50 protein-coding genes and 1 tRNA gene (1 of these 51 running past the window's edge) are annotated in these 56,927 nt (G+C 72.1%); 19 read left to right on the top strand and 32 right to left on the bottom strand.

Annotated features, from left to right (window positions below):
- Nucleotides 1-189: 189 nt before the first annotated feature.
- Nucleotides 190-1,011, bottom strand: a complete 822-nt coding sequence (locus ABEA93_RS28005) for an abortive infection family protein (protein ID WP_345678590.1) — start codon at nt 1,009-1,011, stop codon at nt 190-192.
- 176 nt (nt 1,012-1,187) lie between these two features.
- On the opposite strand from ABEA93_RS28005, the gene ABEA93_RS28010 reads away from it, so the two are divergent.
- Entirely contained in the window at nt 1,188-2,123 is a 936-nt protein-coding gene (locus ABEA93_RS28010) for an abortive infection family protein (RefSeq protein WP_345678591.1), read from the top strand.
- 264 nt (nt 2,124-2,387) lie between these two features.
- Here ABEA93_RS28010 and ABEA93_RS28015 read toward each other — a convergent pair whose 3' ends face one another.
- The 7 genes from ABEA93_RS28015 to ABEA93_RS28045 all read right to left on the bottom strand — a co-directional run bounded on the left by ABEA93_RS28015 (nt 2,388) and on the right by ABEA93_RS28045 (nt 10,354).
- On the bottom strand, nt 2,388-3,062 hold the full coding sequence (locus ABEA93_RS28015) for a response regulator transcription factor (RefSeq protein WP_345678592.1): 675 nt from the start codon (nt 3,060-3,062) through the stop codon (nt 2,388-2,390).
- A gap of 79 nt (nt 3,063-3,141) precedes the next feature.
- Nucleotides 3,142-4,359 (bottom strand): sensor histidine kinase, encoded by a 1,218-nt coding sequence (locus tag ABEA93_RS28020; protein ID WP_345678593.1) that lies wholly within the window; start codon nt 4,357-4,359, stop codon nt 3,142-3,144.
- 162 nt (nt 4,360-4,521) lie between these two features.
- Nucleotides 4,522-6,801, bottom strand: a complete 2,280-nt coding sequence (locus ABEA93_RS28025) for an MMPL family transporter (protein WP_345678594.1) — start codon at nt 6,799-6,801, stop codon at nt 4,522-4,524.
- Between the two features lie 237 nt (nt 6,802-7,038).
- Nucleotides 7,039-7,776 carry an ROK family protein gene (locus tag ABEA93_RS28030; RefSeq protein ID WP_345678595.1) on the bottom strand — a complete coding sequence of 246 codons (738 nt, stop codon included), beginning with the start codon at nt 7,774-7,776 and terminating at the stop codon, nt 7,039-7,041.
- A 261-nt stretch (nt 7,777-8,037) separates the two neighbouring features.
- Nucleotides 8,038-9,417, bottom strand: coding sequence for a site-specific integrase (locus tag ABEA93_RS28035; RefSeq protein WP_345678596.1), 1,380 nt, complete (start codon nt 9,415-9,417; stop codon nt 8,038-8,040).
- A gap of 60 nt (nt 9,418-9,477) precedes the next feature.
- On the bottom strand, nt 9,478-9,666 hold the full coding sequence (locus tag ABEA93_RS28040; RefSeq protein ID WP_345678597.1) for a helix-turn-helix transcriptional regulator: 189 nt from the start codon (nt 9,664-9,666) through the stop codon (nt 9,478-9,480).
- Nucleotides 9,667-9,769: 103 nt separating this feature from the next.
- Nucleotides 9,770-10,354, bottom strand: coding sequence for a helix-turn-helix domain-containing protein (locus ABEA93_RS28045; RefSeq protein WP_345678598.1), 585 nt, complete (start codon nt 10,352-10,354; stop codon nt 9,770-9,772).
- A 265-nt stretch (nt 10,355-10,619) separates the two neighbouring features.
- Here ABEA93_RS28045 and ABEA93_RS28050 point away from each other — a divergent pair, with 265 nt between their 5' ends.
- Nucleotides 10,620-10,766 carry a hypothetical protein gene (locus tag ABEA93_RS28050; protein ID WP_345678599.1) on the top strand — a complete coding sequence of 49 codons (147 nt, stop codon included), beginning with the start codon at nt 10,620-10,622 and terminating at the stop codon, nt 10,764-10,766.
- 60 nt (nt 10,767-10,826) lie between these two features.
- Here the strand turns inward: ABEA93_RS28050 and ABEA93_RS28055 are convergent, their stop codons facing one another.
- Complete coding sequence (locus ABEA93_RS28055; RefSeq protein ID WP_345678600.1) at nt 10,827-13,466, bottom strand: family 78 glycoside hydrolase catalytic domain; 2,640 nt, start codon at nt 13,464-13,466, stop codon at nt 10,827-10,829.
- A 33-nt stretch (nt 13,467-13,499) separates the two neighbouring features.
- Entirely contained in the window at nt 13,500-14,474 is a 975-nt protein-coding gene (locus ABEA93_RS28060) for a glycoside hydrolase family 43 protein (RefSeq protein WP_345678601.1), read from the bottom strand.
- Between the two features lie 631 nt (nt 14,475-15,105).
- Here ABEA93_RS28060 and ABEA93_RS28065 point away from each other — a divergent pair.
- Complete coding sequence (locus ABEA93_RS28065) at nt 15,106-15,411, top strand: hypothetical protein (RefSeq protein WP_345678602.1); 306 nt, start codon at nt 15,106-15,108, stop codon at nt 15,409-15,411.
- Between the two features lie 356 nt (nt 15,412-15,767).
- Nucleotides 15,768-15,844 (top strand) — tRNA-Met (locus tag ABEA93_RS28070).
- A 603-nt stretch (nt 15,845-16,447) separates the two neighbouring features.
- Here ABEA93_RS28070 and ABEA93_RS28075 read toward each other — a convergent pair.
- On the bottom strand, nt 16,448-16,900 hold the full coding sequence (locus ABEA93_RS28075; RefSeq protein ID WP_345678603.1) for a MaoC family dehydratase: 453 nt from the start codon (nt 16,898-16,900) through the stop codon (nt 16,448-16,450).
- 889 nt (nt 16,901-17,789) lie between these two features.
- Between ABEA93_RS28075 and ABEA93_RS28080 the strand changes: the two genes are divergently transcribed.
- Both ABEA93_RS28080 and ABEA93_RS28085 read left to right on the top strand, forming a co-directional pair.
- Nucleotides 17,790-18,839, top strand: coding sequence for an aminotransferase class V-fold PLP-dependent enzyme (locus ABEA93_RS28080; RefSeq protein WP_345678604.1), 1,050 nt, complete (start codon nt 17,790-17,792; stop codon nt 18,837-18,839).
- A gap of 56 nt (nt 18,840-18,895) precedes the next feature.
- A complete protein-coding gene (locus ABEA93_RS28085) occupies nt 18,896-19,711 on the top strand; it encodes a class I SAM-dependent methyltransferase (RefSeq protein ID WP_345678605.1) in 816 nt (271 codons plus the stop codon).
- A gap of 26 nt (nt 19,712-19,737) precedes the next feature.
- Here the strand turns inward: ABEA93_RS28085 and ABEA93_RS28090 are convergent, their stop codons facing one another.
- Both ABEA93_RS28090 and ABEA93_RS28095 read right to left on the bottom strand, forming a co-directional pair.
- A complete protein-coding gene (locus tag ABEA93_RS28090; protein ID WP_425585131.1) occupies nt 19,738-20,709 on the bottom strand; it encodes an MFS transporter in 972 nt (323 codons plus the stop codon).
- 209 nt (nt 20,710-20,918) lie between these two features.
- A complete protein-coding gene (locus ABEA93_RS28095; RefSeq protein ID WP_345678606.1) occupies nt 20,919-21,845 on the bottom strand; it encodes an LLM class F420-dependent oxidoreductase in 927 nt (308 codons plus the stop codon).
- A gap of 172 nt (nt 21,846-22,017) precedes the next feature.
- Here ABEA93_RS28095 and ABEA93_RS28100 point away from each other — a divergent pair, with 172 nt between their 5' ends.
- A complete protein-coding gene (locus ABEA93_RS28100; protein ID WP_345678607.1) occupies nt 22,018-22,842 on the top strand; it encodes an AIM24 family protein in 825 nt (274 codons plus the stop codon).
- Nucleotides 22,843-22,980: 138 nt separating this feature from the next.
- Here ABEA93_RS28100 and ABEA93_RS28105 read toward each other — a convergent pair whose 3' ends face one another.
- Nucleotides 22,981-24,336, bottom strand: coding sequence for an MFS transporter (locus ABEA93_RS28105; protein ID WP_345678608.1), 1,356 nt, complete (start codon nt 24,334-24,336; stop codon nt 22,981-22,983).
- A 387-nt stretch (nt 24,337-24,723) separates the two neighbouring features.
- On the opposite strand from ABEA93_RS28105, the gene ABEA93_RS28110 reads away from it, so the two are divergent.
- The 3 genes from ABEA93_RS28110 to ABEA93_RS28120 all read left to right on the top strand — a co-directional run bounded on the left by ABEA93_RS28110 (nt 24,724) and on the right by ABEA93_RS28120 (nt 27,882).
- Nucleotides 24,724-25,746: a LacI family DNA-binding transcriptional regulator gene (locus ABEA93_RS28110; RefSeq protein WP_345678609.1), complete on the top strand. Its 1,023-nt coding sequence runs from the start codon at nt 24,724-24,726 to the stop codon at nt 25,744-25,746.
- Between the two features lie 117 nt (nt 25,747-25,863).
- Nucleotides 25,864-26,820, top strand: a complete 957-nt coding sequence (locus ABEA93_RS28115) for a DUF1444 domain-containing protein (RefSeq protein WP_345678610.1) — start codon at nt 25,864-25,866, stop codon at nt 26,818-26,820.
- Nucleotides 26,821-27,141: 321 nt separating this feature from the next.
- Nucleotides 27,142-27,882 (top strand): helix-turn-helix transcriptional regulator, encoded by a 741-nt coding sequence (locus ABEA93_RS28120; protein WP_345678611.1) that lies wholly within the window; start codon nt 27,142-27,144, stop codon nt 27,880-27,882.
- A gap of 48 nt (nt 27,883-27,930) precedes the next feature.
- Here ABEA93_RS28120 and ABEA93_RS28125 read toward each other — a convergent pair whose 3' ends face one another.
- Nucleotides 27,931-28,704 carry a copper homeostasis protein CutC gene (locus ABEA93_RS28125; RefSeq protein ID WP_345678612.1) on the bottom strand — a complete coding sequence of 258 codons (774 nt, stop codon included), beginning with the start codon at nt 28,702-28,704 and terminating at the stop codon, nt 27,931-27,933.
- Nucleotides 28,705-28,726: 22 nt separating this feature from the next.
- The gene (locus ABEA93_RS28130; RefSeq protein ID WP_345678613.1) at nt 28,727-29,572 is read right to left on the bottom strand and encodes an alpha/beta fold hydrolase; all 846 of its coding nucleotides are present in this window, start codon (nt 29,570-29,572) and stop codon (nt 28,727-28,729) included.
- A 365-nt stretch (nt 29,573-29,937) separates the two neighbouring features.
- On the opposite strand from ABEA93_RS28130, the gene ABEA93_RS28135 reads away from it, so the two are divergent.
- Nucleotides 29,938-30,693 (top strand): DsbA family protein, encoded by a 756-nt coding sequence (locus tag ABEA93_RS28135; protein WP_345678614.1) that lies wholly within the window; start codon nt 29,938-29,940, stop codon nt 30,691-30,693.
- A 14-nt stretch (nt 30,694-30,707) separates the two neighbouring features.
- On the opposite strand, the gene ABEA93_RS28140 is transcribed toward ABEA93_RS28135, so the two are convergent.
- The 3 genes from ABEA93_RS28140 to ABEA93_RS28150 form a co-directional block, all read right to left on the bottom strand.
- On the bottom strand, nt 30,708-31,163 hold the full coding sequence (locus ABEA93_RS28140; protein ID WP_345678615.1) for a DUF6069 family protein: 456 nt from the start codon (nt 31,161-31,163) through the stop codon (nt 30,708-30,710).
- A gap of 193 nt (nt 31,164-31,356) precedes the next feature.
- Complete coding sequence (locus tag ABEA93_RS28145; protein ID WP_345678616.1) at nt 31,357-31,809, bottom strand: hypothetical protein; 453 nt, start codon at nt 31,807-31,809, stop codon at nt 31,357-31,359.
- Between the two features lie 16 nt (nt 31,810-31,825).
- Entirely contained in the window at nt 31,826-32,278 is a 453-nt protein-coding gene (locus tag ABEA93_RS28150) for a hypothetical protein (protein ID WP_345678617.1), read from the bottom strand.
- Between the two features lie 307 nt (nt 32,279-32,585).
- On the opposite strand from ABEA93_RS28150, the gene ABEA93_RS28155 reads away from it, so the two are divergent.
- Nucleotides 32,586-33,980 (top strand): SDR family NAD(P)-dependent oxidoreductase, encoded by a 1,395-nt coding sequence (locus ABEA93_RS28155; RefSeq protein ID WP_345678618.1) that lies wholly within the window; start codon nt 32,586-32,588, stop codon nt 33,978-33,980.
- A gap of 105 nt (nt 33,981-34,085) precedes the next feature.
- Here ABEA93_RS28155 and ABEA93_RS28160 read toward each other — a convergent pair whose 3' ends face one another.
- Nucleotides 34,086-34,691, bottom strand: a complete 606-nt coding sequence (locus tag ABEA93_RS28160) for a PadR family transcriptional regulator (protein ID WP_345678619.1) — start codon at nt 34,689-34,691, stop codon at nt 34,086-34,088.
- Nucleotides 34,692-35,029: 338 nt separating this feature from the next.
- Between ABEA93_RS28160 and ABEA93_RS28165 the strand changes: the two genes are divergently transcribed.
- The 4 genes from ABEA93_RS28165 to ABEA93_RS28180 all read left to right on the top strand — a co-directional run bounded on the left by ABEA93_RS28165 (nt 35,030) and on the right by ABEA93_RS28180 (nt 37,952).
- A complete protein-coding gene (locus ABEA93_RS28165) occupies nt 35,030-35,260 on the top strand; it encodes a hypothetical protein (RefSeq protein ID WP_345678620.1) in 231 nt (76 codons plus the stop codon).
- Nucleotides 35,261-35,270: 10 nt separating this feature from the next.
- Nucleotides 35,271-36,194 (top strand): LLM class F420-dependent oxidoreductase, encoded by a 924-nt coding sequence (locus ABEA93_RS28170; protein ID WP_345678621.1) that lies wholly within the window; start codon nt 35,271-35,273, stop codon nt 36,192-36,194.
- A 188-nt stretch (nt 36,195-36,382) separates the two neighbouring features.
- On the top strand, nt 36,383-36,991 hold the full coding sequence (locus tag ABEA93_RS28175; protein ID WP_345678622.1) for a cysteine hydrolase family protein: 609 nt from the start codon (nt 36,383-36,385) through the stop codon (nt 36,989-36,991).
- 34 nt (nt 36,992-37,025) lie between these two features.
- Nucleotides 37,026-37,952: a GlxA family transcriptional regulator gene (locus tag ABEA93_RS28180; RefSeq protein ID WP_345678623.1), complete on the top strand. Its 927-nt coding sequence runs from the start codon at nt 37,026-37,028 to the stop codon at nt 37,950-37,952.
- A 3-nt stretch (nt 37,953-37,955) separates the two neighbouring features.
- Here ABEA93_RS28180 and ABEA93_RS28185 read toward each other — a convergent pair whose 3' ends face one another.
- The 3 genes from ABEA93_RS28185 to ABEA93_RS28195 form a co-directional block, all read right to left on the bottom strand.
- On the bottom strand, nt 37,956-39,191 hold the full coding sequence (locus ABEA93_RS28185; protein ID WP_345678624.1) for a pyridoxal phosphate-dependent aminotransferase: 1,236 nt from the start codon (nt 39,189-39,191) through the stop codon (nt 37,956-37,958).
- Nucleotides 39,192-39,341: 150 nt separating this feature from the next.
- Nucleotides 39,342-40,142: an SDR family NAD(P)-dependent oxidoreductase gene (locus ABEA93_RS28190; protein ID WP_345678625.1), complete on the bottom strand. Its 801-nt coding sequence runs from the start codon at nt 40,140-40,142 to the stop codon at nt 39,342-39,344.
- Between the two features lie 139 nt (nt 40,143-40,281).
- Nucleotides 40,282-40,779, bottom strand: a complete 498-nt coding sequence (locus ABEA93_RS28195) for a nuclear transport factor 2 family protein (RefSeq protein ID WP_345678626.1) — start codon at nt 40,777-40,779, stop codon at nt 40,282-40,284.
- Between the two features lie 98 nt (nt 40,780-40,877).
- Between ABEA93_RS28195 and ABEA93_RS28200 the strand changes: the two genes are divergently transcribed.
- On the top strand, nt 40,878-41,432 hold the full coding sequence (locus ABEA93_RS28200; protein ID WP_345678627.1) for a GNAT family N-acetyltransferase: 555 nt from the start codon (nt 40,878-40,880) through the stop codon (nt 41,430-41,432).
- Nucleotides 41,433-41,435: 3 nt separating this feature from the next.
- Here the strand turns inward: ABEA93_RS28200 and ABEA93_RS28205 are convergent, their stop codons facing one another.
- A complete protein-coding gene (locus ABEA93_RS28205; protein ID WP_345678628.1) occupies nt 41,436-42,233 on the bottom strand; it encodes a PhzF family phenazine biosynthesis protein in 798 nt (265 codons plus the stop codon).
- A gap of 146 nt (nt 42,234-42,379) precedes the next feature.
- Here ABEA93_RS28205 and ABEA93_RS28210 point away from each other — a divergent pair, with 146 nt between their 5' ends.
- A complete protein-coding gene (locus ABEA93_RS28210; protein ID WP_345678629.1) occupies nt 42,380-43,228 on the top strand; it encodes an amidohydrolase family protein in 849 nt (282 codons plus the stop codon).
- A 51-nt stretch (nt 43,229-43,279) separates the two neighbouring features.
- Here ABEA93_RS28210 and ABEA93_RS28215 read toward each other — a convergent pair whose 3' ends face one another.
- The gene (locus ABEA93_RS28215) at nt 43,280-43,771 is read right to left on the bottom strand and encodes a hypothetical protein (RefSeq protein ID WP_345678630.1); all 492 of its coding nucleotides are present in this window, start codon (nt 43,769-43,771) and stop codon (nt 43,280-43,282) included.
- A 171-nt stretch (nt 43,772-43,942) separates the two neighbouring features.
- On the opposite strand from ABEA93_RS28215, the gene ABEA93_RS28220 reads away from it, so the two are divergent.
- Nucleotides 43,943-45,040, top strand: a complete 1,098-nt coding sequence (locus ABEA93_RS28220; protein ID WP_345678631.1) for a tyrosine-type recombinase/integrase — start codon at nt 43,943-43,945, stop codon at nt 45,038-45,040.
- Between the two features lie 43 nt (nt 45,041-45,083).
- On the opposite strand, the gene ABEA93_RS28225 is transcribed toward ABEA93_RS28220, so the two are convergent.
- From ABEA93_RS28225 to ABEA93_RS28255, 7 genes are all read right to left on the bottom strand, one after another.
- On the bottom strand, nt 45,084-45,884 hold the full coding sequence (locus tag ABEA93_RS28225) for a CPBP family intramembrane glutamic endopeptidase (RefSeq protein ID WP_345678632.1): 801 nt from the start codon (nt 45,882-45,884) through the stop codon (nt 45,084-45,086).
- Nucleotides 45,885-45,908: 24 nt separating this feature from the next.
- On the bottom strand, nt 45,909-47,507 hold the full coding sequence (locus ABEA93_RS28230) for a vWA domain-containing protein (protein ID WP_345678633.1): 1,599 nt from the start codon (nt 47,505-47,507) through the stop codon (nt 45,909-45,911).
- 45 nt (nt 47,508-47,552) lie between these two features.
- A complete protein-coding gene (locus ABEA93_RS28235; protein ID WP_345678634.1) occupies nt 47,553-50,504 on the bottom strand; it encodes a hypothetical protein in 2,952 nt (983 codons plus the stop codon).
- On the bottom strand, nt 50,501-51,625 hold the full coding sequence (locus ABEA93_RS28240; RefSeq protein ID WP_345678635.1) for a hypothetical protein: 1,125 nt from the start codon (nt 51,623-51,625) through the stop codon (nt 50,501-50,503). The genes ABEA93_RS28235 and ABEA93_RS28240 overlap by 4 nt, the downstream gene beginning before the upstream one ends.
- Nucleotides 51,622-53,760, bottom strand: coding sequence for a hypothetical protein (locus tag ABEA93_RS28245; protein WP_345678636.1), 2,139 nt, complete (start codon nt 53,758-53,760; stop codon nt 51,622-51,624). The genes ABEA93_RS28240 and ABEA93_RS28245 overlap by 4 nt, the downstream gene beginning before the upstream one ends.
- Nucleotides 53,761-54,177: 417 nt before the next feature.
- Entirely contained in the window at nt 54,178-56,379 is a 2,202-nt protein-coding gene (locus ABEA93_RS28250) for a protein kinase domain-containing protein (protein WP_345678637.1), read from the bottom strand.
- Between the two features lie 144 nt (nt 56,380-56,523).
- Nucleotides 56,524-56,927 carry the final stretch of a hypothetical protein gene (locus ABEA93_RS28255; protein WP_345678638.1) on the bottom strand. The gene runs 481 nt beyond the window's last position, so only the last 404 of its 885 coding nucleotides appear in the window; its start codon lies beyond the right edge, outside the window; it ends in the stop codon at nt 56,524-56,526.

Below are 56,927 nucleotides of genomic sequence, written 5' to 3' on the forward strand. Positions count from 1 at the left end.
CCCGCCGTTCCAGCACCGCCTCGGCCTCCCGCAACGCGACCCCGACCCGGTCCGCCTCCGCCCGAAGCTCCTCCACCCGAACCCGGGCAGCGATCTCCCGCTCCTCCAACAACCCCATCACCGACGGCACAAACACCCCCGCGCAAGAGACGACACCGACGCGTCATCCCTCCCGCACAACAACCCACTTCATACCTGACCAGCGAAAACGCACACCGAACTCTCGGAAAGGCAACGGCTTCTGAGTCCTGACGGAGCTGTGAGGCGGCCGTGTCCGGTGCCGTATCGGTTGCGCAGTTCGGCGACGCCGATCGCCGCGGAGGTCAACGCACCCAGAATCCGCCTGATGCTTTCCGCGTTGTCCGGGCTGGACGTGGTCGCCACGGGCGGCAGCGCGGCCGGATGCAGGTGAAGGGCCTTCTGTGCCTGCTTGATCAGGGCCGGTAGGTCGTCTCGTTCGTCCACAGGCAGCCCGCGCTCCAGAAGCACAACCTTCGCCGTCGCTTCAATGAGCTGCTTGGCTGCACCGATTGCGTCGTCCACATGCTCCGCGCCGAACCTGCGCACCCGCTCCAACTCGGCGTGGATACCCGACGGCTCGGCCAGTTGGGTGGTGTGGAGGACCAGCCGGGACACTTGCGCCGTGTGCAGACGCAGGTCGTCGCCGAGGCGGATACCGTCGCGGCCGAACGCCTCACGCAGCTCGGCCAGATCATCGCCTGCGATCCCGTCGCCGCCGCCCTTGCGGCCGTCACGGTCGATCCGCCGCAACAAGGACTCGAATACCCGCAGGGCCCTCGCCACATGGTCCGCGTCGGTCCAATCCACCGAGGCGGCGTATGCGTCGAAGGTCTGCTTGCGGACCCCGCCCTCCCCGGGGGTGAAGTCCGCGGCGGGGGCGAAGTGCTCGTTCTCCCAGTATTCGCTGATCGCCGCCATCGCCAAACCGCTCATCCACCCGCGCACAGCGTTGCGCGCAGTACGGGACAGGAGTTCACGGTGTACAGGCATACGAAGACGGTACGGCGAGGTCGTCGGGGACGCGCCGGATTTTGCCGTCAAGCCGACGCATGGGCCGGTGGGCGGCAGGAAGCTCTCGCAGGGTTCACGGAAAATCGCGGACCGGCGCTGAGACGGCTGGGATAGTTGTCGGAATCCTGACCCGAACACCCGCCCGGGGGCCAACCGTGTCCGCCCAGCACATCACCGAGCTCACACGCCGTCACATCGCCGACACCCTCCATCTGGAGAACATCAACTGGGCCGGCCGCATGGACGACGCCGAATTCCTCGGGCGCCTCTACGACCTGCAGTCCCTGGAAAGCCACGACAGCCGGTTCCGCACAGCCGCCGGCGACATCATCCAGCACACCTGCAACAACGACGACTGGGAACGCGACTGGGTGTTCGGCGACTCCCGGTTCGGACTCCACCACGGCTCCGACAAGGTTTTCCTGGCCTTCCTCGCCGAGACCCTGCACCCCGTCGTACGCAACGACCCCGACGAGACCGCTAAGCTGCTGAAGATCTACAACGACGCGCTCGCTCCCGACGGGTACACCCTCGTCCAGACCGCCGCCATCAGTGGGCGCGCCCTCTACGGCAGCAGGCAGACCTCGGGCTTCCACGGCGACGCACCGGAACTTCGCCTCGACACACGCCCCGTGCTCACCGACTCCCGAGTCCTCCACGAACACCTCGCGCGCATCCGTGACGGACTCGACCGCGACCCAGCCGCGGCGATCTCCTCCAGCAAGGAGCTCGTCGAGAGCCTGTTCAAGCTCATCCTCGAACGCAGCGCAATCCCGTACGACCGCAACGACGACATTCCCAAGCTGTACAAGAAGGTTGCCGACCTCCTGGCCCTCAAAGCCGAATCGGTACCCTCCAGCGCGCGCGGCAGCGAGACCGCCCAGAAGATCCTGCGCACGCTCACAACCACCGTGCAGTCACTCACCGAACTGCGCAACGAACTCGGCCTCGGCCACGGCCGCAGCACCCCCAGCCCGGCCCTCGCCAGACACGCCAGGCTCGCACTCAACGCCACCGTCGCCATCACGGAGTTCCTCCTCGACACGTGGCAGGACCGCGTCGAAAAGGGAGACGTCACTCTGGTCGCCTAACAGCGCCGCATGCGGCAGCACTCGACGTCTGCAGGCACACAAGCGAGTAGTAGGCGTCTGGCGCCGAGCCCCGGGAAGAATCACGGCCAGTGCGAACGCGCCGGTGCACACCGAATCGACCGCTCGGCCCCGAGAGCCAACCCCCGGATGCGGCCGCGCAGTCGCGGGTCCGGGTCGTGCACCGGGCCGCTTGGGAGTACCGGAGTCGGCCATGCCTGGGATCTGTCGGGCCTGGCCGTGAAGCGGAACCAGTGCTCCCCGGCTTCAGCTCGGCGTCGCCCGCACCAGCCCCGACTGGTAAGCGATGACGACGAGTTGTGCGCGGTCTCGGGCGTGGAGTTTGGCCATCGCGCGGTGGACGTGGGTGCGGGCGGTCAAGGGGCTGACCACGAGTTCTTCGGCGATCTCCTCGTTGCTGCGGCCCAACGCTGCCAACACCATCACCTCCTTCTCGCGGGCGGTCAGTGAGTCGAGTTCCGCGGCAGATGCCAACTCGGTGCCGGGATCGGGCGTGGCGAGGAAGCGGGTGATGAGGGCGCGTGCCGCAGTCGGGGAGAGCAGCGCCTCACCGTCGGCGATCGTACGGATCGCATCGAGGAGTTGCTCGGCGTTGACGTCCTTGCCGAGGAATCCGCTGGCGCCGGCGCGGATCGCCAAGGCGACGTACTCGTCGATCTCGAAAGTCGTGAGGATGAGCACGCGCGTCGCAGCAAGAGCGTCGTCCGCACAAATCGTCGCGGTGGCGGCCAGCCCGTCGGTGCCAGGCATGCGGATGTCCATGACGACGACGTCGGGACGATGCGCGCGGGTGAGTTCGACGGCCTCCCCGCCGTCGGCGGCTTCTCCGACGACTTCCATGTCCGGGCAGGAATCGATGAGCATCCGGAAGGTGGCGCGCAGCAGTGCCTGGTCGTCGGCGAGCAGGACGCGGATGGTCATGAGGCGGGTCTTCTTTCGCGGGCTACGGGTTGGGAGTGCGGGGGTGTCCGGGGATGTTCGGCGCCGCTGAGCTGCGCGGTCAGTCCGGATCCAGCGGGAGTTCGGCGGTGACCTGGAACCCGCCGGACGGCCGCGGTCCCGCGGTGAGGCGCCCGGCAACCGATTGCGCCCGCTCGCGCATGCCGATAAGTCCGAACCCGGTGGTGGGAGGTGAGGTGTGTGCAGGGCGGGTGGCCGGAGCGGAGTCGTGGACCACTGCGGGCGATGTGCCGCCGGCCCGCCCTTCGTCGGCGATCACGACGGTGAGCAGGCCGGGCTCGTAGACGAGCCGCACGTCCGCCCTGGACACCCCGGCGTGTTTGGCGACGTTGGTCAGGGCTTCCTGCACGATGCGGTACGCGGTGACTTCCACGGCCGGCGAAATCGGCCGAGGTGTTCCCTCGGAAGCCACCTCGACGGCGAGCCCGACGCCGGCGAACGAGGCGGCGAGCCCAGGAATCCGGTCGATCCCGGGGGCGGGTTCGAGTGGAGCGTCCGGGTCGTCCGGTTGCCGCAGCAGACCGACGGTGGCCTTGAGTTCGCGCAGCGCCGCGGCCGTGGTGCCGGCCAGTTCGTCGAGGATGTCCCGCATCGCGTCGGGGTTGCTGCGGGCGAGGTGGGCGGCAGTGCCGGCCTGGGCGTTGGCGAGCGCCAGATGGTGCGCCACAACGTCGTGGAGTTCGCGGGCGATGCGCATGCGCTCCTCGGCCACCCGATGCCGGGTTTCTTCTTCTCGGGCGCGTTCGACGTGGGCAATTTCGGCGGCGATGAAGGTCCGCCGTGTCTGTACGCCGCGGCCGAGCAGAGCGGACAGCATGATCCAGGCCGGCGGGTTGATCGTGCGGAGCACAACCGGGTGGTGCGCGGAGTCGGGAACGGATGCGGTGATCAACAGGAGCGCGCTGATGGCAAACGCGTACCACCAGGTCGTCGCGCGCCGGGCGATCGTTGCGTACGCGTAGAGCGCGAGCATGAGGGGCCCCATGAGCAGCGGCGTCAGGAGATGCCCCAGGGCGCTCTCGGCCACGGTGCAGGCGGCGGTCACCACAAGTACGGCTCGGGGATTGCTGCGGCGCCACAACAATGCCGCGCTGGCGACGCCGGCGGGCACCAGGACGGTCCACCACGCGACGTCCGGGCCGCTGACGAGTCCGCCCAAGACCGAGAAACCGAAGAGCATCGTTGCCACGAGCCCGTCGGCCACGCGCGGATGGCCTTTGGCGCGGCGGCGCCAGTCGGCCGTCCAGTTCGTGCTCATCCCGGTTCCCTGACTCCGCTCGGTGTGCTGGCTCCATGGTCGGTCATGGGCGGTACAACAGGGCGCAGGCCACGTGCGTGCCTGCAAAGTCCCTGGCGCGCGCCTTGTCAAGCGCAAGGCACGCGCCGGGACTCCGGGGCTCAACCGCACGGATTCAGCTGGTCAGACGCGGATCGGTGCACCCTGATCGGCGTCGTCCGCCTGACCTTCCGACCCGATCGTCGCCGACTCGTGCCCGTCCGGGGCAACCGGCCGGCTGAGCGTCTCGCCCTCGATGTCCACACGGGGCAAGGCCCTGTGCAGCCACCGCGGCATCCACCAGGCCTTTTCTCCGAGCAGGGCCATGACCGCGGGCACGATGGTCATCCGGACCACGAAGGCGTCGAACAGCACCGCCGTGGCCAGGCCGAAACCGATCATTTTGATCATGGATTCGTCGGCGCCGACGAACCCGGAGAACACCGCCATCATGATCAGCGCCGCGGCCGTCACCACCCGGGTGCTGTGCCGGAAGCCGTTGACCAGCGCGGGCCCGGGCTTGTCGCCGTGCACGTACGCCTCACGCACCCGGGACAGCAGGAACACCTCGTAGTCCATGGCCAGCCCGAACACGATGCCCACCATGAAGATCGGCATCAGGCTCATGATCGGTCCGGTCGACTCCACGCCGAGCAGGTCGGCCGCCCAGCCCCACTGGAACACCGCGACCACCAGGCCCAGCGCGGCCAGCAGCGAGAGCAGGAAGCCCAGCGCGGCCTTGAGCGGGACCAGCAGCGACCGGAACACGACGAGAAGCAGCAGGATGGCCAAGCCCACGACGACGACCAGGTACGGAACCAGGGCGTTCTGCACCTTCTGCGCGATGTCGATGTTCATCGCGGTGGTGCCGGTGACCTCGAACGACGCACCCTCGGCGAATCCGCCCGCGGCACGTTCGTCGCGGATGGTGTGCACGATCTGCTTCGTCTTGGCGTCGCTTGGCCCGGTGGCCGGCACCGCGGAGAACACCGCGGTGTCACCGGCCGGATTGAACCGGGCCTCCGAGACCGACACCACGCCTTCGGTGGCGGCAACGCGCTGCTCGATCCCCTCGACGGCCGCCTTCGGGTCCTGCGCGCCCCGCGCATCGACCACCACGGTCAGCGGCCCGTTGAAGCCCGCGCCAAACCCGTGCGCCAGCGCGTCGTACGCCCTGCGCTCGGTACTCGACGTCGGCTTGACCTCATCGCCCGGCATGCCCAGCTGGAGGTCCGCCACCGGCAGTGCGAGGGCACTCAGACCGGCGACGGCGGCAAGGAGCACCGGCAGCGGGTGCCGCAGGACGAACCGCGCCCACCGCGAGCCGCCGTTCTCCTTGACCGGGTCTGCCGCGGTGGACGCAGCCGAGCCGTGCCCGGGGGCAGGACGACGGTTCCGCTTGCGCTCCTTGCGGGACAGCACCGCGCGCGGGGCGAACCCGAGCAGCGCCGGGACGAGGGTCAGTGCGACGAGTACCGCGACAACCACGGCACCTGCGGCGGCCAGGCCCATCTTGGTGAGCATCGGGATGCCGACCACCGACAGGCCCGCGAGTGCGATCACCACCGTTAGGCCGGCGAACACCACGGCCGACCCCGCTGTGCCCACCGCCAGCCCGGCAGCTTCTCGCGGCGCGTGCCCCCTACCGCGTTCTTCGCGGTAGCGGGACACCACGAATACGGCGTAGTCGATACCGACGGCCAAACCGAGCATCATCGCCAGGGTGCCGGTGGTGGACGACAAGCCCAGCGTGCTGCCCAAGGCTGTGATGGCGGCCAGGCTGATGCCCACGCCGACGATGGCGGTGAGCAGGGGCAGGCCCGCGGCGACGAATGAGCCAAACGTGACCAGCAGGACGATCGCCGCGATCGCTATGCCGATCACCTCGGTGGCGCCTCCTGCCGACGCTTGGTCGGCCAAGGCGTTGCCGCCCACCTCCACGGTCAGGCCCGCGTCGCGCGCCTGCTGGATCGAGTGCTCCAGCGGCTGCTTCTCCGCGGCCGAGAGGTCGTTGGCCTTCTCCTTGAATGTGACTGTGGCGTAGGCCGTGGACCCGTCCGCACTGACGGCGTCCCGAGTGGTGAAGGGATCGACCGCACCCGCCACCCCGGAATCCGCGCCGGCGTCGGCCACCACGCGCTCGATCGCGGCCTTGTTGTGGTCGGAGGTGACCTGCTGCCCCGTCGGCGCGACGAACACGACGCGCGCGACCGCACCGTCCGCCTGAGTCCCGGGGAACCGCTGGTCCATCAGGTCGAACGCATGCTGGGACTCGATGCCCGGCATCGAGAACCCGTCGTCGGGCGCGGCCGGCGCCTTCGCGGCGCCGAAGCCGACCGCCCCCAGCACCGCCACCCATATCAGCAGGACGGTCCATCGGCGCCGGAAGGACAAACGGCCCAGCCGGTAGAGAAGAGCAGCCACGCGGAGGTCTCCAGATCGATCTCGGATACCTCTCGAGCCTCCCTTGCCGACGCGGTTTCGTCGTCGTGCGGCTGCCGTCACTGCGCATACGGGGATCGCAGTACACGGGCGCAGGCCGTACGCCGTAGGGCATGGATCAGCGCGTTCGCCGGGCAGTGCGGCCACCCTCGAGGAACCGCGAGCCGACACAGTGCCTGACGGCGATGCCTGGCCGTCAGCCGTCAGGAATGTCGGTGGTCAGCTCAAGACCATGGGATCGGCGAGAACCCGTGCCACCACGGTTCCCGCCCCGCCGCGGACGGCGCTTTCCGACGCCAACGCGGCGGCCCGGATCGTCGGGACGCTCCCTCGGAGCCTGCCCCCCGAGCGGCCGAGTGCGGCTTCGATGTGCGGCGCCATCCACGGAGACGGAGCCAGGAGTGCGTGCAGCCCGCCGAGGACGACCGTGTCGGGGTCGAGCAGGTTGACCGCGGCGATCAACGCGACGGCCATTCCGCCACCCGCCGCTTCGACCGCGGCGGCCGCGAGCGCATCACCCGTCTCCAACCGACGCAGCAGTTCTGCTGTCGCGTCGGGCAAGTGCCCGGCGCCGCCCCCGTCCACGCCTTCGATGGCCGCTGCCCGCAGCACAGCGTCCAACCCGGCGATCTGCTCCACGCAGCCGCGCCCCCCACAAGCGCAGAGTGGTCCGGAGGGGTCGACCACCACGTGGCCGATCTCCCCCGCCGCCCCATGGGCACCGCGGAAAAGCTCTCCGTCGACGACGAGGCCGGCCCCGATGCCGGCCTCTCCGGAAACGTAGACGTAGCTGCCGGATCCCCGTCCGGCGCCATACCAAAGCTCCCCCAGCGCACCCAGGTTCGCTTCGTTCTCCATGCGTACACCGATCGGCTGCGGCGGAAGGGCCTCCGCGAGGAGCGCCTCCACACCCACGACGCCGCGGTACGGCAGCGCTACGCGGAAGCCCAGCCGCACACCCTGCCCCGACTCTCCGTCGCACCGGAGTCCTGAATCGGGTGGTCCGGTTGCGGAAGAGCAGCCGGGCGTGCGTAACGCGTTCTTCCCGTGCGAGCAGGGGTGGTTCGTCCTCGCCGCTTGGGACCTGCTGCATCACCAATGCTGCCCGCCGAATGCCGGCTGGGAGTCAAGCAAGTCGCGAGGTTCTTTGGCGCCAGAACGCGACCGCGCAAGAAGAGTCAGCCCGAGCCCTGCGGATTCGACCAAGGCGTCTCGACATTATGATTCTGGGTTTCCCCACGCCTTCAGGGCTGCGTCGATGAACACGTTGGCGCGGTTGACGGATTCGTCAAGGCACTTCGCGTAGACGCGCAGGAGGATGGCGACTGTCTGTCCGGCACGGCGGGCGACTTCGGTCGGGTCGACACCCGAGTTGAGCCAGAAGGAAACGCAGGCGTGGCGTAGGTCGTAGGGGCGCTTGGCGAGGACGGAATCGAACTGCACAGGGGTCAGTACCGCCTTCCGGGCCACGCGCCATTCGGCGCGATAAGCGCTGTCTTGGACCAGTCCCCCATGACCGCTACGGAACAACCGACCGTCGGGGGCCACTCCGTATCGGTAGATGTGCCAGCGCAACGCGGCGACGAGGGGCGGAGGTATGGGGACCGGGCGAACTGCGCTCCGGGAGCGGGCTTTCAGTCCACGTTCGTCGTGCGATTCCCCGCTGTCCGTCCATGCAGCGCCGACCCGCGGCCGGGCGCCGTGAAGGTGCAGCATGCCCCAGCCGCGTTTGGGAAGCGTGCAGTCGTCGTAGCGGAGCCAGACCGCCTCGCCGGTGCGCATGCCGGCGTAGTACAAGCACGCGAAGAAGGCAGCCAAGTGACGTCCTCGACGGCTCTGAGCGTAAACCTGTCCCAACAGGGCGCGGGCTTGCACTGGGTTGACCACCGATGCCCGCTCGACCTGGGTCTCGCGGTTCCCTGGGGACCATCGCACTTTGGCCAGTGGATTGTTCTCGAGTCTGCCCAGTTCGATGGCGTAGCCGAGCGCGGCGCGGAAGACATCGCGCTTGTTGTCGAAGGTTCCGGGTGCGGCCGGCCTGCCGTCGAGACGAACCGAGAACGCCGACAGAGCCTTTCGGAGAACATCGGGCCGGTCCAGCTCACTCATCGGGACGGAGTGGCGACCGATCCAGTCAAGGCAGTGCCGAACATCGGGCGGGACATCGTCATCCCAACGGTGGACGTTGAATGCGTAGTGGTAGAGAGCCGCCCTCAGTTGCTTCACATCAGGCATCCCGCGGGTTGTGGTGACCAGGGCCATGGAAGCGTCGGCGAGGCACTTGGCACGTTGCATGCGGGATGTAGCCGCGCTGCGTTGCCACTTCATTTCGATGAAGTCGCGGGCGTGCACGTACCAAGTCACGTTGTTGCGGGCTCGCAGCTCGGATATCGGCAGGCCAGTCTCTTCGTCGAACGGCTCGCCGCGGTTGAACGCGGACAAGAGTTCGGCCCGGCGGCCGTCTGCCAGGGTCCGGTTGCGGAGGGTCTCCTGGAATCGTTTCGTCCCGACTTTCCAGATGACCTCGGCTGACTTCTGACCCCGGTCGGTACGCTGCCGTACCGCCCAGATGGCGACTTTGAACGTCGGCTTGGGCATGACTTTCCCTTCGGCTGACCCACGGAGGACGAGAGGGCGGCGCTCCTGCACCTCCGTCGATCAGGCCGCGCGGTCCTCCAGTTCGGCGAACCAGGCATCGACGTCTGCCTGGTGGAAGCGGATCTGGCCGTTGGGCAGCTTGAACGACTTGGGGCCGAGACCTCTGACAGCCATGCGGTAGTAGGCGGCGCGCGACATGCCCAGCTCTTCCAGAAATTCCGCGAGTCGTAGGGTCTTGGGGCGAGGCATCGGTGCTCCTCGAGACGGTGCGTGTGCGGGCATGGCGGACCGGCCCGCCCCCGTGTGGCGTGGATTGCGGGCTACAGGTGGATCGGCGGCGGCCTGAGGCCGGTTAGTCGGCTTGCGGCAGGCCTTCGGGCCATGGCGGCAGCACCAGGCCACTCGCACTCATACGGCTGCGAATTTCGTGAAGAGCCCGAACGTCGTCGGCCAGCATCGCCTCAGCATGGACCACACTCGTGCCCGGCGTTCGTCGGCGCTCCTCGCAGATGCGCAGCGACGTTATGGCCGTGTAGGCGGCTTGCGCGTGCATGCGGAACGCGTCGATCGTGGCGCGGGCGCTGCCCCGGGGAGCAGGCTCCTCGAGTGGCGTCTCTTCGGTGAACCAAGCGACTGCATCCCAGACGGGGATTTCCCGACCGGGGAACGCTTCAACTGTCGCGCGGTGGCCGAGCGGGAAGACCAGGCCGACCGGGCCTACGTTCAATGCCCGAGCCAGGACCAACAGCTCCCCCACTCCCAACGATGCGCGTCGACCTGTCTCGATGTTGGTCACGGCCTTGACCGGGATCTCGAGACCAAGCTCCGCGCAGGCGTCCGCGAGGTCCTGGGCAGTCATGCCCAGTTGTTTGCGGTAGTTCCGCACCTGCGTTCCCACGGCTTCAAGAAGTTGAGTCGACCACCCGGCAGCATCCATGAAGGAAGTTTTACATATAAAACTTCCCCAAGCAAGGAATTTTGATCAAGAAAAATTCCCCATCTGCGACTGGCAAGCTCGGCCCCGTCAGCGGATCAAGGCGCCCGACCGTCGGCTCCCCGGCTCAGCCGATCACCCGGCCCAGGCATGGCGGTGATCCGGCGGACCGCATCGGCACGGCACCGACGTCGACGGCGAGCCGACCCTCGTCGCCCCCTCTCCCGAGAACTGTGGGGCATTTGGGGGTGGTGGGAAGATGTACGCGATGGGCCGGGTCGGGAAATCCGCGCTGGCCGCGCACTGGCCGCCGTTCGGCGCGAGCCGGTGCACCGCGGACACCCCGGCCGCCGTCGACGCCGAGATCGCCCCGCTGGCCCGCGCCTGCAATCGGGCTTGCGCGTCAGATGCGTGAACTCGTGCGGGGTGGCCGCGCGGGCGCAGGGGGGTGTACCGCGACCGGGGTGTTCGGCCGTCAGTCGGTGATGGTGAATGCGTGCGTGCCTGCGGGCACGGTGCGCTTTTCGCCGTTGGGGAGGCGGACGTCTGCGCGGGTGTTGGAAGGCACGGTGACGGTGACGGTCAGGCCCGCGGGTGTTTTCTCCCAGTGGCTGTGCACAGTGCCGTAGAGACTGGTGTAAGCCGCGCGCACGTGGGTGAGGGTGCCGCCGGGAACCGGGGCGACGACGAAGTGGTTCTCGCCGTCGACGCGGATGCCGGCGGCGGTGTCGAAGAGCCATTGGCATACCGCGCCGGGTGAGTAGTGGTTGTGGCTGGCGGTGCCTTCCCAGTCCTCCCACACGGTGGTCGCACCGGCGTGCACTTGGGCGAGCCAGCTGGGTGCCTGGTCGTTTTCGAGCATGCGGTAAGCGACGTCCGCGCGTCCGGCGTCGGTGAGCGCGGGCAGGATGAAGGGGGTGGACAAGAACCCCGTGCCGACCCGGTAGCCGCGCTGTTCGACTGCGGTGACCAGGCGCTCTTGCACCTTGCGCCGGGGTTCGCCGTCGAGCAGTCCCAGCGCGAGGGGGCGGACCAGTTTGGCCTGCCGGTCGGTGTCGATGCCGCCTTGCGTGAGGAAAAGGTGCTGGTAGGCGGTTTTGGCGCCGTCGGCGTACCGCGCGAACAGCGCCGCGTCGTCGACGTGGCCGAGGGCCTGGGCGATCTCGGCCATGTGGCGCATCGTGTAGTACAGGTACGCCGTGCACTCTTCGGTGCGCGGGGGCTGGGCGCGGGACGGCATCGGGTCGCGGAACTCGGTCGGCTCCAGCCACTCGCCGAGGTGGAGGCCCTTCTCGTAGACGTAGGCGTCGTACGGGTTGGCCTTCGCGGCCTCGGGGTCCTGGTGGCCGGTGTTGTCGATCATGAACTGGGCGTAGCGCCGCATGGTGTCGTAGCAGTCGCGGATGACCTCCTCGTCGCCGTAGCGCTTCCACAGACGGTATGGGATCAGCACCACCGCGTCCGCCCAGCCGACCGAGACGCCGCTGTTGTCGTAGAGCACCGACGCGCCGTTGTAGGGCACGACGGCGGAGGAGGTGCCGTCGGCGAACTGTCCGTCGCGCACGTCGAGAAGCCATTTGCGGAAGAACGGCGCCACGTCCATCAGATAGGCGGCGGTGTCGACGAATATCTGGGCGTCGCCGGTCCAGCCGAGCCGTTCGCGGGTCGGGCAGTCGGTGGGCACGTCGAGGAAGTTGCCCTTCATGCTCCACCGGGTGTTCTCCAGGAAGCGGTTCACGTCCGGGTTGGAGCATGCGAACGTGCCGGCCTGGGGCATGGCGGAGTAGACCGCGACGGCGTGGAAGTCGGCCGGGTCGATGTCGACGTCCGTCTCGACGAGGGCGTAGCGAAATCCGAAGACCGCGAAGGCGGTGCGGTAGTGGTCGCGGCCGGTACCGCTGCAGCGGAAGGTGACCTCCTGCCGCGGGGTGGGCTGCAGTTCCTCCGTGATCAGCGCGGTCTGTCCGGTGATCAGCAGCATCTCGGTTTCGGGTCCGAACTCCTTGACCGGCTTGTGCACCTGCATGTTGGCCTGGGTGAACTCGCCGTCCTCGTCGAGGACCTCCCCGAGGCGCAGCGTGATCTGCTGGCCTTTGCGCCCGGCCGCGGTGAAACCCACGAATCCGGCGATGTTCTGGCCGAAGTCGAGCACCCGCGCGCCGCCGGGCGTGGTGAGCAGCCGGGCGGGGAAGACCTCGTGCGTCCGGGGCTCGACGTTGTTCGAGGCCGTCGGGGTGAGGTGCTCCCGGGTCAGGCGGGCCTGTCGGGTGTAGGTGGGGGACATCGCCGCGTCGTACACCTCGCCGTCCTTCAGGTCGGCGAAGCGCACCGGACCGTCATTGCTCCACGCGAAGGCGTCGTCGCTGACGATGGTGTCGCGGCTGCCATCGTCGTAGGTGACCTCGAGCTGGCACAGCAGCTTGGTTTCCCGGCCGAAGACGTGGGTGACGCCGAAGCAGCCGACCGAACCGCGGTACCAGCCGTCCGCCAAGTCGACCTCGAGCACGTGGTCGCCTGCACCGCCGCCGGCCATCGGGCCCGCTCCCCGGCCGGTCACCAGGTCGGTCACATCGTAGGTCTGGTACTGCAGCCGGTGGCGGTAGTCGGTGGCACCGGGGGCGAGTTGGAACTCGCCCACCCGCCGGCCGTCGATGCGCGCCTCGTAGATCCCGCACGCGGTGATGTACAGCCGTGCACGACGCGCCGGACCCCGCGTGCGGAACGTGCGGCGGAAGCAGTCCACGGGGTAGCGGACGTCCCGGACCGGGGTGTAGTCGCCGGTGATCCACCGGGCCGACCAGTCGTCCGGCGCCAACAACCCCAGCTCGAACCGGGAATGCGCCGGCTCGCCCGCGCGGTCGTCCTCGTCCCACAAGGTGACCGACCACGCGACACAGTCGCGGCTGCCAAGCGGCGCCCCGTCGTAGGCGATGTGGCTCATACGCGACGAGGGGACCTTGCCGGTGTCCCAGACGGTGTCGCCGTCGCGTACGGCAACGATGCGGTAGGCGGTCTGCCGCTCGCCCTCGTCGCAGTTCCAGTACAGCCGCGGCCGGGTGATGTCGATGCCCAACGGCTCGGACAGGTACTCCGTGCGCAGGCGGACGGCTTTCATCGTCGGTTTCCTTCCAAGGCGTGGGGCGGCGTATCAGGCACCGCATCCGGGGCCGTCACCCGGCCCGCCCGCACGGTGCGGCCGCGCAAGCTCGATACCTCCCGACACCTCCCGCAGGGGGAGGATGACGGCGCGTTCCCTCGGGGTCTCGTTGGGCTGGTGCAGCGCCAGCACCAGCCCGCCTCCGGGCAGCCGGGCGACCATGCCGTGCCCGCCGTCACTCGACCACAGCGGCGTCCCCTGCTGGACCCACGGCCCCAGCACGTGGCCGGACTCGGAGCGCGCCACCCCCATCGCGTAGCCCGCATCCCCCCAACTCGACCACAGCATCAGCAGCGTGCCGTCGCCGGTGCGGTGCAGGAACGGGCCGTCGGTCACATAGGCCGCCTGCCCGTCTTCCCCGTCGTGCTCCCGTCCGTCGGAGTCGTCCGCCGCCTGCGGCGCGTTCAACGCACGTGCCCACGCGGCCTGCGACGCGCGGAACAGCAGGCTCGGCGGACCGGCTGCGGAACGCAGGTCCTCGGTCAGGCGCTGGGCATGGACCTCCCCGTCGCCGACCTGCAACCACTCATGGCAGAACACCATCCACGGCGCACCCTCCGCGTCGATGTGCAGGGTGCCGTCCAGGCACTCCCAGCCGTCAGGCGTGACCGCACCGGTGCTCCAGGGCGTGTACGGGCCGGTCGGTGCGTCCGCGACCAGGACCGCGGTACCGCGCACGACACCCGGACCGCCGAAGGTCGCGAACATGTGCCAGCGCCCCGCGTACGCATAGACCTCCGGCGCCCAGAACTGGCCGGACGACCAGAAGTCGGCCGGAGGCCGGAACGCCGCGATCGGTCCGTGCCACTCCACGAGATCCGCACTCGTCCAACAGTCGAAACCGCGTCCCGGCCCGCTCCAGACGTCGGGATCGGTACTGCCGAACAGCACATAGCCCTCGCCGTCCGGCACCACCAACAGGAAGGGGTCACGAATCTGGATGTCGCCCAGCGCACTTGCGGCCATCAGGCGACACCCCGGACCAGCCGCCCGGCAGCTCGCGGCCGACCGGCGGCCACCCCCACCCCGGGACCCGGGATCCACCGATGGCATGCAGCGCACACAGGTGAACAAGCACCGTCCGTCGTCACGACCGAAAAGCCCCTTCCCGCAAGCGAACGCCAGCGCGCCCCGCACGCGCCGATCATACTAATGCGCATTACAAAAGAGTCAAGAGAAGGTGCACCCGCCGCATAGGAAGCTCACCGCTCGGCATTTCGGCCATCGATGCACGCCGCAGTACCGCACTCATCGAATGGCGCGCCCTGCCAGCCGGCGCTCCGACTGGGACGCCGCGACCCGGCGGGCGCACGCGGACGATTGGCGGCCACCACGGCGCGAGACCCACACAGGGGCGTGGACTCCGGCGGAAAGCGACGCCACCATGGTCAAGTCCGGGTCTCACCAGCGCCGTTCCAAGACCCCGCCGCCGCGCAGCCGGCCGACGTCCGGTAGCGCGAAGGCATGCGCGCCGACGCCACGTCCACGGCAGTGGGTCCGCAGCCGGGCGCCCCCTATGGGCACCGTACGGGCGCTGCCGGCAGTCGTGAGGGAGAGAAGCTGGGCACCGGCTCACCGGCGTGCATAGGCTCCCTTCATGCACGATGAGATCACGGCGACCGTCGGCGGCGAGTTTTACTCCTTCGACGGGCGCATCCTGGAGATCTTTGGCCGTGAGTACTCCCGCCGCTTCCACATACGACATCTGCATCTCAGCGTGACCGGCCCGGACCGGAAGGGGAGGCGGACCGTCACGCTCGCCCACGGTCGGCCGGAGGCCCCGGGCGACAGCCTCACCTGGCATCCCACGGCCACGGAATGGGAGCAGTCCCCCGACTTGGCCGCGCTGCTCGAAGCAGTACAGGCGGGCATCGACTCCGCCCCGGGGCCCGGCCCGGTGTGACGGGCGTCGGGCGGCGCAGGCGACCAACATCCACGGCACGCGGACCGGACCGCGCCGAAGTTCGTCGTGCGGCTGAAATCGGCCCACGGGCTGGGAGGGAGAGGCACGCCGCTCCACGAGGCAGAACTTGCGGCCGGCGTCCCCGCCACCATTGACGCGAACGCCGATGGCAAGCAACGTGAACGGGGACGGTCAGGCCGAAGTCGTCGGACGCCGCTCACGCCGTCGGGGTTCTTAAGCCTGCGGGCAGATCCGTTGTCTCGGCGGCGGGCCACGGGCAGCACACGACCGACTGGCACGAAGCCTTGCCAGTGGTCGGCGGTGACACCCCGCAACCACTAGAGTGATCACACCGACGCGGGGTGGAGCAGCTCGGTAGCTCGCTGGGCTCATAACCCAGAGGTCGCAGGTTCAAATCCTGTCCCCGCTACCAATGTTGGGGTCTGGCATTCGCCGGGCCCCAACAGCTTTTCGTATGGGCTCGCCGTCGGTTCAGACTCATCGCCGGGTGTGCACAGTCGAGCTTCCGTAGGCGTGGTGCGGCGAAAGAGCGGTCTCGTTCGACCGCTCCCGCACACGCTGCCAGCCGCGACCCGCGGGCGACCGATCAGGCTATAGCGCGAGCACTGCAGCGTGTGCCGGCCCCGGGATACGCCCATTCGTGGTCCCCGCGCGAGCGGGGGTGTTGGGTATTTGTTGGGCAGCACAGTTGAGGCGAGATACTGGGGTTACGGAGAGTCAGATCGGCGGCCGCCGACTTCGGCGGGCCTCGACAACGCCTCCGGCGATATGGTGCGAACTGAATCTTGCAAAAGACGGCATCCGAGGCCGCTCCAGTGACGGCGCGGCCCAAGGCGGGCCCAAGAGGTCGCCATCGCCCGCTCGGGCGCGACGCATCGCCTAGCGCCATCGACCGTGTCAGCGTCCGTCCGATATCGAATAGGCCGGACAGTACGCCGTGTTCACCGCAGCACGGCGCCGGAAGGGCCGCGCCCGGCGCAGCATGTCGACCGGGTCGGCCTCTCCCGCGGCAACGTCAAAGGACGACGAGGACGATGCTTTCGACGACGCATGCCGGCTTCGACTGACCCTCGATCTCGACCGTGTACTTCACCACGACCTGCTTGCCCGCGGCGACATCGCGGACGTCGGCCAGCTCCGCTCCCACCCGCACCCGCGAACCCACCGTCACCGGGCTCGGGAAGCGGACCTTCTCCGTCCCGTAGTTGACCAGCATCTTCGGGCCGTCGAGGCGGAAGATGTCCTTGCCGAGGGCGGGGATCATCGACAGCGTCAGGTAGCCGTGGGCGATGGTGGCGCCGAAGGGGCCGTTTTTGGCCTTCTCGGGGTCGACATGGATCCACTGGTGGTCGCCCGTGGCGTCGGCGAAAAGGTCGATGCGGGCCTGGTCGACGACGTGCCAGTCGCTGTAGCCGAGGTGGTCGCCTTTGCGTGCGGCGAACTCGTCGAACGATGCGAACACCTGCATGTGCGCCTCCCGGTGGCGGTAGGCCGGGGTGACCGCGGCGTGCGGATCCCCGGTGCGCCCATGGTATTTCGCGGCGGCTTCGGGGGGTCCCGGAACGGCGCCGGAAGCTGTGGTGAGGCCCACATCACGGGAGGCGGATAGTGGACCTTGCAAACTAATTGGCCAACGGCTAGGTTTCACCCGACGCCCGAGCAGTTGCGGGTGCGGATGCACGTGCATCTGCGTCGGCGTGGCTCGTCGTACGGGGATCGGACCGGCACCACGGTCCACGAGGGGTGCAGATGGTGGAGTTGAAGACGCACACGCCGATCGCGGCGACCGCGTACACCGGCGGCTCGTCCCTAGTCGGCCGCACGACTGGCAGACCGCACCCCTCCGGCGCCCGCTGAACCGCGCAAGACCGCTTTGCGGTCCGGAGGTTTTACGCGAACGGCACACCGGCGGATAACCCGGTTCCGCCACCACCGGATCCGCCCATCGGGTACGGTTCCCGGCATAAGCCAACGAACGCGCACGACCCGCACACCGGCACCGCGCCCGTCGGCCCGCCCAGTACCGCCCAGCAGCACCGCACGACCCGCAACTCCGCACGTCCGCACGCCGGTACGCGCCGGAGTGCGGAGCTCGGCAGGTCCGCAGTTCCCGCACCGCCGCAAGTCCCAGCACGTCAGCAAGCCGGTACGTCCGCACGACCACCCCCGGTCGCCGCGAGAGCCTCGCCCCTGTGGGCACACGCGGCGGCATGCGGTACGTGGCGCCGCCCCTGTGCGCCACGCGCCGCCACCCGGAGGTGGCTCCCGCTCCGGTCCGCCACGGCCGTCGCAGCGGGAGCCACCTCCGTGTCATTGGCTCTTGGGACCTGCGCGGACCGGTTGTTAGCGTCGATGGCATGGAGATCGCCGACGCACGCGTCCTCTGGGAACCCGAGCCCGGCTGGCTCAACACCGCCAGCTACGGCCTGCCGCCGACTCCCGCCTACGAAGCCGTCCTGGCGGCGCAGCGCGACTGGCGTACCGGACACACGAGTTGGGAAGCCTGGGGCGAAGCCGGCGAGGTGGCGCGGGAGTCCTTCGCGGCGCTGGTCGGCGCGGACGTCGCGGACATCACGATCGGCGCGAACGTGTCGAGCCTGCTGGCACCGGTCGCGGCGTCGCTGCCGCCGGGGACGCGGGTGGTGGTGCCCGACATCGAGTTCACGTCCAACGTCTTTCCGTGGATGGTGCAGGAACCGCGCGGTATCGAGGTCGTGACCGTGCCGTGCGACAAGCTCGCCGAGGCTGTGGACGAACGGACGGATGTCGTCGCGTACAGCCTGGTGCAGTCCGCCGACGGGTCGATCGCCGACGACGACGCGATCCTCGCGGCGGCGCGGGCGGCGGGCGCGCTGGTGGTGGTCGACGGGACGCAGGCCGTGGGGTGGATGCCGGTCGACGCGACCCGCTACGACGTGCTGGCCGTCGGCGGCTACAAGTGGCTGATGAACCCGCGGGGCACCGGTTTCGCGTATTTCGCGCCGGGTGTGCGCGACCGGTTCGTGCCCGTGGCGGCCGGCTGGTTCGCCGGTGAGGATCCGCACGCGTCTTTCTACGGCGGTCCGTTGCGGCTCGCCGCGAACGCGCGGCGGTTCGACTCGTCCCCGGCGTGGTTCGCGTGGGTGGGGGCGGCACCGGCGATCGACGTCGTGCGGGAGATCGGCGTGGAGAAGATCCGCGCGCACAACGTCGGGCTCGCGAACCGGTTCTCGACCGGGCTGGGGCGGCCGGCGGGCACGAGCGCGATCGTGACGGTGGACGTGCCGGGCGCCGAGGCGGCGCTCGCGGCGGCGGGGGTACGCGCGGCCGTGCGGGCGGGGCGGGTCCGGGCTTCGTTCCACGTGTACTCGACCGAACACGACGTGGACATGGCCGTGGAAGCCTTGCGGGGGTTGAACGGCGCATAGCACCCCCACGCCGTGTCGCCTCGCCTTCGGGCGCTCGCCGCCCGGATCATGGGGATATGGCAGAGCAACCGTCGGACCGCTGGACCGCGGCCGCCGCGTACGAGACGTACATGGGCCGGTGGAGCCGTGCCGTCGCCGCGTCCTTCGTGCCGTGGCTCCGTCCCGCCGACGGCTGGCGCTGGCTCGACGTCGGATGCGGCACGGGGGCGTTGACCGCGGTGATCGCGGACGGCTGCCGGCCGCGGACCGTGGCCGGGGTGGACACGTCCCCGGGCTTCGTGGCCGCAGCCCGGGACGCCGGACCCGCGGCCGCCGGCTTCGCGGTGGCCGACGCCTCGGCCCTGCCGATCGCCGACGGCTCGTGCGACGCGGCCGTCAGCGGCTTGGCGCTCAACTTCTTCCCGGACCAGCGCGGCGCGGTCGCCGAGGCGGTCCGCGCGGTGCGCCCCGGCGGCACCGTCGCCGCGTATGTGTGGGACTACACCGACGGCATGCAGTTCCTGCGCCTCTTCTGGGACGCCGCCGTCGCCACCGACCCGGCGGCGGGCGCCGTGGACGAACGCCGCCGGTTCCCGGCCTGCCACCCCGACGCCCTGCGCACCCTGTGGTCCGCGGCGGGTCTCGCCGAGGTCGTCGTCGTCCCGATCGAAGTGCCGACGTCCTTTGGGGACTTCGAGGCCCTGTGGGGTCCGTTCGGCTTGGGCCAGGGGCCCGCGCCCGGGTATGTCGCCACCCTCGATCCGTCCGCGCGGGAGCGGCTCCGGCGGGCGCTCCGGCGGATCGTGCCCGCCCGGCCCGACGGGTCGATCGCCTTGACCGCGCGGGCCTGGGCGGTGCGCGGTCGGCGGCCGGACCGCCCCCGCGCGGTCTGACCACCGGACACTTCACCGTCGGCGCGTCACCGGGCGACCGCGTCGACCGGCCGATCGGCGCTTGCGTCGGCCTCGTCGACCACCCGCCCGCTCCTCGCCCGCCACCCCGACGCACTCACCGCAACCGCCACGGCCACAGCGACCAACGGCACCACCAAGGCCGCGCGATACCCACCGAGCATGGACGACGCCGAACTCCCTTCCGTGGCAGCCGCGTTGACCAGCGTCACGGCGGACATCCCCAGCGCGGCACCGAACTGCATCGACGTATACAGCAGCCCGCCCGCAAGCCCCTGCTCGGCCTCGTCCACACCGTCCGTGGCGGCGATCGTCAGCGGGCCGTACGTCAGGGCGAACGCCAACCCGAGCAGCGTCAGCCCCGGCAGCATCGCCACGTAGCTCCACTCGGCCCCCAGCGGCAGGAACCACGCGTAGGCCAGCGCGGCGAGCACGAGGCCGCCGACCGCCACCCGCGCGTTTCCGAAGCGTTCGACCAGCTTGGGCGTCAGTGTCGGCGACAGGACCGCGTCCACCCCGACGACCAGCATGGCCAGGCTCGTCTCCACCGTCGACCAGCCCCGCAGCTCCTGCATGTACAGCACGGCGATGAACTGGAATCCGAAGAACCCGCCCGCGAACAGCAGCCCCGCCGCGTTCGCCCGGAGCAGCGCCGGGTTGCGGAGGATTCCGAGCCGGACCAGCGGTGCCGGCGTCCGCCGCTCGATGGCCGCGAACACGCCCAGCAGCAGCACACCCGCGCCGACCGTGGCGACAGTCGCGGCCGCGGACGCGTGTGCGCCGCGCTCGATGCCGAGGACGATCAGCACGATCCCGGCCGTCACGGCCAGTCCGCCCGCCAGGTCGAAACGCTCGCCGGCCGGTGCCGGGCGCGGCGTCTTCGGCACCAGGGCCAGGGCCGCGGCGAGGATGACGGCCGCGATGACGACGGGGACGAAGAAGACCCAGCGCCACCCCGCCGTGGTCAGCAGGCCGCCCACGACCAGGCCGATCGAGAAGCCGCCCGCGGCCGTTCCTGGTCTGGCGCGCCGACTCGGCCGACGCGTCGCTGGCGCGGTTCGCGCGGGCCGCGGGCCGGGCGGCCCGCGCCCACGTGGGCACACCCGCCCGACCGCGCGCGAAGGCCGCGGTGCCGAGACGTCCCTAGGCCGCGGCGAGTGACACCGCCCGGCCGGGCAGGCCGGCGGCGTCAGCCCACCAGCGCCGCCGCCAGCACCCGCCAGTCCTCGATCGGGCAGTCCACCATCGACTCGCCCAGAACCTGCACGCACACGTGGTCCGCGCCCGCCGCGAACTGCTCGTCCACGCGCGCCCGGATCGCCGCCTCGTCGCCCCACACCACCAGTGCGTCCAGCAGCCGCTCGCTGCCGCCGTCCGCGAAGTCGGCCTCGTCGAAGCCCAGCCGCAGCCAGTTGTTCCGGTAGTTCGGCAGCCCCAGGTACGGCTTCACATGCTCGCGTCCGCGGCGCAGCGCGGTCTCGCGGTCCGCGGTCAGCACGGCCGCCTGCTCGACGGCCAGGTATCCGTCCTTCAGCACACCGCGCGCCTCCGCCGTGTGCTCCGGCGTCACCAGGTACGTGTGCGCGCCTTCGGACCGCTCCGCCGCCAGCTCCAGCATCTTCGGCCCGAGCGCGGCCAACACCCGCGGCGGACGCGGCAGTTCGCCCTCGGCGGCGAAGTAGAGGGCGCCGTCCAGTCCGTCCAGGTACCGCTTCATCAGCGCCAGTGGTTTGTCGTAGACGTTGCCGCCCGGCCGCAGCCCTTCCACCAGCGGCTGGTGGCTCACCCCGAGCCCCAGCAGGAACCGGCCCGGGTGCGCGTCCAGCAGCGTGCGCGCGGCGCCGTTGGTCGCCACCGCGTCGCGCGCCCATACGTTCGCGATGCCGGTCGCCACGGGAATGCGCGGCGCGGACTCCAGCACGAGCAGCGCCTGGGTGAAGGTCTCGCGCCCGACCGTCTCGCCCCACCACAGCGCCCCGTACCCGAGCGCGTCGAGTTCGGCCGCCGTGTCGCGGAGCCGCGGCACCGGGAGGAAGTCGAAGGCGGACGTCCACAGGCCGACCCGTCCGAGGTCGGGCAGGGGGCGGTGGGCGGGAGCGGCACTCTCGGCGGTCATGCGGGCCCTCTCGGCTCGAACGGTTCCGGCGTCAGGCGGTCGGCGTTGCCCGCCGGACATTCTGTAACGCCGTAACAGAATGCCCACCCGCAGCGTACGGCCGCCCCTCACCCGGCATGACATGGGGTGCTGTTGGTTCCCGTAACCGCCCTCGAACCGGGATCATGGGGCGGTGCAGAGTCCCTTGTTCCAGAACGTGGCGATCCAGACGGCCGAAAGGTTCAGCCTGCAGAACCCGCAGATCCTGCGGGTGGCGCTCGACCAGCGCGGCATGCCCGAAGTGCTGGCGCGCAAGGGTGCCATGGTGGCCTTCACCGGCGGCGTGCAGTTCGACGGGTACCTCAACTCCCCCGGCGAGATGCGCGCCGCGCAGTACGGCGCCGAATTCATGCAGCTGATGCGCTGCTACGGAAACGGCGTCGTCTATCTCGCGAACCAGGCGCAGTACATCCACCTGGTGACCTTGGACAACGACGGTCTGATCGTGGACGACGACACGGTCCTGGCCCTCGACCCGAGCCTGATGTGGGCGCCCGTCGCGCTGGAGGCGCAGCAGCGCATCGCCGGCCCGGGCAACAACGCGCTGCAGATCCACGGCACCGGCATGATCGCGCTGACCACGCCGGGCACGCCGCTGGTGATGAAGGTGACACCGCAGGCCGAGGTCTTCGTGGACGCGGACGCCGCGGTGGCGTGGACGGCCGGGCTGACCACCCGCATGGAGGCGCAGACCAACGCGCAGGGCGTGTGGCGGCGGCGCGGGCAGACCGGCGAGGGCTGGATGCTGAGCTTCATCGGCGAGGGCTGGGTCATGGTGCAGTGCACCGAGGTGAACCCGCCGGACACGATCCAGCACGGCGGCGGCGCCCTCGGCATGGGCGGCGACGGCTACCGGGCGAACACCTGGGGCGGCCCGGGCGGCCCGCACGGCCCGGTGAACTACCCGCCGCCGGGCGCGCAGCCGCACTATCCCCCGCAGGGGCCCTACCAGCGCTGACCCCCGCCCGGCCGGACCACCGGCCGAACGCGGAAGCGCCGGCCGCGGCCCCCGGGCCCCTGCCGTCGGGCAGGGACTCCGGGGACCGCGGCCGGCGCCGCGCCGCAGAGTCCGCTCAGCGGACCGTCGTGACGACGGTCAGCGCACTGTCTTCACGAACACGACCAGCACGGACCCGACCAGCGAGATGACCGCCGCGATCGGGAACAGCGCGTGGTAGCCCCAGGTCTCGACGATCGACGAGGCGATGAACGGGGCGGCGATCTGCGGGGCCGCGTTGGCGATGTTGATCAGGCCCATGTCCTTGCCCGCGTCCTCGCCGCGCGGCAGCACCTTGGTGATGAGCGCCATGTCGACGGCCATGTACATGCCGAAGGCGAAGCCGTTGACGACGTTGAACGCGGTCATGCCGTTGACGCTGGCCCAGATCATCGGGATGAACAGCGACAGGCCGGCGAGGATGCCCGAGCCGAGCACGAAGGGCTTGATGACGCCGAAGCGGTCGACGAGCCTGCCGACCACGATGGAGGCGATCACCGTGGCGATGGCGTTGATCACCATCAGGAAGCCCATGATCGCGGGCGTGTCCTGAGGCTTGATCTTCACGTACTCCATGAGGATGTACATGTTGTACGTGAGGACGACGAAGTAGCCCGCCACGACGCCGAAGCGGGAGAGGAACGCCCAGGCGAAGTCGGGGTGCTTGCGCGGGTTGAGCCAGAAGTTCGACAGGAACTTGCCGAAGTCGAAGCGCTCCACGGGCATGTCGACGCTGGGCTTGTCCGGGGTGACCAGGCAGAACACCAGCACGCAGGCGACGAGGATTCCGGCGATCAGGTAGTAGCCGTTCTCGCCCTGGAACTTGCCGTCGAAGCCGCCGACGACCTTGTCGATGCCGAGCTTGTGCAGGTCGATGCCGCCGATGGTGTAGGCGGAGACCACGATGCCGAGCGGGATGCCGAGGCCGACCAGTCCGGAGAAGATGCCGTACTTGGCGGGCGGCACACGGTCGGGCATGACGGCGGTGAGGGCGGCCTGGAAGCCGTTGAGGATGAACTGCACGCAGCCCCAGGTGATGGCGAGCGTGCCGATCGACTTGGCGTTGGCCTGCCACATGAGGGCGCCGGCGCCGAGGAGCGAGCAGATCACGATCCACGGGACGCGGCGGCCGAAGCGGCTGCGGGTGCGGTCGGATATCTGACCGAAGATCGGGTTGCCGATGGCGGCGAGGGCGGCGCCGACGGCGACGGCGTTCTTGAGCGCGTCGGGGTCGGGGTGGCCCTTGATCGCGGTGACCTGCATCGGGATCAGGAACGATCCGACGCCCATCCACACGAGGTAGAGCGCGAGGTTCGCCAGCGGGAGAGTCCCGAGGAGGGGGCTCAGGCTGTAACGCGGTTTGCCGGCCGAGTCCAGGGGGCCGAGCTGCGCCGGAACGGTGCCCGGGGCCGCGCCCCGGACCTCGTCGCGGGGCGCGAGGTTGCTCTGCGTCATTTCGGTATCACCGAGCCATCACGAGTCGTGGAAGGAGGGAACGTACGGTCCTGACCCCCGGTAACCCGTCGCACGGGGTCGTGGGCCGTTCGCTTTCGCCGCTGCCGACTCGCTTGCTTACTCGATTAACTGACTAGTGTTACTGACACGTGTCAGCAGCGGTGCACGGATCATGGCACGGGATGAAGAACACGTAAACCCCCCGTGATTCACATCGCATGGCACCCGCGGAACCAAATGGGCCGCGGCCATGGGAACCTCATGTCACCCTCTGTTGAAACCCTTCGGCAACACCGTTGACAGAAGCCTCCGGACGCCACCGGGGAATCTGCCGACCCCGCCGGAACCCGCTGCACCCCTCGAACCCTCACGTGAGGACCGGTAGCCATGCCCCAAGTCCCTCGCCAAGACAAGGCGCCCACGAGCGCCGACGTCGCCCGGGCTGCCGGCGTGTCCAGAACCACGGTGTCCTTCGTGCTCAACGACGTCCCCGGCTCCGGCATCAGCGACGCCACCCGGGAGAAGGTCCTCGCCGCGGTCCGCGAACTGGGCTACGCGCCCAACGCGGGCGCCCGCGCCCTGCGCGCCGGAACCGGGAACCTCGTCGTGTACGCGATGCCCCGCTGGCCCCTCGGACCCGCCATCAACTCCGTCATCGAACGCACCCGCGCCGCCCTGGCCGACCGCGGCCTCGTCCTCCTCGTGCACGGCGACCGCAGCCTCACCGGCACCGACGCGGCCCTCGCCTGGGCCGAGCTGCGGCCGCGCGCGGTCATCGCGGACACCGACCGGTGCACGGCGGAGAGCGTCGACCTGCTGCGCCGGCACGGCGTGCGCACGGTGGTCCTGGTCGGCGAGGAGGACGTCCCGTTCGCACCGACCGTGCGGCTCGCCCAGCGGAAGGTCGGCCGGGTCGCCGCCCGCCACCTGCTCGACCGCGGGCACCGCCGCATCGCGGCGATCGTGCCCACCGGCGACCTCGCCGAGCCGGGCGAGCTGCGCTACGCGGGGCTCGCCGCGGAGGTCGCCACCACCGGCCTCGCGGTCGCCCGGCACGACCTGGGCTTCGACCACGACGCCGCGCTCGCGCTGGCCCGCGCGTGGGCGGCCGACCCGGACGGGCGGCCGCGCGCGCTGTTCGCCTACAACGACGAATTCGCCGCCCTGATGCTGCGCGCCCTGCGCGACGCGGGCCTGTCCGTGCCCGGCGACATCGCGGTGCTGGGCGTCGACGACACGCCGCTGTGCGAGCTGGTGCAGCCGCGGCTCAGCAGCGTCGCGCTGCACACGAGCGACTTCGCGGAGGCGCACGTGCGGGTCCTGCTGGAGCTGCTCGACCGCGGCCCGCACGAGCCCTGGCCGGAACTACCGGAGAACGAACCGCGGGTGGTGGTACGCGACTCGGCCTGACCGCACACCCCGGCCGGCACCCGCCGCGCGGGCCCGCGACCCGGGGCCCGCACCCGGCCCCGGGTCGCCCCGCGCTCGCTACGATCCCGGTACGTGATCACCGGGTAGGAGGCTGGCGTGGGGTTGTTCCGTCGGGGGCCGAAGCGCGATCCGCGCGACACTCCTCGCGATCCGGCGTTCGAATTCCTGTCGGAGGGCGAGGGGCGGATGCTGCGCGGCCTCACCCGCGAGGCGTTCGCCGAGCGCGGCCTCGAGGTCACGGTGTTCGCCGACCACATGACGGACAGCGCGCAGCGGAACTACAACCTCTACAACCTGGCCGCGGGCTGCCACAACGACGAACGCGGCTCCCGGGCCTGGCCGGCGCTGATCCGCGACCACGTCGACAAGCTGGTGCGCGCGATGGACGCGCCGTCGGCCCTCGACACCCTCTCGCACGACGAACTGCGGGCCCGGCTCTTCCCGCGCGTCACGTCGGACACCAACCTGCCGGACGACCCGGCGTTCGTGTACGCCCCGGCGCCCGCGCCCGGGCTGCGCGAAGTCCTCGCGCTCGACCTGCCGGAGAGCGTCCAGACGCTGCCCGGCGACGCGCTCGCCGCCCTCGGCGACCTCGCCGAACTGCGGCTGCGGGCGATGAACAACCTGCGCGCGCTCCCGGTCGAGGAGCACGAGGTGGTCACCCACGAGGACGGCGGCACGTTCCATCTCCTCGCCGGGGACTCGTTCTTCACCGCGAGCCGGGTCCTGGTCCTCGACGACCTGGTACGGCGGATCACCGGCAAAGACCTCGGCCCCGACGGGGCGCTGGTCGCCTTCCCGTTCCGGCATGTGCTGGCGTTCCACCCGATCACCGGCATGGACGTGGTGCCCGCGCTCAACGCCCTGGCCGGCTTCGCCGCCGCCCGGCACGAGGAAGCCCCCGGCCCGGTCAGCCCCTACGTGTACTGGTGGCACCGGCGCCGCCTCACCCAGCTCAGCGAACGCGTGGACGACGGGATCGGCATCACGGTCGGCGCGGAGTTCCAGGAACTGCTGGAACGCCTGCTCGCGGACGACACGGACGGGGACTAGGAGCAGACGGCGGGTCCCGTCGTTCCCGACGGGTCCCGATTCCCTTCCTGGGGCGCCGACTTCTCCGCCGACGTCGTCGACTTCCTCGCCGATTTCTCGGTGACGCCCGTAACCCCCGTGCGCGGGGGTCGTTGTATGCAGTGAGGCCCCGGAACGTCCCCCCGTTCGCTCCGGGGCCTCACTGCTGCCCGGCCCCGTTCCGCGGCGCGCGACCGCGCCCGGGTTGCCGGACGATGCGACGATTCGGGACCGGGCGGAACGCGGCACTCCGGTACGATCGTCCAGGTTCTCCGACGCCCGGGCCGCGCCTAGCCTGGCGCGGTGGAGGCCCCCCAGGACATCGCCGCTCGCCCGCCGTTCTCGCCCTCGGCCGCGCGCCGGGCCCGCCGCGGGCTGCACATGACCCTCGACCAAGTCGCTTACGGCCTTGCCGCGTTCCGCGTCGCCGCGGGCCCCGGCCGGGTCGCCGCGTGGGAGGCCGGCACCGACCGCCCCACCGAAGCCGAACTCCTCGCGCTCGCCGAAACCCTGTGGTGCTCCCCCGGCGAACTCATGGGCGCCGCCGGGGCTTTGCGCGAACATCGGATCGGCCGCCGGCTCACCGTCGCCGAACTCTGCGCGCGGATCGGACTTCCGCCCTCCCGCTACACGGCCATGGAACGCGCCAACGCGTGGCGCGGCGACTCCCGGTCGACGGCCGCGCTCGCCCGCGAACTCGGCCTTTCACACCGCGACTTGGTCGCCGTGGCGGGTTCCGCCGCGGAACTCGAGCAGCTGCTTGCGGAGACGGTACGCGGCCGCCCCAAGGCGCAACTGTCCGCGGTCACGGGCCTCACCGGCTTGCGCCGCGGCCGGGTCTCCGCGGCGCTGACCGGGCTGCACCGCGAATTTGCGTACCGGGAGCACTTGGCCCTGTCCTGGACCTCCGGCGTCCCCGGCACCCGCCCGCACGCCGCGGCGACGCCCCCGCCGGCCACACCCGCGGCACTCGCCGACCGATTCTGGGCGCTGCTCGGCCACCCGGCGGCGGATCCGGGGGCGTCCGGGGCGTGGTCGCGGTAGCGGTGCCAGGGGCCGTCGCCGCGGCGGGGCAAGCGGGGCCCGGGTCCGTCAGCCGATCGCTTCCCGCCAGCGCGCCACCGCCGCCGGGTCGACGGGCCGATCCCAGCCGCCGCGGCGGGCCGGGCTGCCGATGTGGAAGGCGTTCAGGCCCGCGGCTTTGAGGGCGGGGAGGTGGTCGAGAAGAAGGCCGCCGCCGACGAGGATGCGGGGGCGGGGGCGGGGCGCGAGGGGGCGCGTGTGGGTGTCGGCAGTGGAGCGGTCGTCCGCAGGCGCGGTCGTCGCCTTCGCCATCGCCTTCGTCGCCGTCTCCGCCTTGGCATCGGCAGTCAGCGCGGCCAACCCGTCCCCCACTCCCCCAGGGCCTCCCGACGTGAGAATCGTGTCGACGCCGGGCAGGGCGGTGGCCGCGGCCCAGGCGGCGGTGCGGTCGGGGATGTGGTCGAACGCCCGGTGGAACGTCCAGCGGGCATCCGGGAGGCCGCCGAAGACGGCCGCGCAGGCCTCGACGTCCGGATCCCCCGCCGCGGTGAGCCACCCGCCGACGAATTCACGCGCCCCGGAAGACCACAGCTCGGCCGCGTCGGCGCGCAGCCGGTCGAGCGGGACGCCGCGGCCGAAGCCGGGGGCGCGGCGGATCATGACGCGCACCGGGACGTCGACGGCGTCGCGGACGTCCGCCCAGACGGCGGCGGGCGGGGTCAGGCCGTCGGCGGACATGTCGGCGACCAGTTCGAGCCGGTCGGCGCCGCCGCGCACGGCGGCCCGGGCGTCGGCGGCGGACAGGACGACGACTTCGAGCAGGGACGTGCCAGGGTTTCGCATGCCCCCCATATTGGTCTAGACCTCAACGTGTGGCCAAGTGGCGGAGGAGTTCCGTATTGAGCCGTTCCGCGGCGTTCTCCGGCACCCAGTGATCGACGCCGGTCAACTCGACGAACCGGTACGGGCCCCGCATGTGCGCGGCGGTCAGTTCCGCGGCGGTGCGGCCGAGCGCGCCGTCGGCGCTGCCCCAGACATAGAGAGCGGGCACGGTGATCGGCCCGGCGTCGTGCAGCGACTTGGGCGTGATCGCGCGGTACCAGTTGAGGGCGGCGGTCAGCGCGCCGGGCTCGCGCAGCACGGCGAGGTATTCGGCGACGGCGTCGTCGGGGAGGCCGCCGTACGCGGCGCGCAGGTAGGCGGCGTCGTCGGCGAGCAGGCGCTCCTCGGCGACGCCGCGGGAGCGGAACATGTCCATGTACGCGGACTGCTTGCGCTGGCCGGAGCCGCTGTCCCGGGCCGCGGCGGACATCGCGTCGGGGTGCGGGGTCGAGACGACGGTCACGGTGCGCAGCCGTTCCGGGTGCAGTCCGGCGACCTGCCAGGCGATGGCGCCGCCCCAGTCGTGCCCGACGAGGTCGAACGTCGCGGCACCCAGCGCGTCCGCGACCGCCAGCACGTCGCCGACCAGCGCATCGCGGTCGTACGCCGCTTCGTCCGCGGGCCGCGCGCCCGGCGAGTATCCGCGCTGGTCGAACGCGATGGCCCGACAGCCCGCCGCCGCCAGCACGGGCAGCTGCAAAACCCACTCGGCCGACGTCTCCGGAAACCCGTGCAGCAGCAGAACCGGCCGCCCGTCCTCGGGCCCGGCCACCCGGGCCCGGAAGACCATCCCCCCGGCCTCGACCTCGACGATCCCGATCCCGTCCATCGCGCCCTCCCGCACGTCACCGCCCGCTCGACGCCGAACCCCGTCACGCTCCGGCCCTCGGCGGCCTCAGGCTAGGGCGGTCTGCTGGATCTTCACACCCCTCGCGGTGCTGCAGGCCCTGCGACTACGAGAATGCACGAGCTGCGGTCCGGCGCCTTGCGATGCACGGCACCGGACGACGTGAGGGGCGCGAATATCCACCAGGCACGCCCGTGCAGGCCGGCGCTCACCCGCGCGCTTGGCCCTGCCTGCCTTCTCGCTCCCCCACCACCCATCAGGCCCCTCCCCCGTATCCCCTCCCCTCCTCCACTCGTTGTGCCGCGCGCTGTGCGGGGTTCCTGGAACGAGTGGAAGGCGGAGTGGCGATGGGGATCATCCTGAGCGCCGGGGAAGGGCCCGCGTCGCGGGCCTATCGGCGGCGGGTGTGGGTCGTGGCGGTGGTGGGCCTGGCGGCGGTGCTGATGGGCGTGTTGGCGCAGTTCTCGCAGGCGTCGGCGCCTTCCGGCTTGCCGTCGGAGCCCGCGGTCGTGGGGGCCGCGCACGACGGGGTCGTGCGGAAGGCCGCGCTGACGCTGCCGGCGACGGCGTCGCGGGATGCCGCCGACCCGATGGCGCTGGGGCGCGTCGACGCGCCGGTGCTGATGGTCGAGTACGCGGACTTCAACTGCGGCTACTGCATCCGCTTCGCCCGCGAAACCGAGGCCGACCTGCTGCGCAAGTACGTGGACACCGGCGTCGTCCGCTTCGAGTTCCGCAACTTCGCCATCCGCGGCGACAGTTCGATCGCGCTCGCGCGCGCCGCCTGGGCCGCCGGACAGCAGGGCCGGTTCTGGCCGTTCCACGACGAGGTGTACCAGCGCGGCACCACCGACCCGACGGCCGCCGCGCGCGCCGCGGGCGTGCCCGACCTCGCCCGCTTCGCCGCGGACATGAACGGCGCCGCGGCGTCCGCCGCCGTGGACCGGGACGCCGCCGACGCGCGGAACGCGGGCGCGGAGATGACACCGACGTTCGTGATCAACGGCAAGCAGCTCGTCGGCGCACTGCCGAAGGAGCAGTTCTACGACGAGATCGACAGCGCTGCGCGCCTGGCCCGCAGCGGCGCCCGGCTGCCGTACTGAGCCGCGGGTCGGGCTCAGCGGCGGCGGCCCAGGTGGCGGGCCACCGGCGGGACCACGACCGCAGCGACCGCGACGTGGGCCAGGGCCAACACCACACGCGTCTCCGCGGCCGCGTAGGCGGGCAGGAAAGGGAGGACGAGCGAGACCACGGCAACTGCCCACGCGGCGACGGCGTACGTCCGACCCGGGCGGTTCGCCCACCGGGCCACGGCAAGCGCGAAGAGGAACCCCACGGCGGCGAACATCGCGGTGAAACCGACGAAGCCGCCGACGGGGATCGCCTCCGCCTCCGCCTTCGACGTGCCCATGTCCAGCGAAACCCCGGCCGCCCGCACGATCGCCTCGTACACCCCGGCAACCGCGATTCCGGCGAGCGACGCGGCGCCCGCGACCTGCCACGCCGGTCGGGACGCCGCGCCGAAGCGTGCCGAAGTACCGTTCATCGTCTGGCTGTTGGTCGTGACTGCCATGTCATCCTCCGCGTGTTCAGGCCGTGTCGGTGCTGTCGCAGGTTCAGACGGTCGCCGCAGAAGAGACTCATCGCTCCGCGGCGGGAAATTTCGGGGGCCGAAGCGCCGTGTGCCTCGGAGGCGCGGACGATGTGGGCCTCGGCATGGGGGGGACCGCATGCCTGTTCCCGAGCCTCGGACGGAATCGGCGCGGCTAACGCAGCGTCCCGGGGTTCACCGGCAGCACCGGCGGGCACGGCGTGGCCCGCACGGTGAAGCGTTCGGGCGGCCGCGGCGTGGCCGGTATGTCGTAGGCGAAGCAGCGGAAGACGGTGGAGTGGCCGAAAGTCGTCGTACGGCGTTCCTCGGCTTTGACGATGCCGGTGATGCCGTCCGGGGCGCGGTTCAGGGTGAGGACGCGGATCTTCTCCTCCCAGAAGTCGACGCGCAGGGTGTCGCCCAGCGGTGAGGCCCCGGCGTCGATTTGGCCGGCGACGACGGTCGCCCAATGGCGGGCGTGTTCGAGGGCGAGCTGCTCGGTGCGTTTCAGATCGCGCCGTTGTTCGAACTTGAGCGTCACGACGACTCCGCCGACGACCAGTCCGACAACCAGTACGCCGACGACGAGCAGCGAGAGGCAGCTGAACCGCGGTGTCCCCCTGGCCATGCGCAGCCCGCCCGGGTCACTCGGCGCTTATGGCGCGGCGCAGGGCGGCGTCGTGCTCGTCCGCCACCGGGTCGGCGGGGTCGGCGATGTAGACGGCGACGGCGTAGGCGTCGTCGTCGGCGGCCAACCGTTCGCGGACGGTGCGCCACGCGGCGACGTTGGGGTGCGGGACGTCGGTGCAGGCCAGGGCGGGGGTCATCGCGGCGATGGCCTCGTCGAGGAGTTCGGGGCCGATCTCGTAGGCGGCGGTGCCGCCGGGGTGGCCGCAGAGCACGGCGAGGACGACGGCCGGGAGCGGGCCGGTGCCGGCGTTGGTGTGCGGGAACGCGGTGCCGGCCGGGCCGCCGCCGCGGGTCGCGACGCCGAGCGCCCACTGCGCGGGCGGCCGCCAGCCGGGGATGCGGGCGGCGAAGCGTTCGCGGGCGGCGGCGAGTTCCTCGAGGGTGCCCCATTGTTCGTCGGTGGCCATGCGCGCGCTCCCTTGTGATCAGGTCGACGACGAGTCCCGACCGTACCGTGCGGGAAATCCGTGTGCCGGGGTGGCGGCCGCGCGGCTACCGTGGCGGAGCGCCGCGGTGTCCGCGCGGCCGGATGAATCCCGAAGGGAGGCAAGGCCCGTGCGTCACGCAGGTGCGGAAGCACGTAGTGCGGCGGATCGTCCCGCGGCAGCCGAGCCGTAGGTCCCGACCGTCCCAGCATCGACCCGTATCCAGGGGAGCGCCGCAATGTCCGAGCTCACGACGGCACCCTTGGAGGTGCCGCATGCTGTGAATTCCATGTCCTCCGACTCTTCCGACTCGTCCGGCGGCGGGGCTCCGGCCCACCCCGATCCGGCGGCGTTGGATTCCTCCCTCGCGTTTCTGGCCGCGCTCGACGGCCTGGCGCCGGACGACCCGGCGCGCATCCGCATCGAGCAGGCGCTCGCCGCGTTCGGCAAGTCCGGCCGCAAGCGCCGCCGCGACGCGCAGCGGAAGGCCCGGGCCGAGGCCCGCGCCGGAATCCTCGCGCGGACCGCGACCGGCGCCCGCGACCGGGTCGACGATCTGCCGCTCCACGACGACACCTTCCCGGCCGGACCGATCGGCACCGTGCCAGGACTGCGCTGCTATGTGTGCAAGGCGGCGTATGCCGAGGTCGACGGGTTCTACCACGCGATGTGCCCGGGCTGCGCCCGCGAGAACCGGGCGCGCCGGCAGGCCCGGACCGACCTGACCGGCCGCCGGGCCCTGGTCACCGGCGGCCGGGTCAAGATCGGTTTCGAGCTCGTCCTCAAGCTGCTGCGCGACGGCGCCGAGGTCGTGGTGACGTCGCGTTTCCCGCACGACACGCGCTGCCGCTTCGCCGCGGTGCCGGACTACCCGGTGTGGCGGGACCGGCTGTCGATCGCCGCACTGGACCTGCGCGATCCCGGGCGGCTGCTCGCATGGTGTGACGAACTCGTCGACGAGGGACGTCCGTTGGACATCCTGGTGAACAACGCGGCACAGACGGTGCGGCGGGCGCCGGAGGCGTACGCTCCCCTGCTCGCCGCCGAGCGGGCCGCTCTCGGCGCGGCGGCGTTCGAGCCGGTCACCGCGCTGCCCGGCGGGGCCGCGACGGCGTCGCCCGCGGGGGCGTCGCTCGTCGGCGTGCCGCTCGCGCTGCCGCTCGACCCGAGCGGACTGGTGCCCGACACGGCGCCGGTCAATTCGTGGACGCGGCGCGTGCACGAGGTGGACCCGGTGGAGCTGCTGGAGGTCCAACTGGTCAACGTCACGGCGCCGTTCCTGCTGGTGAGTCGGCTGCTGCCACTCATGCTGCGGTCGCCGCGGCCGCGCCGGTACATCGTCAACGTGTCCGCGGTGGAGGGCCAGTTCGGCCGCCGCTACAAGGCGCCGGGGCATCCGCACACCAATATGGCCAAGGCCGCGCTGAACATGCTGACGCGCACGAGCGCGGCGGACCTGGCCCGGCAGGGCGTCTACATGACGAGTGTGGACACCGGCTGGATCACCGACGAGAAACCGTTCGCGGACCGCGAGCGGGTGTTCCGGGCGGGCTTCCGGACACCGCTGGACATCGTCGACGGCGCGGCCCGGATCTACGACCCGGTGGTGCGCGGCGAGCAGGACGCGGGGGCGGAGCCGCTGTCCGGGTGCTTCCTCAAGGACTACGCGGTGGCGCCGTGGTGACCGGCGCGGCCGTCGGATAGCCACCGGTGGCGCGCCGGGCGTCGCCCTTTTCGGGGAACGTCCGGCGCACCCGCGCGTCCGCCGCCGCGGCGGCCGGGGCGCGCATTACTCGGCTTCGGCGAGGATCAGGTACAGCCGCTTGCGCGTGTCGGCCATGACCTCCAGCGCCTTGGTGCGCTGGTCTTCGTTGCCGGTGGCCATGACCTGCCGGAGCGCGTCGTTGACCTGGAAGACGGCGCTGCGCAGCTCGTGGAAGGCGGCGTGGTCGAAGCCTTCGCTGACCTCGTCCCACGGGGTGGTGCCTTCGGGCTGGCGGCCGGCCTCTTCGCGGCCGGTGTCGGTCAGCGAGAAGAGCTTCTTGCCGCCGGACTCCTCGCCCGCGATGACGCCCTCGTCCTCGAGGAGCTGGAGCGTCGGGTAGACGGAGCCGGGGCTGGGCTTCCACACGCCCTGCGTGCGCTCGCCGATCTCGCGGATCATCTCGTAGCCGTGCATGGGCCGCTCGGCCAGCAGGGCCAGGATCGAGGCGCGGACGTCGCCGCGCCGGGCGCGGCCGCGGCCGCGTCCCCGGCCGCCGTGCGGACGGCCGAAGGGTCCGCCGCGGCCGAAGTCCGGGCCGCCGAAGCCGCGCGGGTCCGGGCCCCAGGGGCCGAAGGCGGGACGGCGGGACTCTCGTTCGCCCCGTCCGGGGCGGTGCTTGTTGCCGTACATGGTGTTTCTCCTTCAGTGGATGTGGTGGCGTCGGCCTTTGCCGGCGCTATCGCGATCCCTTCGCGATGGCTCAACGATATATCGGAAACCGCTCGCGATGCAACAACGAGAATCGGCCACCTTGTCAAGACCCCCGCACGCGGACCCGCAAAGCGCGTGAACTCGGCCGCGCCGCACGGGCGTTGACCGCCGGAACCCGGGTACATAACGGGCAAGTACGGCGCATTGCCGGATACGCCATAGGATCGACCGGTCGCGGCGGGTAATCGTCGTCCGGTCAACCGGTGACCGCCCGCGACGGCGACCGAAACGCCGCGGAGTCGCGAGGGAGAAACGCTGTGTGGTGGGCCTGGCTGGGAATCGGCGTCGCGGCTTATGCAGGGCTGCTCGGTGCGGTGATCGCGGTCCTGCGCGCGGCCAAGTCCCGGCACGCCGCCGAACGCGCACACGACGCGGCGCACCAGGAGGAACAAGCACGGCGGACCGGGCGAGCGGACGAGGCGGACCCCGCCCCGCACCCCGAATACGTGGCGCTCCCCACTCCTGACGGATCGTCAGATAGCTGCTAACTTTCGCTTCATGTTCCTCTCCCTTGGGCTCCCCACCCACCTCGTCGACGCCGGGCCGGATCTGATCGGCGCCGAAGCGGTCATGACGATGGCGAAGGCCGCCGAGGCGGCCGGGTTCGACGCGGTGTTCACCACCGACCACCCCTTCCCGGGCGACAAGTGGCTCGCGCACGGCGGGCACCACACCGTGGACCCGATGGTCACGCTGTCGTTCGCGGCGGCGGCGACCAGCACGCTGCGGCTGCACACGAACCTGTTCGTGCCCGCGTACCGGAACCCGTTCCTGTCCGCGAAGATGATCTCCTCGCTGGACGTCATGTCCGGCGGCCGCGTGATCCTCGGCGTGGGCGCGGGCTACCTGGAGCCGGAGTTCGCCGCGCTCGGCGCGGACTTCGCGAACCGCAACGACTACCTCGACGAGGCGCTGCGCGCCATGCGGGCGGCGTGGACGGGCGAGAGCGTCACCTTCCAGGGCTCCGGCTACGCCGCCGAGGGCAACACGATGCTGCCGAAGCCCGTGCAGCCGCGGATCCCGGTGTGGGTGGGCGGCAACAGCAAGCGGGCGATCCGCCGCGTCGTCGACCTGGGCGACGGCTGGCTGCCGATGCCGGCGCCCGCCAAGGCCTCGAAGAGCCTCAAGACGCCCGGCATCGAGACGCTGGACGACCTGCGGGCCCGCCTCGACTACGCGCGCGAGTACGCCGAGTCCGTCGGCCGCACCGACCCGATCGACGTCATCTTCATGCCGCGCGGCCTGAGCATGTTCTCGGGTGCCGGCATCGACGCGGACGCCGTCGTCGAGGACCTCGCCGAGCAGGCCGCCGCCGGCGTCACCGGCGTGACCATCGCGCTGCCCGCCGCGACCCGCGCCGAGTTCCTCGAGCAGGCCGCGCTGTTCGGCGAGCGGATCGTGCCGCGCGTCACGAAGCTCTGAACCCGGCGCTCCCGCCTCACCCGCGGGAGTCCCGGCGACGGCGGGCGGCACGGCCGGTGCCGCCCGCCGGCAACGCTTCGCGCGTCGCCGGCGTCGCGGCGGCAGCCCGTACCCGCTGACCGGATCGGTCCGGTCGGGGACCCGATGCGGCCTGGCTGCCCGCCCGCCGCGGCGGCCAGGCTGGACGCATGACCCGAGCCTTGATCGTCATCGACGTCCAGGAGTCCTTCCGCGCGATCGCCCCGCTGTGGGAGACCATCTCCAACCCCGGGATCGCCGACGAGGTGCGCCGTCTGGTGCGCATCGCCCGCGACCGCGGCGACCTGGTCGTGTGGGTGCTGCACACCGAGCCCGGCGACGGCAGCCCGTTCGACCCCGCGTCCGGCCACGTCCGGGTGCTCGACGAACTCGACCGCGCCGACACCGAGCCGTTGATCCACAAGACCAGCCACAACGCGTTCACCAGCACCAACCTGCAGCGGCTCCTCACCCTGCGGCAGGTCCACGACCTGGTGGTGTGCGGCATCCGCACCGAACAGTGCGTCGAGACGACCGCGCGCGTCGCGAGCGACCTCGGCTACCGCGTCACCGTGGCCATCGACGCGACCGCCACCAACCCCATCCCGCACCGCGACCTGCCCGAGGACGTCTCCCCCGCCGACCTCCTCGCCGACCCGCGGACCCTGCGGGCCGCGGACGTCATTCAGCGCACCGAATACGCCCTCGCCGGCCGGTTCGCCGAGATCCGCACCGTCGCCGAGCTGGAGACCGAGCACACCGCGGCCGCCGTCGGCTGACCCCGCCCGCGGCGTGCGGCAGGATGGCCGGATCGTGACCACCGTCGTCTTCTTCCTGATGCCCGGCGTGCACCTGCTGGACCTCGCCGGGCCCGCACAGGTGTTCTCCACCGCGGCCGACTTCGGACAGCCGTACGACCTCGCCTACGTCGCCGAATCGCCCACCGTGGTCAGCGGCCAAGGCCTGCCGCTGACCGCGGACACCGCATGGCCGCCGCTGGGGCCCGACGACCTCGTCGTCGTCCCCGGCCGGCGCGCCCCCACCGTCGACGCCGTCCTCGCCGCCCCGGTCGGCGACCCGGTCCTGGCGGCGCTGCGCGGCCACCACGCCCGCGGCGGCACCGTCGCCAGCGTCTGCGCCGGAGCGGATGTCCTCGGCCGTGCCGGACTCCTCGACGGGCGCCGCTGCACGACGCACCACGACGTCCAGGAAGACCTCGCACGCCGCTGGCCGCGCGCCACCGTCGTCCGCGACGTGCTGTTCACCTCCGACGACCGGATCGTCACCTCCGCGGGCATCGCCAGCGGCATCGACCTCGCCCTGCACCTGGTCGCCGTCCGGCACGGGCCCGCGTTCGCCGCCCGCGTGGCCCGCGACATGGTCGTCTACGCCCGCCGCAACGGCCACGAACCCCAGACGTCCGCGATGCTGCGGCACCGCTCGCACCTGGACGACGTCGTGCACCGCGTGCAGAACCTCCTCGACGAACGCTTCGCGGAAGCCCTGCCGCTCACCGGCCTCGCCCGCGCCGCCGGCGTCGGCGAACGCACCCTGACCAGGCTGTTCACCCGCGCCACCGGCGGCCTCACCCCGCTCCGCTACCAGCAGGCCCTGCGCCTGGAACGCGCCGAGCACCTGATCGCGCACGGCAGCACGGTGGAGGCCGCCGCACGGGCGGTCGGGTTCGAGGACCCGCGGATGCTGCGGCGGCTGCGGGCGCGGGCCGAATCCGCCGTTTGACGGCTACTGCCGGTAGGAGCCCAGGAACTTGCCGATGCGGGTGATCGCGTCGTCGAGGTCGTCGACATGCGGCAGCGTGACGATGCGGAAGTGGTCCGGCGTCGGCCAGTTGAAGCCCGTGCCCTGCACCACCAGGATGCGCTCCTGCAGCAGCAGGTCGAGGACGAACTTCTCATCGTCGACCAGCGGGCACACCTCCGGGTCGATGCGCGGGAAGGCGTACAGCGCGCCGCGCGGCTTCACACAGGAGACGCCGGGGATGGCCGTGAGGAGTTCGTAGGCCTTGTCGCGTTGTGCGCGCAGCCGTCCGCCGGGGAGGACGAGTTCGCGGATGCTCTGGTGGCCGCCCAGCGCCGTCGCGATGGCGTGCTGCGCGGGGACGTTCGCGCACAGCCGCATGTTGGCCAGGATGTTGAGGCCTTCGATGTAGTCGGCGGCATGCGTCTTCGGACCGGACAGCATGAGCCAGCCGGAGCGGAAGCCCGCGACGCGGTAGGCCTTGGACAGGCCGTTGAACGTCAGGCACAGCAGGTCGGGGGCCAAGGAGGCGAGGGGGATGTGCTCGGCGTCGTCGTACAGGATCTTGTCGTAGATCTCGTCGGCGAGGAGCAGCAGCTGGTGCTTGCGCGCGAGGTCGACCAGGCCTTGCAGGAGTTCGCGCGAGTAGACCGCGCCGGTCGGGTTGTTCGGGTTGATGACGACGATCGCGCGGGTGCGGTCGGTGATCTTCGCGGCGATGTCGTCGAGGTCGGGGAACCAGTCGGCGGTCTCGTCGCACAGGTAGTGCACGGGAGTACCGCCGGACAGCGACACGGAGGCCGTCCACAGCGGGTAGTCGGGGGCGGGCACGAGGACCTCGTCGCCGTCGTCGAGCAGCGCCTGGAGGGCCATGACGATCAGCTCGGACACGCCGTTGCCGAGGTAGACGTCCTCGACGTCGACGCCGTGGATGCCGCGCTCCTGGTAGTGCTGCACGACCGCGCGGCGGGCGTGGAACAGGCCCTTCGAGTCGCAGTACCCCTGCGCGGACGGCAGGCCGAGGATGATGTCGTGGAGGATCTCGCCGGGCGCCTCGAACCCGAACGGGGCCGGGTTGCCGATGTTCAGCTTGAGGATCCGGTGGCCCTCGTCCTCCATCCGCTTGGCCTCGTCGAGGACCGGTCCGCGGATGTCGTAGCAGACCCCGGCGAGCTTCGCCGACTGTCGGATCTGACGGTACGGCAGTTCCTGCGTGCTCACCGGTGGTTCCTCCCGAGGCGGAGCGGGTCGCGCGCGCGGCCGGACGCGCCGGGGCCGCGTGCGCGCGTACCGGGCGAGTCTTCCATGCCGGGACGTATCGCGCCTCCCCGGCACGGGTGGGTCGCGGCGGGTGCCGGGGAGCGTGGGGCGTCAGCGGCGGCGGAGCTGGGCGAGGAACGCGTTGGGGTCGGTGTTCTTGGCCTTGGCGGTCGCCGCGTCGCGCTCGGTGGCGTAGGTGATGAACACCTCGGTGCCGAGGCAGTCCAGCAGCGCGGCGGCGACCTGCTCGGGCGTGGCCGCGGTGGCAGGGTCGACGGGGAACGGCGGGTCGTTGCCTTCGCGTTCCGTGGAGAACTCGGTGAGGGTGGTGCCGGGTACGAACAGATGTGCGGCGACTCCGGTGCCGCCGAGTTCGAGGTGCAGCGCCTCGGTCCACAGCTCAACGGCGGCCTTCGACGCGGCGTAGGCGCCCACGCCGTAGCTGAACATGTGCACGCCCATGCTGGACAGGTTGACGATGTGGCCGTCGCCGCGTTCCAGCATCGCGGGCAGGAGCGCGGCGGTGAGGCGCACCGGCGCCTCGAAGTTGACGGCCATGACCTCGTGCAGGTCGTCGGGCGTCAGCGAGGCGGCCTTGCGGCGCTTGGGGATGCCGGCGTTGTTGACGAGGACGTCGACGGTGCCGCCGAGTTCCTCGACGGCACGAACGGCGAACGCGTCGATGTCGTCGAGCCGGGCGAGGTCGACGGTGAGCGCGACCGAGTCCGGCGTGTAAGCGCGGCACTGCTCCAGCACCGCGGCAAGGCGGTCGGCGCGGCGGGCGGCGAGGCCCACGATCGCACCTTCGCGGGCGAACGCGAGCGCCGTCGCCGCGCCGATGCCGGACGAGGCGCCGGTGACCAGGACGCGCCTGCCTTCGAACCGTCCCACGCGTTCGCGTCGTGCCGTCATCGTTATCGCCCTTTGCCGTGCGTGCCGCGGCCCGGCCGTCTTCGCATGCGTGTTCGTTCGCGCGCGTGTTCGACCGACGTGCCTCCGATCTGACGGATCATGGAGGGCCGAGGCGCCGGAATCAAGAGCTGACGTGCCGTCAGTCCCCCGCCGCGGCGAGCGACCCGGGGGCCAGGTGATGCGGGAACGCGAACACCTCGGCACGCCCGGTCGTGCGGGCCAGGGACTGGTAGCGGCGGTGCACGAACCGCCACCGGCCGTCGGCGCGGCGGTACTGGTCGTGGTAGACGCCGAACGCGTTCGTCCAGCGGCCGCTCTCGCGATCCTGCCGCAGTTCGCAGATGTACAGACGGCCTTCGGCGGCGTCGGGGTCACCGCCGACCGAGGTCTCGACGACGGTGTTCAGGGGGACGAACTGGAAGAACTCGAAGCGCTCGATGGCACCGGAGATGAAGCCGGACACACCGTCGGGGCCGTGCAGGCGCAGGGGCTCACCTACGCCGGTGTCGACGACGACAAGGGCGTCGGGGGCGAAGATCCGGTGGAACTCGGACCAGGCACGGCGGGAGACGGTGTCGGCGTAGTCGGCTTGCAGACGGGTGACGGCGATGTAGTCGGCCGTGGAGCCGGTCGTCATGGGGCCTCCTTGATCGGGAGGCAACAGCAGAGCGGAGATGGCGTGGAGGATCAAGAGGAACCCCGGCGAACGGCCGACGGCGTGGCAGGATTCCGGGCATGACCGCCGTCCCGCCGATTTTCCCCGCCGCGCCCGTCCGTGTGGAAGGACTGGGCCTCGTCCTCCGCCAGTGGACCGAAGACGACCTCGACGCCATGGTCGCCGTCTTCGACAACCCCCAAGCCGACCGCTTCACGCCGATCGTCTCGCCGTTCGACCGCCAAGCCGCCGCCGACCGGCTGACCCGCTCGCGCGCCGACCAAGCCGCCGGGCGGCGGATCTGCCTCGCGATCACCGAGGACGACGGCGTGCCGATGGGCGAGGTGCTGATCTTCCGCGACGAAGCCCGGGCCACCGGTGCCGAAATCGGCTATGGGATCGGCCCGCGGTTCCGGGGCCGCGGGCTCGCGTCGCGTTCGGTGCGGCTCATGATCGCGTTCGGCTACGACACCATCGGCGTCGACCGCCTCGTCCTCCGCATAGACGAACACAACGAGGCCAGCCACGCCGTCGCCCGCGCCACCGGCTTCGCCCCCGACGGCGAGAAGCCCGTGTTGGAAACCGTCAAGGGCCGCGAAAAGCGCCTCGGCACGTGGGTGCACCGGCGCAACTGACCCTCACACCCCGAGCTCCCCGCTCAGCACCGACACCGCCTGCCCGATCAACGCCACCCGCTCGCCGTGCAGTTCGACGACGACGGTGCCGCCACGCGCGGACACCTGCCGCCCGACCACCCGGGTCCGGCCGACCCGCGGCGCCCAGTACGGCCCCAGCGCACAGTGCGTCGAGCCCGTCACCGGGTCTTCCGGCACGCCCACCGCGGGCCCGAACACGCGCGACACGAAGTCGATTCCGGGCTCGTCGCCGGCCGCGGTGACCGCCACGCACCGGTACGGCAGCCGCGCGACGGCATCCAGGTCCGGCGCGAGCTTCCGCACCACGTCCGCCGACTCGGCCTCGACGAGCAGGTCCCCACCCGCCGCGGCCGCCGTCACCACACCGGCGCCGAGGATCTCCGGCAGTCCCACCGGCGCCTCGGTCTGCCGAGGCGGGATCGCCGGGAAGTCCAGACCGATCCCGTCCGGCATCCGACGCGCGGAGAGAATCCCGCTGCGCGTCGCAAAACGGGCCACCGGCCCCTCGAAGCCCTCCGACGCGAAAAGAACGTGCGCACTCGCCAAAGTCGCGTGCCCGCACAGGTCGACCTCGGTCGTCGGCGTGAACCACCGCAGATCGAAGTCCGCGTCGCCCCGCCTGCTCGGCACGAGGAACGCGGTCTCCGCATGCCGCATTTCGGCCGCCACGGACTGCATCCAGGCGGCATCGGCGGCGTGCTCGGGGTCGGGGAGGCAGACACCGGCGGGGTTGCCGGTGAAAGGACGGTCGGTGAAGGCGTCCACGACGTAAATGCGCATGGGGGCAAGGTAGCCGCTGGGATACCCCTGAGGCAGCCGCCTTTTGCCTGCTCCGCGGAAACGTCATGCGGCAGCGCCACCGACAACTACTCCCAACCCCCCGACGCCCCCTTCACCTCCCCACCCCCCGCTGTTACCGTCCGCCCGTGACCGCCTTGATCGACACCATCGACACCCACGTCCACGTCGTCTCCCCCGACACCGCCCGGTACCCGCGCACCCAGGGCACCGGGGACGGCGCCGACTACTGGTCCGACGGCACCGCGACCGCCGAGCACGTCCTCGGTGTCCAGCGGGCCGCGGGCGTGGACCGGTGCGTGCTCGTGCAAGGGGTCGGCGCCTACGGCTACGACTGCCGCTACGTCCTCGACGCCGCGGCCGCGCACCCCGACCGGACCCGCGCCGTGGTCGCCGTCGACCCCGCGGACCCGGCCGCGCCCGAGCACCTCACGCAGCTCCTCGCAAGCGAACACATCTGCGGTGTCCGCCTCTTCGCCGTCTCCGGCGGGCCCGGACGCCCCACCCCCGCGTGGATCGACGCACCCCACACCGCGCGCCTGTTCGACGTCGCCGCTGCGGCCGGCATCACCCTGGTCCTCACCGCGTTCGCGGCCGACCTCGGCCGGTTCGCCCCCGCGATCGTCGCCCGTCCCGGCCTCACCGTCGCCCTCGACCACGCCGGCTTCCCCGACCCGGCCGCGGGCGACGCCGGGCTCCGACCGGTCCTCGCCCTCGCCGAACTCGCGAACGTGCACCTCAAAATCAGCACGCACCTCTTCACGTCGTACGCGCCGCACGACCCCGCCGACGTGGTCGACCGCCTCGCCGGCACCTTCGGCGACGACCGCCTCCTCTGGGGCTCCGACCACCCCCAGACCCGCACCCCCGACTACCCCGGCATGGTCACCCTGGCGCGGCACGCCCTGCGCCGCCGCCCGGCCGCCGGCCAAGCCGCGATCCTCGGCGGCAACGCCGAGCGCTTGTGGTGGAGTTGAGCCCCGCCGACACACGGCGAAGCCAGACCGGCGGCACCACAGCTCCCGGCCTCACGTACAAGCCGGCACCTGCTCGGCAACCACGCCGCCCGTATCCACCTGCGCCACCGGCACATACCCCTGCTTGCCCTGCACGATGATCCGCGCCCACGTCGGGTCCGGCTTCCCGCTGGTGTACTGCGTCTGTCCCTGGACGGTGCACTCCACCATCACCCGCGTGCCGTGGTCGGCGCTCAGCACCGTGCGCCCGCGGATCTCCGGCTGCCGGTAGACCGCCATCGCGACCCGCGACTTCACCGTGCCCTCGATCGCGCCCTGCGCCGCGATCGGGGCCTCGTCGGAGGTCGCCGACGGGCTCGCCGAGCCGGACGCCGCGGCGTTGTCCGCGTTGCCGCCGTCCGGCTTGTCCTCGCCGCCGCCCATCTTCACCACGACGACCACCACGACCAGGAAGAAGATCGCCAGCAGCACCGGGCCGAGGAGCCGCGGGCGTCGCGCGGGGGCGTCGAGCGGCGCGACCGGGTCGACCGGATCGTTCTGCACGCGGAACCGTTGGCGAAGACCGCCCAGGACCATGGCACCCCCAAAACCGTTCGGGACGGACGGCCGACACGGCCACCCCGTCCGGACTCGTACCCGCCGACCCGGTCGGCCACGACCGGTAGCGTGGCACCATCTTCCCGTCCCGGCGAGCGAATCCAGGAGTCCGACCGCGTGGCAGCCCCCGAATACGCCGCAAATCCGCTGCCCGCAACGGCGCTTGACACCCCGTCAGGCGGAATTCCGACGACCGGGACTTCAGCAGCCGAAACGTCGGCAGCCGAAACTTCGACAGGCGGAACTCCCGCAACCGGAACTCCGGCAAACCAACCGTCCACCGCCCTCGCCCTCCCCGGCCAAACCGCCCCGCGCACCGGCCTCGCCGACCTCCCCGACACTCCCGCCAACCGCATCGCCGTCGGATTCCTGCTCTCCCACCACGGCAATACCCGCACCGCGTACACCCGCGACCTCGCCGACTACGGAGCCTGGTGCGCCGAGATCGGCATCGAGATCCTCGACGCCCGCCGCGTCCACGTGGACGCCTACGTCGAGCACCTCACCCGCTCCGGCGCCGCTCCCTCCACCGTCGTGCGGCGGCTCTCCGCGGTCTCCGGGTTCTACGCCTACGCCGTCGACGAAGGGCTGATCGACCGCAACCCGGCCGCCCGCGTCCGCCGTCCGAAAGTCGGCGAGAACGTCCAGTCGACCGGCCTGTCCCGGGCCGAGGCGGGGCGGCTGCTGGCCGCCGCGGAAGCGCATTCGCCGCGCGCCGCGGTGGTGGCGAACCTGCTGCTGTTCTGCGGACTGCGGGTGTCCGAGCTGTGCCATGCGGAGGTCGGCGACCTGGGCTGGGAACGCGGGCACCGGGTGCTCACCGTCACCCGCAAGGGCGGCAAGCGGCAGCGCATGGTCGTCCCGCCGCGCGCCGGCGAGCTGATCGACACGTACCTCGACGGCCGCACCGACGGCCCGCTGGTCGCGACCGTCACCGGCCGCCCGCTCGACCGGCAGGGCGTGTGGCGGCTGCTGCGCACCCTCGCCACCACCGCCGTGCCGCACCTCGCGGACAGCCTCCACCCGCACGACCTGCGGCACGCCTGCGCCACGCTCGCGCTCGACGCGGGCGCCTCCCTGCGCGACGTCCAGGACCTCCTCGGCCACGCGGACAGCCGCACGACCCGCCGCTACGACCGGGCCCGGCACAACCTCGACCGCTCCCCCACCTACGCCCTGGCGGGCCTCATCGACACCCCGGACCCCCGCGACTGAACCGGCATCGTCGAGGCCCCCGCACGGCCGAGGAGCCGGCGCCTCACGGCGTAGGCAGCCAACTCACTTTCCCCGCCAGCAGCACGTACCCCACGAACGCCACCGTGTCGATCAGCGCGTGTGCGAGGAGCAGCGGCATGACGCGGCCCCACCGCTTGTAGAGCCAGCAGAAGATCAGCCCCATCGCCAGGTTGCCGAAGAACCCGCCGATGCCCTGGTACAGGTGGTACGACCCGCGCAGCACCGAACTCGCCAGCGCCGCCTTGGGGAACGACCAGCCGAACTGCCGGAGCCGGTGCAGCAGGTAGCCGAGGACGATGATCTCCTCGACGGCCGCGTTCTGGAACGCGGACAGCACCAGGACGGGGATGCGCCACCACACGTCGGGCAGCGTCGTCGGCACCACGGTGAGGTTGGCGCCCGCGCCGCGGGCGGCGAGGTAGAGGCCGAGGCCGGTGCCGCCGATGGCCGCGGCGACGGCGGCGCCGCGGCCCAGGTCGAGCCACTTGTGCCGGGTGTCGACGCCGAGGTCGCGGATGGATTCGCCGTCACGGGTCATGAAGTGCGCGACGAGGAGGATCGGCACGAGCGCGGTGGCGATGCCGAACAGCTGCCAGGCCAGGTCGAGCCACGGCCGTCCGGGCGCGGCGGACCGGTTGAGGACGGCGGCCTGGTGGGCGAGCCCGCCGGGCCGGGTGACGGAGCCGACGAAGGAGATCAGCGAGGACAGCGCCGACGCGCCGAGGGACAGCGCGAGGACGAGGATCACTTCGTCGCGCAGGATGCGGCGGCGCGGCGGCGGGGCTGCCGCGGCGGCCGGGCGCGGCGGGTCTTCGGCGATCACCGGGACAATCTATAAGCGGCGCCGCTACCCCGTCCCCGGTCCCCCGCCCGTCGGCCGCGTCCACTTCCGGTGCTGCACGTCCAGCCCCGCGACCACGCCCTTGCCGCCCTCGGCCATCCGGATGCCGCCGACGTTGCCGCCCCGCGAGCATTGGATCCGCAGGGTCCGGCCGCGGCGTCCGAAGCCCTGGCCGCCGCGTACCGAGATCCAGCCCGGGTCCTGGATCCGGGACAGCGGGGTGCGGGCGACGGAGCGTTCGCCGTCGACGCCGACGACCATCGAGTAGGTGCCGTCGTACGACCAGACGTCGAGTTCGCCCTGCATCTTGCGCGGGACCACGTACAGGGTGCCGCCGACGGCGAGGATCAGGGCGGCGATGATGACGATCACGATTCCGGCGGTCATCCAGGAGGCCCGTTCGGTGGTTTCCTTGCCGGTGAGTTTCACGGGCGGCGACGGCGGCACGTTGGCGATGTCGGTCGCCAGCGCGAGCGGCCGGTTGAGGTACTGGGTGACCGCGGGGCCCAGCGGCGAGTCGACGGTGCCGGTGACCCGGGGGCGGACTTCCACGGTCGAGGTGCCGCCGCCGAGCCCGGTGCGGGTGCGGGCGGCGGACATGGTGACGTTGATGCGCACCGGGGGTGCTTTCGGGTCGACGATCACCGGGTCGGCGGGCAGTCCGGAGACTTGGGCGCCCGACACGGCGAGGTCCGACACGCGTACGGGGACGCGCGCGGTCGTCGCCTTCAGTTCCAGTACGAGCGGCACGTTCGACGACACGTCGAACGTGCCGTCGAGGGTGTCGGGGACGATCCAGCGTGCTTCGACGCCCTTGCCCTTCTCCGCGTCGACCGCCGCGGCGCCCTGCTTGGCCCGGGCCTGCCCGGCCCATTCCTGGAGCGGGCCGGAGAGTTCGGGGACGGTTTTGGCGTGCCCGGCGGGGATGGACGACAGCACGGTGCTGATGGCCTTGTAGACGACGTCGGCGCCTTGTTCGAAGTCGACGCCGAACCCGGCGATGTCGCGCTGCGCGCCGATCTTGTCGAAACGCGCGCGCAGGGCTTTCCATTCGGGCGTGCTCGGGTCGATCTTGGCGTACGGCTGTCCGGCGGGGACGTCCTCCTTGGCGTCGGACAGCAGGACGACGCCGACCGGCCGCGGCGGATTGTCCAGCGGCGTCTTGTCGATGAGGTCGGCGGCGGAGGCCAGGGCGAGGCCGAGGTTGGTGCCGCCCGGGTCGTCGACGGAGAGGCCGTCCAGGAGCGATTTCGCTTCGGCGGCCTGGACGAACTTCTTCTGCGTGCCGGGTCGGACGGCGAAGCTGATGAAGCCGACCCGGTCGACGGACCGCATGCCGTCGATGAGCTTCTTCACTTCGGTGCGGACGGCGGTGTCGTAGCCGGCGTCGCCCATGGAGAGGGACTGGTCGACGAGGACGAGGTAGTCGACGCCGACATCGCCGATGCCGAGCGCGGTCAGCAGGTCCTCGCGGCTGCCGGGTGCCGCGGGGCCGGCCGCGGCGTGCGCGGTGCCGACCGGGGCGGCGAAGAGCAGCGCGGCGGCGAGCGCGGCGATGGCGGCGCGCAGGCGGCGCGGCCGCGGCCGTCGGGCGGGTGACTTCACGCGGGCTCCCAGGGGACGTTCTCCGGACGGGGCGAGGTGCGTGGTTCAGGGCCGGTTGTTCGGCCGCTTCGGGGTGGTGGCAGTGGCATCGTGGCCGGGGTCCTGCGGGGCCGCGGCCGGGGCGGTCGCGGCCGGGTCGCGGTTGTCCGGGGTCGACGGCGATCCGTTGTCGGACCCGTCGTCGGACAGCAGCAGCACGGCGACGGCGATGACGCCGACCAGGATGACGACCAGCGCGATGAGGATACGGGCGACGAGGGTTTCGCGCTCCATCTTCCAGCGCACGGTGGCGCCTTGCTGCACGTGGGGCGGGCTCGGGCGCCAGCCCCGGCGGAACCGCCCGCGGCCGCCGTGGGTCAGGTTCCCGTCGGCCGGTGCGGCACCCGGCGCGGCGCTCCCGGTGGCGGAGCCGGCGGGGAGCGCCCGGGTGTCCGCCGTCGAGGCGGGCGCCGGGAGGTTCCCCGAGGGTTCGGGTGGTGCGGGCGGTCCGGGCGGCGGTGCCTCGTTCTTGCGGCGGCGGCCCTTCCGGGCCGGCGGGGCGGCCGGGGCCGCCGCGCCGCCTTGCGGGGCCGGCTGGGCGGGCGGGGGCTGGAACTTGCTTTTGCGGATGGCCCGCCGGTGCCGGCGGGCATGCTTGGCCTCGGCGGCGAGCGCTTCGCCGAACTGCTCGCGGCGGCGCTCGGCTTCCGGTTCGCCCCAGGCGCCCTGGGTGACGGCGAGGCGGAGGCCGTCGACGGCTTCGCGGGCCTGCGCGCCATCGACGCGGCGGGCGACGAGGCCGCCGTACAGGGCGTCGAAGACGGCCACCGCGGGGACTTGGCTCTTGCGCAGCCAGTCGCCGACGGCGGCCAGCATGGGTTTGCGGTCGGTGCCGCCGACGACGGCGACGCCCGCACGGGACGGCGCGCTGCACAGGCTGTCGGCCCACAGGTCGACGACTTCGCGCAGCGACAGGCCGCCTTGCCGGACCCGGGTCAGGGTGCGGCTCTGCTCCAGCGACGGGTCGTACTGGATGAGGGCGTGCCACCAGGTGTCGTCGAGGATCTGGGTGTCGTACAGGCCCGGGTTCTCCAGTGCGCCGCCCACCGCACCGGCGATCGCGGCCGCGGTGGAGTCGCCGCAGTCGAGCGCGAACGTGCGCAGCAGGAGGCGGCTTTCCCGGCTGACCGGGCCCGCGCCCGGGTTCAGGACGAGTCCGGTCCAGGCGGCCGCCCAGCGCGGGAACGCGACGCGGTCGTGCACGTGGCGGTCGCGGACCGCTTCCAGGTAGCGCTCGACGGACAGCCGCCGCTGCTCGGCGCCGTGCGGCAGGTAGCCGCCGACGACCAGGAGCAGGTCGATGCGGACCGCGGTGTCCGGGTCGGCGATGTGCCGCCGCGTGAGGGCGGCGAACAGGCGCGCCTGGTACTGCTCGTTCCCGGCGGCCTCGGTGAAGGTGGGCCAGAACGCGCTGACGACGCGGGTGAACTCCTCGCCGCTTTCGGTGAGGTCGGCGACGGCGATGGCGTCGCCGGGCGTGGGCAGGCTGCCGGTGGCGTGCCGCGAGCCGAGGATCCGGTAGGGGCGCAGCCAGACCGGCACCGATGCGTTGTCCGGGTCGAGGACCGCCAGCCACTGCCGCCGGTCCTCGGATTCGTACGCCAGGAGCGCACCCGCGACGACTTTCTCCTGCCACAGGAAGTCCCGGACGGCCTCCAGGCGCCGCGCGCGGGCGGCGCCGATGCGGCGCAGCATGCGAACCATCCGCTCCGGCGTTGCCCCGTCCGCGCCCATGCCGGTGAGGAGGACGTAGGCGGCGGCGTTGCCGAGGCCGAGGCGGTCGGCGAGGGCCCAGATGCGGGCGTCGCGGTCGGGGGTGCCGGGGTCTTCGGGGGCGCCAAGTTCGGCGACGACGGCGGCGACGGCCGCGTCGGCGGCTTTGGCTTTGCGGGTGAAGACCTCGGCGGCGTCGGCGCAGCCGGTGTGGCCGCGGACGGCGGCGGCGAACGCGGCGCCGAGGAGGGCGCGCGTTTCGTCGGGCTTGAGGCGGCCGGGTTCGGCGCCGGCGAGGCGCCGGGCGAGTTCGTCGGCGTTGAGGGTGCCGTTGCGGCTCGCTTCGATGAGCCGGGTGACCCAGTCGAGGTCGCGGACGGCGGTGACGAGGCTGCCGCTCAGGCCGCGGGTCTTGGCCAGGTCGACGGGGGTGCGCATGGCGGCCAGGCGTTCGACGAGGTCGTCGAGGCCGTTGCGCTCCAGGAACGTGGTGACGACGCCGTAGTAGTCGGCGGCAGGTCCCTCGGGCGGGAGCGGCAGGCGGCGGTTGACGGCGAGGCGCCGGGCGCCGGGGATTTCGGCGAAGGACACCCAGGGCTGGGCGCGGGTGTCGGTGCCGGTCCAGGTGTGCGCGGTGAGGTGGGCACGGACGCCGTAGGGCAGGAGGGCGGTCACCGCGTCGACGATGGCGAGGCGGGTGTGCCGGTCGGCGTTGTCCGCCCCGCCGATGGAGACGGGTCCGGCGAGCATCCAGGCCGCGACGGTGGCCGCCCATTCGATGCCGAGGCCGCGGATCTCCGCGAGGATGTCGGCGCGGGTCGCCGCCGGGTCGGGCAGGCGCACGGACACGGGGGCGCCGGGCACGAGCGGCGCCTCGTCGAGGGCGTCCAGCAGGCGGGCCGCGGACAGGCCGGCGGCGGCGGCTTCCGGGTACGGCACGAAGAACACGCGGGCGGAGACGATGGCGCGGTTGAAGCCGTCCTTCTCGCCGCGCGCTTCGACGATCTTGACGACCCACATGGGGCTGCGGTCCTGCCCGCGGGCGGGCGAGACGGTGCACCAGGGCAGGCGTTCGGGGCCGTTGTCGATGCGGTCCGGCGTTCCGGGGAAGGTCCGCCACACGACGTTGCTGAGCGCTTTGTACGTGTTCGGCTCGGAACTGCCTTCGAGGACTTCGTAGTCCGAGGTGGATCCGGGGGATTTGCCGAACCACACCCACTGGGCTTCCAGTTCCGCCACCGTCACCGCCTCCGGTCCATCACGGCCGATGTCAGATAGAGCAGCGGTTCGACGACGTTCATCGGTTCGATGACGTCGAGGATCAGCTGGTCGTCGGCTTCCGCGACCACGCGGTGGAAGTCGTCGGGGCCGGGCTGTTCGGGATCGACCCGGCCGACGCCGAGCGAGCTGGTGATGAAGTACTTCACCCGGTTCGGGTGGAAGTTGTTGCGCAGCGCCTGGTCGATGTAGCCGAGGTTGCTCTCCGGGATGGCCCGGGAGATCCAGGTCATGAACGCGGCCGGGTCGGCGATGCGCGGGACCCCGGTGTCGTCGGTGTGCACGAAGCCGCCCTGTTTGGCGCGGACGAACACGCGGGGGTCGTCCCATTTCGTCAGGCAGACGGCCAGGTGCTGCGGGAGGCGGCCGTCGACGAGGCTGCCGTCGGCGATGGCGGCGATCCGGAGGTTCTCCATCACACCGCCGAAGTGGCGGAACGAGTTGCGCTGTTCGAGTTCGCCGATGGGGTCGAGCAGCAGGATGAGGCCGCGGCTGTTGACGAGGTGGGTGATCGCCGGGTTCTTGCTGTGCGCGTTCTCGTCGTCGTACGTGCGGCCGGGGGCATCGGTGATCTCCAGCAGGAACGTCTGGCTGCGGCCGGGGCCGCGGCGCAGCAGGCCACGGCGTTTCTCGGTGACGGTGAAGTCCCAGAACTGGTGCGAGATACCCGCGGTGGCCATCGGGAACGTGCGCTCTTCGGTGAGCATGCGCCGGAAGTTCTGGGCTTCCTTGAGGGCCAGGTTGCTGGCCGGGGTCAGGTTGACCGACACCGCGGGGTGCACGAACTGGTTGACGGCGAACTGCAGCGCGGCCAGGAACGTGGTCTTGCCGGAGCCGGGCGCGCCCCACAGGGACAGCGGGACGACGGCGGTGCCGGTGTACGCGTCGAACGGGACCTCGCGGTGGAGCGCGGGGGCCTCCGTGTCGAAGGGTCCGTCGTAGGTGTCGTACGGCAGGTCGTCGGGCACGTCCTCGGGCAGCAGCGGCCCGCCGCGGGCCGCGAACGGCGGCGGCTCGGACGAGTAGACCGTTTCGTCGTCGTCCGGGTCGGGCGGCGGAGGCGGCGGGTAGGCGTGCGGGTCGGTCATCGGGGGGATCCGCCTCCTCGGAAAGGCAGCGTGCGGCTCGCGGTGTCCACGAGCAGCGGAAGTACCGGTGCGGACGCGGGCACCGGGCCGGTGAGCAGGGCGGCCCAGACCTGCGGGTCGTCCGGGCCGAAGTGGCCGTCGGCGCCGAACTCTTCGCGGAAGGACCCGAATTCCCACACCCAGGAACTGCGGTTGCGCCGGTCGGGCTCGGTGTGGCGGTCGTCGACGAGGACGCACCGCAGCCCGTCGCGGCTGCGCAGCGCGGCGAGGTGGGTGCGCCAGTCGAGGCGTTCGGGGCAGGGCATGACGAGGTCGGCGCCGCGCGAGCGGGGGTGCGGGGGCCGGCTGCCGACGGTGACGAGGATCCGCGTGGCGGCGCGCCACCGCCAGGCGGGGTCGGTGCGGTGCGTGTCGAGGTGGTGGACGACTTCTTCGAGCGGGGCCGCGTAGTGGTGCAGGACGGCGGCGGGCTCCCACGCGGCGAGGGCGTCGAGGTGGTCGGCGGGGTCCGCGAACGGGACGGTGCGCAGCGGCGGCACGTGGGTGCCGAGGCCGAAGACGTCCGGGCGGCGGACGCGGCGGCGCGGGTCGTGGTCGGTGTAGCCGGCGAGGGCCAGGCGGAAGCGGCCGGCGCCGTCGTCCAGGCGGGTGAGGCGTTCCGCGAGTTCGGCGGCGAAGTCGAGGCGGCGGCGGACGCGTTCGGGGTCTTCGTCGGCGAGTTCGACGGCGCACACGATGTCGGCGTCGAGCCCGCCGCCGAGCACGCGGCGGGTGCCGGCGCCGAACAGGGCGGTGCCGGTGGGGCCGCGGCCGTCGACGTTTCCGTGGCCGTTCCCCTTCCCGTCACCCGTGCCGTTGCCGATGCCGTGGCCTGGGAGGGTGCCGGGCGGGGCGCCCGGAAGGACGGCGGTGAGCGCGCGGGTCGCGCCGTCGTGGTCGATGCCGACCTCGATGCGCCGGGCGTCGACGAGGCGGACGGTGATCTCGTGGGCGCCGCCGGGGGCCGGGTAGGCGCCGGCCATCAGGACGGGCCAGTCGCCGTCCGGGCCGCCGTACGGGTCGACGACGTGCAGCAGTCGCTCGGTGGGCGCGTCGGCGCCGTTGCCGGTGCCGGACGCCGGGAACGCCAGGGCGACGCTCGTGCTGGGGGTGCTGCCGGGGAGGGCCAGGGTGCCGCGCGGGAAGAGTTCGCGGGTGATGACCCGGGTGGTGCGGTGGGCGGTGTCGGCTTCGACGGCGACGAGAGCGTAGGTGTGCCGGGTCGGGATACCGCCGACGAGGTCGTCGACGAGCCGGTCGAGGGGCACGGTGCCGTCCGGGACGAGGGTCGCGGACGGCGGATACTCGGCGGAGAGGTGCCGGGCGGCCTGCACGCATATGCGCCAGTGCGGGTCGCGGGAGACGAGGATCCACGCGCTGCCCTCCCCCGGCGTGGTGCGTTCCTGCCGCCACCGTCCGGCCCACCGGCCGGTCCACGCGCCGAGGGCGCGCCCGAACAGCGGGTCGACGGGGGCGGGCCGGCCGTGCCATCCGGTGCCTTCGACGGTGCCGACGCCGCCCGCGAGGACGTAGTCGCCGGTGTCCTCGGCGGCGGGCAGCCAGTCCGGGTGGTTCAGGAGTTCGGGCCAGGGGCTGCGCGGCTCGGCGGCGTCCGGGATGCGTACCGCGCCCGCGGGATCGCGGTCGACGCGGACGGCGGCCGCGCCGTGCCGGGACAGTTCGACGAACCACACGCGGTCGAACTCGCCCGCGGCCAGCGCCACGAGCACCTGGTCGGCGCCGCCGGGGGCCAGGGCACGGGCGCGGGCGTCCTCGGCGCGGATGTCGCGCCACGCGTCGCGTTCCGGTCCCGCACGGCCGTCGCCGCCGTCGCGCGGCGGCGGCAGGTCCGGGAGGTCCGGGAAACGCGGGAAAGGCGGCAGGTCCGCCAGGTCGGTGGTCTCGGGGGGCGGGAGCGTGCGGCCGTCGCGGGCCGGGTCGGGTTCCTCGCGCACCGGCCGGGCGCGGAGTTCGGTCTTGAGGTCGTAGCCGCGGCGGGCCGTGTCGAGGTCGCCGCCGGCCTCCCACGCGCAGAACCGGCAGGCGCCGCGGGCCGGGAACGCGGAGAGGCACACCGGGCAGATCGTGGCCGGCACGTCTCCCGGCGCGCGCCGGTGCCGGGGCGTCACCGCCGCCGCCCGGGTCGTCCCGGGGCGTGCGCCCGCTCGCGCGCCCGGGCACTCCGTGCCCGCGCCGCTTCGATCCCGCCGAATCCGCCCCGCACGGCCGCCACCCCGTCCCCCAGCCGTCGTGGTCCCTGCCCGCCGCGCGGGCGACCGCACCCGGATGTCCACGCGGCGTGACCTGGTGATGAGCCGATGGTAGTGGTTGGCGGCCTTTCCCGGAGGTCATTCCCGCCCGCCGTCGCGAGATCGTGAGGAGGGGTCAAAAGCAGCCAATACCCTTTCGGGAAAGCACGTTTCGGCGCACGGCGGCGGCGCGCCCACACGCCGGCGAACACGCGTTCGGCCAACAGTCGCGGCAGTGGCCCGGATACGCGCCGCGGAGGCGCATCACGGGATCGTATAGCGGCGGACCGCGCCATCCAATCCCGCGGTGTACAAACGGCGTTCGCCTTCGCGTCCGGCGGCTGCCGGGACGCACGCGGCGGGCGTGCGGATCGTGTGGACGCGCGCGCCGTCGTCGCGGCCGAGGACGTGGACGCTGCCGCCGCGCAGCGCGGCGTACACCCACTGCTCGTCGGCGGCGACCGCGACCACCGGCTCGCCGAGGGACTCCCGCCAGCCTTTGACGCCGGACGCGTGCACCGCGACCACGTCGCCGCCCGACGTCCCCGCCACCACCAGCCCGTCGCCGGACACCGCAGGGTCCCCGCATATCGCCGTGCCGAGCCGGGCCAGCACACGCGCGGTGCCGCCGGGCGGTTCGACCAGCCACAGCGTGCCGGCCGCGGTCCCGCACACGACCGCTTGGCCGACGGCCAGCGGCCCGCCGAGGATCGCCCCGTCCAGCCGCCATTTCGCCCGGCACTTCGCGATGCCGGTGCCGAACTCCCAGGTGCGCACGCACCCGTCGATCCCGGCGGTGACCACGGATGTGCCGCACACCGCGGGGCGGCGCACCGGACCGACCGCTTCGCGGGCGGTGCGCGCCGCCATCGCGTCCAGCCGGGCGGACACCAGGTCGCCGTTCGCCATCGTCGCGAGGACGGTGTCCGCGCCCGTCACGCACACGCCGTGCACGGCCACGCCGGTGCCGGCCGAGCCGACGGTCGGGCCGACCCACAGGTCGTGTTCGCGTTTGCCGCTGGACGCGTGCACGATGCGCAGGCGCCCGCGCCCGGTGCCGACCACCAGCCGCCCGGACACCACGGCCATCGCGCCGGGGAGCACGAGGTCGCCGGATTCGGCGGGGAGCTCCCAGCGCTCCCGGCCGTTCTCGGCGTCCAGTCCGACGACCCGGCCCTGGCAGTGCGCGATCGCCACGACTCCGGCGGACAGCACCGGAGGGCAGCGGATCCAGTCCCGGCCCCGCCATTCCCAGTCGGGACGGGGGCCGCCGGTCCGCGGCGGGACCGACCGCCCGTCGGCGGGGCGCGGACCGGCGAAACCGCCGGGGTCGACGGAACTGCCCGGGCGCACGGAACTGCCCGGGTTCACGGAACTGCCGGGATCAACGGGAATGCCGGAGTCGACGGAACTGCCGGGCGCCGGAGCCCCGAGCGGGCCCACGCCGAGCGCCATCTCCTCGTCGACGGCGAGCGCGGCGCCGACCACGGCCGTGGGCTCCCCGTCGAACCGGGGCACCGCTCCCCCGGACGCCTCTTCGATCCTGCGGTCGTAGTCCCGCATCAGGCGCCGGTGCTCGGGCGGCAGCGTCCGCCACAGCGGCACCGGGTCGCCGGGCAGCCGCATGGAGCCGACGTCGGCCGCGCGCCCGACATGGCGGCGGGCGACCGAGTTGACCCACACCGCGGTCGGGCGGCCGTCCGGGTGCCGCACCAGGCAGCGGCGGATCAGCCCGGCCAGGTCGCCGTCCGGCAGCCCGGAGGTGTCCGGCGCCTCGCTGCTGATCTTGCGGAGCACGGTGACGATGGACGCGCCGTCGTAGGGCGGATGCCCGGTCAGCGCGTAGAGCAGCGTGCCGCCGAGGGCGAACACGTCGGACGGCCCGGCGGCCTGCGCGAGACCCGCGACGTGCTCGGGCGACATGTACTGCAGCGACCCGATGCGGTCGCCGGTGCGGGTCAGCCGGGGGTCGCCGACGAGGCGCACCAGGCCGAAGTCGATCAGCCAGGCGCGGTCCCGCCCGATCAGCACGTTGGAGGGTTTGATGTCGCGGTGGTAGACGCCGAGTTCGTGCATGCGGACGATGGCCGCGGACGCCTGCTCGGCGATCCGCCACACGACCTCCGGCGGCAGCGGCCCGCCTTCCCCCACCAGGTCCTGCAAGGCCGGGGCGCGCAGGAACTCGGTGGCGAGCCACGGCTTCTCGGCTTCGCTGTCGGCGTCGAGGAGCCGCGGGACGCCGTCGCCGACGACGGTGCCCATGGCGCGCACCTCGTTGGTGAAGCGCTGTCGGAAGCCCTCGTTGCGGACGATGTCCGGGTGGGCGATCTTCACGGCCGCCAACTGCCCGGCCCAGGTGCGGGACCGGCCGAGATAGACCTCGCCGAAGCCGCCGGCCCCGATCCGGCACAGCAGGTCGAAGTCGCCGACCCGGGTGGGACCGGCGCCGTCCAACGGTGCGATCACGCGAGCACCCCCTCCCGTCGTGTCGTCCGGCCACGTTAGCGGGACAGGACGTGCGTTCGCCGCGACTTGGTCGCGCCCCTGCTCAAGCCGCGTTCCCACGGCGCCGATGCGGTGCCGGTACGCCGCCGTTGCGGTGCTCGCGGGTCACCCCGCGGGATCTCCGAACCGGGCACGGACCGCGCCCAGGACCGCCTCCGCCCGCAAGAAATCCGGCCCCGGTGCGGACGGCATCGGAAAGGCCCGCAGGTCGCGGCGCAGCGGCACGGCACCGCGCGCCTCCGCGAGGGCGAGAACGAGTCCGCGGTACGCGGCACCGGCCGCCGTCTCCGGTTCGGCGGGCCCGCCGATCCGCACGGCCCGCCGCCCGCGCTGCGCCGGTCCGACCGCGAGCCGGACGCTGCCCGCCGCGGACGCCGTCCACCAGGTCGCCGCCGACACCGCGGCGGCCGCCGGATACGGCAGCAGGCCGAGGATGTCGTCGAACACCCGGACGCGGTCCCGCGTCGGCCAGTCCGCGGCGTCCGGCACGAGCGTGACCGGCCCTTCGA

The sequence above is a fragment of the Yinghuangia aomiensis genome (assembly GCF_039542225.1).
GTDB lineage: Bacteria > Actinomycetota > Actinomycetes > Streptomycetales > Streptomycetaceae > Yinghuangia > Yinghuangia aomiensis.

What these genes read in the sequence shown, in the direction of transcription:
- ABEA93_RS28170 (WP_345678621.1), top strand. Translation starts at nt 35,271, where the DNA reads ATGTTCCTCTCCCTTGGGCTCCCCACCCACCTCGTCGACGCCGGGCCG.
- ABEA93_RS28190 (WP_345678625.1), bottom strand. Translation starts at nt 40,142, where the DNA reads ATGACGGCACGACGCGAACGCGTGGGACGGTTCGAAGGCAGGCGCGTC.
- ABEA93_RS28040 (WP_345678597.1), bottom strand. Translation starts at nt 9,666, where the DNA reads ATGCCTCGCCCCAAGACCCTACGACTCGCGGAATTTCTGGAAGAGCTG.
- ABEA93_RS28105 (WP_345678608.1), bottom strand. Translation starts at nt 24,336, where the DNA reads ATGACGCAGAGCAACCTCGCGCCCCGCGACGAGGTCCGGGGCGCGGCC.
- ABEA93_RS28195 (WP_345678626.1), bottom strand. Translation starts at nt 40,779, where the DNA reads ATGACGACCGGCTCCACGGCCGACTACATCGCCGTCACCCGTCTGCAA.
- ABEA93_RS28135 (WP_345678614.1), top strand. Translation starts at nt 29,938, where the DNA reads ATGGGGATCATCCTGAGCGCCGGGGAAGGGCCCGCGTCGCGGGCCTAT.
- ABEA93_RS28160 (WP_345678619.1), bottom strand. Translation starts at nt 34,691, where the DNA reads ATGTACGGCAACAAGCACCGCCCCGGACGGGGCGAACGAGAGTCCCGC.
- ABEA93_RS28020 (WP_345678593.1), bottom strand. Translation starts at nt 4,359, where the DNA reads ATGAGCACGAACTGGACGGCCGACTGGCGCCGCCGCGCCAAAGGCCAT.
- ABEA93_RS28085 (WP_345678605.1), top strand. Translation starts at nt 18,896, where the DNA reads ATGGCAGAGCAACCGTCGGACCGCTGGACCGCGGCCGCCGCGTACGAG.
- ABEA93_RS28200 (WP_345678627.1), top strand. Translation starts at nt 40,878, where the DNA reads ATGACCGCCGTCCCGCCGATTTTCCCCGCCGCGCCCGTCCGTGTGGAA.
- ABEA93_RS28125 (WP_345678612.1), bottom strand. Translation starts at nt 28,704, where the DNA reads ATGCGAAACCCTGGCACGTCCCTGCTCGAAGTCGTCGTCCTGTCCGCC.
- ABEA93_RS28015 (WP_345678592.1), bottom strand. Translation starts at nt 3,062, where the DNA reads ATGACCATCCGCGTCCTGCTCGCCGACGACCAGGCACTGCTGCGCGCC.
- ABEA93_RS28055 (WP_345678600.1), bottom strand. Translation starts at nt 13,466, where the DNA reads ATGAAAGCCGTCCGCCTGCGCACGGAGTACCTGTCCGAGCCGTTGGGC.
- ABEA93_RS28130 (WP_345678613.1), bottom strand. Translation starts at nt 29,572, where the DNA reads ATGGACGGGATCGGGATCGTCGAGGTCGAGGCCGGGGGGATGGTCTTC.
- ABEA93_RS28045 (WP_345678598.1), bottom strand. Translation starts at nt 10,354, where the DNA reads ATGGATGCTGCCGGGTGGTCGACTCAACTTCTTGAAGCCGTGGGAACG.
- ABEA93_RS28150 (WP_345678617.1), bottom strand. Translation starts at nt 32,278, where the DNA reads ATGGCCACCGACGAACAATGGGGCACCCTCGAGGAACTCGCCGCCGCC.
- ABEA93_RS28240 (WP_345678635.1), bottom strand. Translation starts at nt 51,625, where the DNA reads ATGACCGACCCGCACGCCTACCCGCCGCCTCCGCCGCCCGACCCGGAC.
- ABEA93_RS28205 (WP_345678628.1), bottom strand. Translation starts at nt 42,233, where the DNA reads ATGCGCATTTACGTCGTGGACGCCTTCACCGACCGTCCTTTCACCGGC.
- ABEA93_RS28080 (WP_345678604.1), top strand. Translation starts at nt 17,790, where the DNA reads ATGGAGATCGCCGACGCACGCGTCCTCTGGGAACCCGAGCCCGGCTGG.
- ABEA93_RS28060 (WP_345678601.1), bottom strand. Translation starts at nt 14,474, where the DNA reads ATGGCCGCAAGTGCGCTGGGCGACATCCAGATTCGTGACCCCTTCCTG.
- ABEA93_RS28035 (WP_345678596.1), bottom strand. Translation starts at nt 9,417, where the DNA reads ATGCCCAAGCCGACGTTCAAAGTCGCCATCTGGGCGGTACGGCAGCGT.
- ABEA93_RS28050 (WP_345678599.1), top strand. Translation starts at nt 10,620, where the DNA reads ATGGGCCGGGTCGGGAAATCCGCGCTGGCCGCGCACTGGCCGCCGTTC.
- ABEA93_RS28065 (WP_345678602.1), top strand. Translation starts at nt 15,106, where the DNA reads ATGCACGATGAGATCACGGCGACCGTCGGCGGCGAGTTTTACTCCTTC.
- ABEA93_RS28095 (WP_345678606.1), bottom strand. Translation starts at nt 21,845, where the DNA reads ATGACCGCCGAGAGTGCCGCTCCCGCCCACCGCCCCCTGCCCGACCTC.
- ABEA93_RS28155 (WP_345678618.1), top strand. Translation starts at nt 32,586, where the DNA reads ATGTCCTCCGACTCTTCCGACTCGTCCGGCGGCGGGGCTCCGGCCCAC.
- ABEA93_RS28140 (WP_345678615.1), bottom strand. Translation starts at nt 31,163, where the DNA reads ATGGCAGTCACGACCAACAGCCAGACGATGAACGGTACTTCGGCACGC.
- ABEA93_RS28175 (WP_345678622.1), top strand. Translation starts at nt 36,383, where the DNA reads ATGACCCGAGCCTTGATCGTCATCGACGTCCAGGAGTCCTTCCGCGCG.
- ABEA93_RS28110 (WP_345678609.1), top strand. Translation starts at nt 24,724, where the DNA reads ATGCCCCAAGTCCCTCGCCAAGACAAGGCGCCCACGAGCGCCGACGTC.
- ABEA93_RS28075 (WP_345678603.1), bottom strand. Translation starts at nt 16,900, where the DNA reads ATGCAGGTGTTCGCATCGTTCGACGAGTTCGCCGCACGCAAAGGCGAC.
- ABEA93_RS28005 (WP_345678590.1), bottom strand. Translation starts at nt 1,011, where the DNA reads ATGCCTGTACACCGTGAACTCCTGTCCCGTACTGCGCGCAACGCTGTG.
- ABEA93_RS28145 (WP_345678616.1), bottom strand. Translation starts at nt 31,809, where the DNA reads ATGGCCAGGGGGACACCGCGGTTCAGCTGCCTCTCGCTGCTCGTCGTC.